A 57671-nucleotide genomic window follows, 5' to 3' on the forward strand; every position below is an offset into this window, starting at 1 on the left:
ATGCTGGGGGGCTGCCGATCACCATTAGAGCGGGGGCTTCCTACTGCGACAGTACGGTTGCATTTGGGATGATACGGCGCGGCAGGGTTGATATCACGATTCTTGGAGCCCTTCAAGTAAGTGAAGTGGGGGATCTCGCTAATTGGATTGTCCCGGGAAAGCGGGTGCCAGGCATGGGCGGTGCCATGGAATTGGCTGCAAAGGCAAAAAAGGTCATCGTCTTAATGGAACATACCGATAAAGCGGGCATGTCTAAATTAGTCAAAAAATGTACGTTGCCGTTAACCGCCAAGAAATGCGTACATATGATCATCACTGAGCTAGGGGTGTTTTCTGTAAATTCGGAAGGCCTTTTATTAACTGATGTATTTGAACCGTTCAGTATTCAGGAAATCAGGAATCGGACCGAAGCCTTGTTTACCGTCTCAGAAAACATCCATATTTTAAAAGAATGAGAGAGGAGAATGGATATGTATGAGGAAAAAATAAGAAAATGGTTGAATGATTCAAGGACGAATGGGATTCAGCTTTTGCAAAAACTGGTTCAGGAACCGAGTAAAAGGGGGCAAGAAGGAAGTGCACAAGCCATAGTGGTCGAGAAGTGCAGACAACTGGGTCTTGAAATAGATCTATGGGAAATCGGGGATGAACAATTAAGGAAACATCCCCATTTTTATTGTGACCGCAGGGATTTTAAAGGGAATCCGAACCTTGTGGCTATTAAAAGAGGAACCGGCAAGGGGAAATCCCTCATTTTAAACGGCCATATTGATGTAGTTCCTGAAGGAGATCATGCAGCATGGCATGATGATCCGTATAGCGGCAAGTTAATGGACGGAAAAGTGTTCGGGCGGGGAACGACAGATATGAAAGGCGGCAATGTTTCTTTATTGCTAGCCATTGAAGCGATTGTCGAATCTGGAATCCAATTAAAGGGGGATTTGATTTTTCAGAGTGTGATTGAGGAGGAAAGCGGTGGTGCCGGTACACTTGCGGCAGTCATCCGAGGGTACGAAGCTGATGGGGCAATCATTCCGGAGCCTACCAATATGAAACTATTTCCTTTACAGCAAGGTTCGATGTGGTTTCGACTGAAAATAAAGGGCAAGTCTGCACATGGAGGCACGAGGTATGAAGGAGTCAGTGCAATTGATAAATCGGTTAGTGTAATGAAAGAAATCAAGAGGCTTGAACAAGAACGGAATGAGTCACTCCGTCATTCACTCTATAAAAATGTACCCATCCCCATTCCGATCAACATAGGTAGCATTCAAAGTGGGAATTGGCCTTCTTCCGTGCCGGATATAGCCGTACTTGAAGGAAGATTCGGTGTCGCACCTAAAGAGACCATGGAAGAGGCACAGAAATCACTAATACAGCGAATAGATGCTTTAAACCAGAGTGATGAATGGTTCAAAGAAAAACCTATTGAATTAGAATGGTTTGGGGCCAGATGGCTCCCTGGCAATCTCGAAATGGATCATCCGCTTATGAAAACCATTGGCACATACTATGAAAAAGTGGTGGGGGAAGCCCCGCTTGTCGAAGCGTCCCCTTGGGCGACGGATGGAGGGTATCTTTCAGGGGTTGGTTCGACTCCCGTAGTTGTATTTGGACCAGGGGAAACAAAAATGGCCCATGATTCCAACGAATATATAGAAGTGAATAAAATGATGGAGGTTGCAGAAATCATCGCATTGACCATAATTGAATGGTGTGGCGTGGAACCGCAATAATTATTTTCCCCGGGGTCTGATTCTAGAAGGGGTCAGGCCTTCTTTTACAATGATCGATTGATGTGAAAGGAGTGAGACAAATGGAGACGGGAATGATTGAAAAAAGAATTCAAAAGCAAAGGTGCACAATACATATCACGATCGACCAATTTAATAAGCGGGTCAGGGTTGATGATTATCTAGGTCATTTTCAAGAATGCGTAGAGGAGTCTCTGAAGGTAGCTAAAGGTATGTCAGCGGAGAAAATCATCTTCAAGTCACGCAAGGAAAACGTTCTGGAATTACTTGCCCAGGGCTTTTTATATGAAGGAAGCATTGATAAATTCTTTTTGGGAAGCGATTGTTTCTTCCTTGTTAAATATAAGAGGAATGAAAGGCGAAACAGTGAAGAATGGGAAAAGGAAGATCAAATCCTCTCGGATATTCAGAGTCTGCCGATAAAAACCGGACTAGATGATCCACCTTCAGCTTATCAAGGCCGTATGGCGGAAGTTACCGATGCACTTCAGCTGTCACAATTGTATGGGAAAGTCTTCGAAGTGTATCCCACTCCGATGAATGATCCGTCATATGTGAAAAAGTGCATGGAAAAGGGAACGGTTTTTTATGTTTTTGTTCATGAAGGGAGAATCGTCAGTGCTGCTTCCGCAGAAATTGATTCTTTTTATCGTAATGCGGAAATCACTGATTGTGCAACATTGCCGGAACATCGGCAGTATGGTTTGATGAAACACTTGATTTCCGCACTAGAAGACTATCTTATTTCGCATGGGATTTTTTGTATCTATTCAATTGCCCGGTCGCTCTCATTCGGTATGAATGCTGCATTGCATCAGCATGGATACTCGTACCGCGGACGGTTGGCCAATAATTGTTATATATTCAATAAACTGGAAGACATGAACCTTTGGGTGAAAAATTTTACTTGAATGCTCATTTTTAGGCGGTTCATGACAAGTTTTTGGCATTTCCTCATATACATCTAGGAATAAGGTCTAGAGGAGGGATATCTTGCCAAGTGAATTTTTTAATACAAGTGAAGTGTTGGAAGCGATATTAGAAACCATTGATGAAGGCATTCATGTGATAGATCCAAAAGGACAGACCATCTTTTATAACGGAGTGGCGGCCAATCATGATGGGATGAAAAGAAGTGAGGTGCTTGGAAAACCGTTGCTTGAAGCCTTTCCTTCTTTGAATCACAAATCATCGACATTACTCCGGGTCATTAAATCTGAAAAACCAATCTACAACCATAGTCAATCGTATGTAAATGCACATGGGCGAATCATTGAGACGCTAAATACGACGCTCCCCATATATGTGGATGGGTTTATGATAGGTGCAATAGAAATTGCCAAGGATTATTCAAGCTTGAAGCAATTATCTGAAAGATTGGCTGACCTGGAAAGYTCGCTCAAGACAATCAAAAGTCCTGAAAAAAAAACGCCTGGGAACGGCCGATTGTATTCTTTTACTGAAATCCTGACAAATGATACGGGGTTTAAAGGTTTGATATCACAAGGGAAAAAGGCTGCCCGCTCCTCTTCATCGGTATTGGTTTATGGGGAAAGTGGTGTAGGAAAAGAGCTTTTTGTTCAAAGCATCCACAAGGATTCGAGCCGCAGCAAAGAACCATTCATTGCGCAAAATTGTGCTGCCTTGCCAGAAAATTTATTGGAATCTCTCCTATTCGGTACCGCTAAAGGAAGTTACACTGGTGCCATGGAACGCCAGGGATTGTTTGAATTAGCCAACGGCGGAACCTTGTTTTTGGATGAATTGCAATCGATGCCGATTGACTTGCAAGCAAAGCTTCTGCGTGTGCTTGAAGATGGGTTCATAAGGAGGATAGGCGGTACAAAGAGTGTTCAGGTGGATGTCAGGATCATGGCAGCGATGAATATAAATCCTATAAAGGCGGTATCGGAAAACAGGCTGAGGCCAGATTTATTTTACAGATTAAACGTATTGAGCTACGAGCTGCCTCCGCTAAAGGAACGGACTGATGACATACCCCTTCTTACAGAACATTTCATATCAATTTTTAACAGTAAATTAGGACTGTCCATAAAGGGCATTGATGAGCAGGCAAAGGTTTTTTTTCAGGAATATCATTGGCCTGGAAACGTAAGGGAGCTAAAACATACGATAGAATTCATGATGAACCATACTGAGAAGGATGTTTTGAACATGGAAGATCTGCCCCAGTTTTTAAAAAAGGGTTCCCCTTCCTCATCAGAAAAAATAATTCCCCTTCGTGAGGCCATGATTGAAATGGAAACAAAATTGATTACTGAGGCACTTCTTCAAACGAACGGAAATGTTTTTCAGGCATCGAGGCTATTGCAGATTCCAAGGCAGACCTTACAATATAAAATAAAAAAACATATTTGAATCTGAAAAAACCGGATGCAGCCAGCTGTCCGGTTTTTTTTAGGTGCCTTCGAATTTTGGTGTCATTTTGGCACACTTCTTGCATTTAATACTACTATCATAACTCAGGAGGTATAACCATGTTATTTGACTTATATAAGCCAGATCGCAATTGGAAAGATATAGAGCTCTGGAAAGATGTAACCGAAGAACAATGGAACAACTGGCTGTGGCAGCTTACGAATACGATCCGAACTGTTGATGATTTGAAAAAGGTGATAAACCTGACTCCGGATGAAGAGGAAGGTGTGAGGATTTCCATAAAAACCATCCCATTGAATATCACCCCATATTATGCTTCGTTAATGAATAAAGATGACCCAAGGTGTCCAATCAGAATGCAATCGGTTCCCATCTCGGAAGAAATGCATAAAACCAAATATGACATGGAAGACCCCCTTCATGAGGATGAGGACTCCCCTGTACCGGGACTGACCCATAGATATCCGGATCGTGTCCTTTTTTTGGTGACGAATCAGTGCTCCATGTACTGCCGTTATTGTACGAGAAGACGCTTTTCAGGCCAAATTGGAATGGGCGTGCCCAAAAAACAATTGGACGCTGCAATCGGTTATATACGTGACACACCGGCAGTTCGGGATGTCCTTATTTCCGGCGGTGACGGATTATTGATCAATGATACGATCCTTGAATATATCCTCAAAAATTTAAGGGAAATTCCTCATGTTGAAATAATCAGGATAGGTACACGGGCTCCGGTTGTTTTTCCTCAAAGAATCACTGAAAATTTATGTACCATTTTAAAAAAGTATCATCCGGTTTGGCTGAATACTCATTTCAATACCTCGATCGAAATTACCGAAGAGTCAAAGAAAGCATGTGAGATGCTTGCCGATGCAGGGGTACCTGTGGGTAATCAGGCCGTTATTTTAGCGGGGATAAATGACAGTGTCGCTATCATGAAAAAGCTGATGCATGACCTTGTCAAGATTCGGGTTCGACCATACTATATTTATCAGTGCGATCTATCGGAAGGCATCGGTCATTTCAGGGCTCCCATATCAAAAGGGATTGAAATCATCGAGGGACTACGTGGCCATACATCCGGGTATGCCGTTCCAACCTTTGTTGTCGATGCACCAGGGGGTGGCGGGAAAATCACATTACAACCGAATTATATCCTTTCACAATCACCGACAAAAACAGTGCTTCGTAATTTTGAAGGAGTGATTACAACATATCCCGAACCTGAGCACTACACACCAGGGCTTGCAGATGATTATTTCAAAGGGATATACCCTGAAATGGAAGAAAAACGGTCAGATATAGGAATTGCTGGTTTGATGAACGACAAGCAATTTAATTTGGTCCCTGAAGGACTGAAGCGAATGAATCGACGGGAAAATTATGGGACCAACCCAGAGCATGCTTCATTGAAAAACCAGCGTGAAAAGAGAGATCTGTTAAAAGAAAAGAAATTCCAGGCACAGCAAAAAAAGAGCACTCCAAAGGGAGATGAATAGCATGGAGACGTGTCCATGGTGTGAGAAAGGGAAGCTTGCATCGGTAAAGGGGACGGTGTATTGGGAACTGCCGGATGGTTCGAGGGCTGTTGAAATTGATGAAACGCCATCGTTCCATTGTGATAATTGCCATGCGCTATTTCAGAGTGATGAAACGACTAAAGAGATTGAAGACCAGCTGTTTTTAATTGATACGAAACAGTTAGGGAAACAGACGACGTATGACGGGTTATTGAAGATGAAGCGGGTGTTAAAGCGGAATTATTTTGACTTTGGGGAATAACAAAATAATTAGAAGTTGCCTCATCTACTTTTTTTGGTGAGGTTTTTCTGTGCGCCCGGCGGTGCGGTCTATAGGGTGCACATCTCGAACGGTGAAGGCATTAGTAGCGGTGGCTTTCCGTGGTGACGCGGAATTCTGAAGTGAATTGAGATGGATTATTTAGAAGCCTCTTTTGGAGAGGTCTTTTGAAATTTCTTTAATAAAACAACTAATTTTTATTTTCAAAATACGAAGAGCAGAAATAATAATGAAGCTAATTAACAAAATTAAGGTCCCTGCGGCTGTCGTAATGTTCTCGTAAATCTTACCAGGTAACAGCAACGAAGTGATAATAATCACCGCCATCTGCGAGGTTCAAAAGGAGTGTTGTTACCCCAAATAAATGAAACGGTCATCGTTGAAAAACCAGCTAAGATAATAGTTGCGTTATTTATCCAGTGCCGTTACAAAAGGACTTTCCTTTTATTAAACGCCACATGTGCAGCCATATAAACTGCAAGTCGGAGTGAAATGATATAAATCACCACTTGTATTATTAACATAATGATAACCGCTTTGGGAGCATCTTCCTTCCTTTTAAGTCTCATGGCCATAAGTCCAATTACTTCTTCCTCCATAACCGTAAAAGTCATAGATTAAGAATGACCAAAAACCTTTCCAGCCTTTCGGGAAATAGTTCATTGACTAAAATTAGGCAACCCAGCATGTTTTACATCCCCGTGAATCCATCCGACACGGCAGCCCTGCAAGAATAATAAAATAATAATAGCCGCCGTTTTGATAACGGTCAGTAAATAAAACCCTCATTGCCGATTAAAACGACAATAATCGTGAGAATGGCGTATCCAGCTGCAAAGAGCCAAAGAGGAACATTTGGAAACCAAAATCTTGATAAGGTCGAAAGAGCCGTTAATTGGCCACCCATAAGGAGGATGTTTGAACTCCAATAGTTCCAGCCGCGCTAAATATGACCCAACGCCCATAAGCTTGTTTGCATAGTAGCAGAAATATCCAACTTGAGGATCTTCAGCCGTCATTTTAACAATATAGGTTCCAATAGCTGCGAAAAAAATCCAGTACAAATAGTGCAGCAAACCCCTATTAAGGACAATTGCCACCTTTTTAAATTTTCTTCTTCACTACCCTTATTATGACCACTAGGAAAAAAAATCCATGCAGTAACTCCCCACATATTCAAATTCCTTTTCAAAGCAAGTAGGTATTTAGATTACCTGTTTCTCTGAACATTCTCTATTGAATTCATACATATTTATCCCGCCTAAAAATGCAATTGTGAGAAATTACCATTCTTAATACGCGTTTTTTGGGATAACTTCATTTTTTGTGGATAACTTAGAAATGAAATCTTAAATCTTAAATGAAAGGATACATATATGAAAACAAAATGGGTTTTATTTGCTATTCTTTCTACCATAGTCAATCTGCTTTCTGGCTGTGAATCATTAGCGGTCTTAGATCCTAAAGGACCTCAAGCCCAAACGCAAGCAAATGTGATTTGGCTATCAATTGCGATCATGACGGTTATTGTTATTGTTGTTTGTGCTATTTTAGTCTTTGTGTTAGCGAAATACCGTGACTCTAAACTACCTAAAGATTATGAACCACCCTACATTGAAGGGAATCATGTTGTTGAATCGATTATTGTGGGGGTGCCAATTTTAATCGTCATTTTCTTCTCCGTTGTTTCTGTAATTTCCAACAATAAAGTGGAAGCCACGCCGGAAGGGTACAAAGGTCAAGATCCATTAGTTATTTACGCTTCGTCATCTGACTGGAAGTGGCATTTTAGTTATCCAGAAAACGATATCGAGACAATAAACTACTTGTATATTCCAACAAATCGACCACTTGAATTTAAACTTTATTCATTCGGGCCTATCACGAGTTTCTGGATTCCACAACTTGGCGGTCAAAAATATGCCATGTCTAACATGGTGACCACATTACACTTAGCAGCGGACGAATCAGGGGAAATGATGGGACGAAATGCAAACTTTAGTGGGAAAGGATTCGCAGAAAATACGTTCCACGTCGAAGCGATATCTCAAGATAAGTTTGATGAATGGGTAAAGGAAGTTAAAGAAACTGCGAATCCTATTACTGAAGTAAGATTCAATGAATTATTAAAACCGGGTCATGAGGGACAGTTAACGTTTACTGGAACACATTTAGGCTTCTCACCAGCTCCAGAAGGTGAAAATGCTGGACATCATCATGGTTCAAGTGACTCTAACTCGAATTCAAAAGGTGAACATATGGAGCATGATCATAAGTCAAGTAATAGTAAAGAAAAATCAGCACACAATCATGAATAATTTCTTAGTCCAACTCAAGAAAAATCGTTTCAGAAAGGAAACACAAAAGTATGGGTTTTTTCTCTAGATTTCTTATACCAAATCCTAGTCCTGTCATTTACTCATCAATGGTGGCCATTGGTGTTACTGTTCTCTTGATCATTGTTGGTTTAACCCACTTTAAAAAATGGTTTCATTTATGGAGTGGCTGGCTTACAACGGTCGATCATAAAAGAATAGGTATTATGTATCTTATATCTGCGTTGTTGATGCTATTTCGTGGTGGAGTAGATGCTGTGATGATGCGTGCGCAACTTGCCGTACCGGATAACAAATTATTAGATTCACAGCACTATAATGAAATTTTTTCAACACACGGGGTTGTGATGATTCTCTTTATGGCGATGCCGTACATTATGGCCTTAATGAATTTCGTAGTGCCATTACAAATTGGAGCCCGAGATGTAGCATTCCCACGTCTAAATGCCATAAGTTTCTGGTTGTTTTTTATGGGTGCGATGCTATTCAACATCTCTTTTGTAATTGGTGGTTCTCCTGATGCAGGGTGGTCATCTTATTTCCCGCTTGCAGGTAATGAATTTAGCCCGCATGTTGGAACGAATTATTATATGATTGGTATTCAGATAGCCGGAATAGGCACATTAATGACGGGGATAAACTTTTTGACGACCATTCTTAAAATGAGAGCACCTGGTATGACATTAATGAAACTGCCAATGTTTACATGGTCTTCTTTAGTCACAAGCATTATTATCATTTTCGCATTCCCTGTATTAACAGTGGCGCTGATCATGGGAACAATGGATCGACTATTCGCAACCAAGTTTTTCACAATCACTGATGGCGGTATGGATATGCTTTGGGCTAACCTGTTCTGGGTTTGGGGACATCCTGAAGTATATATCTTAATCTTGCCTGCATTTGGTCTTTTTAGTGAGATTATCCCAACCTTTTCACGACGTAACCTATATGGCTATCGATCAATGGTTGCTTCAATGGTATTTATCTCTATATATTCATTCTTCGTTTGGACGCACCATTTCTTTACAATGGGGCAAGCAGCATATGTTAATAGTATTTTCTCGATTACAACGATGGTAATTGCTATTCCGACTGGAATCAAGATCTTTAACTGGTTGTTCACGATGTGGAAAGGTAGAATCAGATTTACTGTACCTATGCTTTATTCAATAGGTTTCATACCTCTTTTCACAATAGGCGGAGTTACCGGGGTTATGCTTGCGATGTCAGCGGCGGATTATCAATACCATAATACAATGTTTTTAGTAGCTCACTTCCACAATGTCATTATTCCGGGTGTAGTATTTGCTGTGCTTGGTGCCGGTACTTACTACTGGCCGAAAATGTTTGGTTTCATGTTAAATGAAAGAATTGGGAAATGGGCGTTCTGGTTTCTAACCATTGGTTTTTGCTTAGCATTCTTCCCTATGTATATCACTGGTTTAGATGGTCAAGCACGTCGTATGTACACATTTTCTGAATCGACTGGATTTGGACCATTGAATATGATTTCGTTTATCGGGACAGCATTAATGGCAATCAGTTTTGTATTAATCGTATATACGATTTATTATAGCATTCGCCATGCTTCAAGAGATGTTAGTGATGATCCGTGGGATGCACGTTCCCTTGAATGGGCTACTCATAACCCCGTACCAGAATATAACTTTGCTATTATTCCACAAGTGAACTCAAGGGAAACGTTTTGGGATGCTAAATATAAAGGTCATGAATTATTCAAGGGTGACTATGAAAAAATTCATATGCCCAATAACACCGGCGGACCGTTTATCATGTCCTGCATCTTCTTTGTCTTTGGATTTGCGTTAGTATTCAGCATATGGTTTCTTGCGATTATTGGGTTAATCGGTATCTTTGTTTGCATGGCTTATCGTTCATTCGAAATAGATCATGGGCATTACATTTCTGTTGAAGAAATTAAAGAGACAGAAGCAAAATTTGGGGGTGTTAGTAAATGGAAATAGATCACTCGCAACCTCTTGAATATAGTACGGAACAAAATCGTCTAAATATTTTAGGCTTCTGGATTTTCCTTGGAGCCGAAATTATGCTTTTTGGCACACTCTTTGCATCATATTTTACATTAGTTGATCGTACGGGTAACGGTCCTATTGGAGCAGAAATTTTTGAAATCACTCCAGTACTTGCTGAAACATTTTTGCTCTTAACAAGCAGCTTTGTCATCGGGCTTGGAATTCATGCAATGCGACTTGGCAACAAGAAAGCCATGTTGACATTCTTCGTAATCACTCTTCTTCTTGGAGTAGGATTCATAGGATTTGAAATTACTGAGTTCATTACCTATTATCGCGAAGGAGCTACACTGCAAACTAGTGCATTTACATCGATGCTCTTTACAACATTAGGGACACATGGAGCACATGTTACATTAGGACTTTTCTGGGGGTCATTCATTATCCTTCAAGTGAAAAACCGCGGATTGACACCTGAAACAGCCAATAAATCCTTCATTTTTTCTCTTTACTGGCATTTCCTGGATATCGTTTGGATCTTCATCTTCACCTTTATCTACATGAAAGGAATGACATAAACATGAAGGAATTTTTCCCGGCTAAACAAGTATGGGGTTTTGTATTTTCATTGATTTTGACGGTTGTAGCCCTTTTGGTTTACTTTTTCAATATGTCAAAAGCAACAGGCATGACGATTTTTATATTGACAGCATTCATACAAGCAGCTGTTCAACTAGTTGTGTTTATGCACGCTCGAGAAACTGATGATAGCAAATCAATTTTTATGACTCTATATTGCGCTATATTCCTAGCTCTAATTACTGTCTTGGGTACAATATTATGTATGATCTGGGGTTGGAGTTATTGATATGAAACAGTTTGGAAAACAGAAGGTGAATGAAGAGTAATTGAAGTTGGAAATAGGGACAATGAGCCATGAATAGGGAAAAGTTTAGAATGCACTATCACAATATAACTGCTGATAAAGGGGGATGGCTTTTGTAATTCCCTTTTAAGGTTATTTCCAACGTTTAAACATTCTCGCTATTCAAATTAAATAATACACTCTACTCTAATGGATGCATTGTTATTTAAGTATATGTATTTAATGTTTTGCTTATGGAATCTAACTAATGGGGGTCTTTAGTGACAGAAACAAGCGATTTGCTGGGGGAAATAGCCACTGATAGTGCCTGGGGAAAAGTAATAGCAAGGTGTTTGATGTGGGGAAAGGGTATCAAAAAGAAATTACTATTTCTCCAGATGCAATGAAAGCTTATCAAGAACTTCATCGTGAAAATCCTACTCGTGAGTTATATGTTCTTCATACTAATCGTAAGAACCTCAATATCAAAAAAATGTGTAGGTGTAAGGCGATAGTGAAAAGACTGGATTTATTACAGCAAATAAAAGCAATAAATAATATGGAAAAACTAACAATAGGTCCAATTGGAAGGCAAGTAGAGATGATTATTCTATACTTGCCTTTTAATTTATATGTACTCACTTATAAAGTAAGTTAAACAAAAGCTAAGTTCTTTTTGTTCATTAAAGTAACAGATGGTGCTAGCAAAAGGAATCAGTTGAACAACCGTGTGTCTTTTGGCTTCTTTTCGCATGTTTTCTTTAGATAAGACACACATCCCATACTTACAATAAAAAACGGTGTCCCTACATTCGTGTTGATGCTCCAGGGGGAGAGGGGAAATCACACTGCAGCCGAATTATCTGATCGTTTATCTTCCATATCAGGATATACCCCAATAATCATCCGCAAGTCCAGGAGTATAATGCTCAGTATATGTTGTTATCGCACCTTCAAAATTTCGCAGCACCGTTTTTGTTGGATATTGTGAAAGGAACGAATGCATCGACGGGAAAATTACGTGACTAACCCAGAACATGCGTAATGAACATGAAATGGCTGTTGAAACTTAACTACTTTGACTTTTAGAATGGCTCTTTTCGTAAAGATTGTTGTTTTTAAAACGAAACTATTTAAGGTTGATTGGAGCGGAAGTGCGAGACTCCTGCGGGAGCAGCGGGACAGGTGAGACCCCACAGGCGTTTACGCCGAGGAGGCTCACCGCCCGCACCAAGGAAAGCGAGCATCTGGAGGGGAAATCAACCACAACTCACTACCTGGTAAATAGCAACAAAGTATGTGAAAACAGTCTTCAGAATAAAGGATAAATTACCAATCCCCTCATTTTAGGCAGAAAAAGCGTAAATCGCTTTTTCTATCTTTGATGAAGGGGATTTTCCCAATCACTAAAAGTAAACAATCGGGTCATTGAATATTTGAAGCAATACCGCCCATTATGCGGCATGAATGACCATGCTTTTAATGATGAACATAAAGGCTAAAGCGTGAATGAGTACAAAAAATTTCCCGTCTTTACAAGGATGGAATTAATAAGGAATGAGAAGGATATTTATATTGTATTTTCAGCTTATATCGAATGCGGTTATTGTAGAAAAATCGTATATTTTTATAAATTGAGGAAGAAAAAACCAAACCGATTTCTAAAAAAGTGGACGGAAGCGAAAGTTTCCGATATATTAAAGCAGAAATCATAGTTATTTTAGGGGGGCTCGACATTATGAGACCATTTTATTTATATTTAATGAAATTTCGACAACCAAAGGAAATTGATTCAATCACTAAATTTGCCAATCATGCCTATCAGGATCATGGCTTTCCAAAACAATCGACTGATTATAATGAAGTGAGCAGTTATTTAGAATTGAATGCAGACTATCTCGAAAGTATGTCAGTATTCGATCATGCATGGGAACAATATGTCCAAATAGAAGAAGGACTCCTATTGGGAGATCAGGAATAGGGAGGATCGGAAGGATGCTTAAAAGCCTTCAAACCCGAATTTTGCTTTATTCTTTACTTATAGCAAGTGTTCCTGTTCTGATATTGGGAATCATATCCTATGAATCACAACGGTCCCTGCTGGAAAAGGAAGCAAAAAATGCCTTGAATGCAGGTTCGATGAATATTGTAAATGAAGCATATAGCTATTTGAATGAACGGATCAGTGATGTGAAGTTAATGAGTACGAATTCGGTAATCATCAATCCTGACTCTTCAAAAGAAGAGAAGTCAGTTGAACTAAAAAAGTTTATCGATGCAAAAGGAAATTATTACGGTGTCTTGCATTTGGATATGGAAGGCAATGTCATTGCAGATACCTCCAATAAAATGATAGGGGATAACCTCGCGAAGAGAATATGGTTCAAAGAGGCCAAAGAAGGTCATGAGTTCCTTTCTGACGTATATAAAACCCAGGCTTACTCAGAACCCATAATTGCTTTAAGTGCGCCGGTATATGATAGTACAGGGAAGATGACCGGTGTTGTGTCTCCAGCTTTCCGATTGGAAGGGCTTTGGGAGATGATGGAGAAAAAGGCTAATGAAATTAGCGATAAATACCCAGTGGACTTTTTCATGATTAATCAGGACGGTACCATGATTTCGAAAAAAAAACCACATGGCGTCATTCAGGATTCAGCCTTGGAGGAAATGGGATTAACGAAGGAACAACTGATGGAAGCTTCGTTATCGGATGAATTGTACAGTGCAGAGAATGGGGAAAAAATCCATTCTATCCAGCCTGTCCATACGATAGCACAAACGGAGAATAAGTGGTTTGTTGTTGTTGGTGCAGATAAGAAACAGGTGTTTCAGCCTTTGAATGACCTTTTATCACGGTATCTGACCATATACAGCATCGTATTTGTTTCTATCATTCTGGCAGTCTATTTACTTACAAAGACTCTTGTGCGTCCAGTTCAAGATCTTGTCGAAGCGACTGAAGATTTCATTGAAGGGAAGGAATTCGTCGTTTCCCATAAAAGAAGCTTCGAAGAAATGGAAAAATTGAATCTCGCCTTTCTAAGAATGATGGAAACGATAGAAGATCGTGAAAAGGAAATCGTCCGTACAGAAAAATTAAAATATGTTGGCCAGCTTGCTGCCGGGGTCGCCCATGAAATCAGGAACCCGCTTACGACAATAAAGGGCTTTTTCCAACTATTGAAGAGCCAGGATCATGATAAAACATTAATAGAAAAATATAGTGATGTCATGCTGCATGAAGTGGATCGGGTCAATGTATTCGTGACACAACTTCTTGATTTGGCTAAACCTCATCAATTAGAATGGGAGAAAATAGATTTAAAAGATTTCCTTGATGAAATTATAGATACCTATACTTCTTCAATTCCTAGTTCTCCTGTAAAATTAATTAATGGAGTGACACAATCCGTCTTTGTTTATTCAGACAAAAACCGGTTAAGACAGGTCCTCTTGAATGTCCTGAATAATTCTTCTGAAGCTATCGAAGCAAAAGGCCAGATTGAACTACTCCTGACTGCCGTGTCCCAATATGTAAAATTAATGATCAGAGATGATGGAAAAGGCATCAGTCCCGAGAATTTTAAAAAAATCGGCATGCCCTTTTATACCACTAAACCTGATGGAAACGGCTTAGGTGTAGCGACCTGCATCCAGATAATGGAGGAATTAAAAGGGAGATTCCAAATTGAGAGCGTTTACGACGAAGGAACGAAAGTGACGCTCATAATCCCTACTACGAACCGTCTCATAAAATGAGACGGCTTTTTGGTTGTAGTAAAATAATGTACAGGGTTTTTCATTCCTCTTTAATAAAATGGCAAGTTACTTATCTAAATGAGCAAAATGCCCTCTCTTTTCCATTAACCTCCATGTTTGTTTGTGCATATAATTTACTAATCAACGATAAGGACCATATTGGGGGATGTCTCTTATGGGCAAAAAAAAACAGCCGAAATATAAATTAGGCGATACAGTCGTAATAACAATGTATGGGACAGTCGGGAAAATAACCGATGTCAAATTTCTCGATGGTGCTTATGTGTATGAAGTGAACTATAGTGAAGGTCTTTATATCGAAAAAACATTGCAATCCATAAATGAATATGAAGGAGAAATCCTTTATCAAAAAGAACAAATCGATATTGAATATAAATATTTATTAGGTGACTTAGTCCAGGTAGATGGATATGAACAGGATTATTTCAAGATAATCGGTTATCGAACGGAGATTTGGCGCTATAAGGAAAATGCCTGGGAGGATGTAATCTATGAGTTATCAAGAATCTCGGATGGTGAATGGCTTGAAGCGCATGAAGAAGAACTGACTTTGATAGCCGATGCTAAACGTGCAGATGGGATCATTAAAAAGTTAGGACTGCTCCTTTCTAAAAAGAATAATGAGCTTGCTATCATTGCTAAACAAAACAACCCTGGTAAAGGTGAGCGAGAAATGACAATGACAAAAAATGAAAAAAAGGAAATGATTGATGGACTGTTGGATTTATATAATGATTATTGTAAGCTCTATGAACATTTTGGCGATGATGAATATCGTCATATCATGAAGATTGCCCTTGCTAAAATTGAAAAAGCGGCAGAGGAAATTTACCCAGATCATAAAAAAAAGCAAACGAAGTGAAAAGTATGCCAAACTTTTAAAGGGTCAATTTCCAAGTTTCTTAAAAAACCATATAATTGGCCGAGAAGGGACCATGGTAAATGTAGGTCCTTAAAATGATTTTCCATAATGGAATGCCTTACTGGAATATTTGTCTCTACACACTCATAGACCTTTAATTAAGGGGGCGATGATTTGCGAGAAATTGAGGTTTTTATTGATACAGAAGAGATAGCGGAATTCTTTTTTCAAGAATTGATAAGACGGGGCTATCTTCCAACAGAAGCTGAAGTTGAAGATCTTGCTGACATCACATTCGAGTATCTTCTTGAAAAATGCATAATTGATGAAGAAGTCGATGAGTAACCTGTCATACGACGGTTAGCAGCTTCCTTTCCCTTAATTTTAAAAACCATTAAAAAAAGACGGCGGACCTCCGCCGTTTTGTTTGCAATTTAGAAGAGGGTGCCAAAAGCCTTTTCTTGATTACCAGTTTTCCTTATCTTTTAAGTCTCTAGGATAAGGTTCAATTTTCCTAACTTGTGGCTGATATGGTATAGTAGTTTTGAATATCATTTCAACCACAAGTTAAGGAGGACATAGTTGTATGAGCGTACATATTGGTGCAAAAGAAAATGAAATTGCGGAAACGGTCTTACTTCCTGGGGATCCGTTGCGTGCAAAATATATTGCTGAAACATTTTTAGAAGATGCTAAACTTTACAATGAAGTTCGTAACATGTTTGGATATACAGGAACGTATAAAGGGAAACGAATTTCTGTCCAAGGCACAGGCATGGGTGTCCCATCCATTTCCATCTACGTAAATGAATTGATGAACAGCTATAATGTCCAGAAACTGATTCGTGTGGGAACTGCAGGGGCCATTCAAAAAGATGTAAAAGTCAGGGATGTAATCCTTGCGATGAGTGCTTCCACCGATTCCCAAATGAACCGCATGACTTTCGGAGGAGTGGACTTTGCCCCAACCGCGGATTTCGATTTACTAAGAAAAGCTTATGATGCGGGTACAGCTAAGGGCTTGCAATTGAAGGTCGGCAATGTATTTACGGCCGATCAGTTTTATAACGATAATAGCGAATTGGAAAAATGGGCAAAATACCAAATCCTTGCGATAGAAATGGAATCAGCAGCCCTATACACGCTTGCTGCTAAATTTGGCCGCCAAGCTTTATCTGTATTAACCATTTCCGATCACATCTTAACCGGTGAGGAAACATCGTCGGATGAGCGCCAGTCAACTTTTAACGAAATGGTTGAAGTGGCATTGGAAGCAGCTATCCAAGACTGATAATTGGCTGTGTTACGGCGGGTGACCAGGAATAAGTGATGCTGGATAATGAAAGTTGGGATAGAGGCTCATTCATTCCTTGGTATCCGCATTTTTGTAATGTCGAGGCTCATTCAGGAATTGCCTGGGTGTCCTTAGTGTTCCATTTGATTTACCGTTTACTGAGGGTTAAAAAAATACATATGATCATAAGTTGTTATTTTTGATAACAATTATTTTTCGATTGGCATGAAAGCTGATAAAATAGAATGAAATCGTTTATATCGTCATGAAGAATGAAAGTGGTGAGGCTAAGTGGAAGAAGAAAATCAAAAACAGCCAAAAGAGGCAGGGAAATTCATTAAAATAAAGAAGTTTACGTTCATTATGGGGATTTTCTTAGTCATATTTCTAACAGCAGGGATTACTACAATAGCCTTGACCTTTGGAGATGAAAAAGTAGATTCATTAGCACCTGATAAACATGCGGAATTTGAAAAGCTGTATTCTACATACGATACAATAAAGGGTAACTACTATGAAAAGATTGATCAAGACAAGCTGGTTGACGGGGCAATTAATGGAATGATTAAATCATTGGATGACCCCTACTCTGCATATATGGATAAAAAGGCAGCATCTAGTTTCCATGAGAGCATCTCTTCATCTTTTGAAGGAATCGGTGCAGAGATTCAGGAGCAGGATGGAAAAATCATGGTCGTCTCACCAATAAAAGGGTCCCCCGCAGAAAAAGCAGGGGTAAAACCGAATGATATCATTTTGAGTGTGAACGGTAAAAGCGTTGAAGGACTAAGCTCTTCTGAAGCTGTCCTGAAAATCAGGGGCAAAAAGGGTACGAAAGTGGATTTGTCCATCTCAAGAGCTGGTGAGTCGGAACCGATTGAGCTCACGATTAAACGTGACACAATTCCGATTGAAACAGTTTATGCGGAAATGCTTGATGATGGAGTTGCAAAAATTCAAGTGACCAGTTTTTCCGAACATACAGTCCAAGAGCTGAAAACGTCGCTTGAAGAGATGTCGAAGAAGGATATGAAGGGTCTGGTATTGGATTTGCGAGGAAACCCAGGGGGACTGCTTGACCAAGCAATAGAAATGGCAAGCCTGTTCATACCTAATGGGAAAGTGGTCCTTCAAGTTGAGGATCGCAGCGGGAAAAAAGAAGTCTATAAATCGAAGAATGATGGAGAGCTGAAGATACCGGTAGTCGTGTTGATTGATGATGGCAGTGCCAGCGCTTCTGAAATTGTTGCGGCCGCTGTCAGTGAATCTGCGGACATTCCTTTGATCGGTGTCAAATCATTTGGAAAAGGGACTGTGCAGACTGCCCAAGACTTTGATGATGGGTCTAACTTTAAATATACGGCAGCCAAATGGTTGACTCCTGAAGGCAATTGGATTCATAAGAAAGGGATCAAGCCGGATATTACTGTGAAGCTTCCTGATTATGCCAGCCTTCCGTACATTTCGCCTGATAAGGAATTGAAAGCATCTGATTCCTCCAGTGAAGTGAAAGCAGCCGAAGAGATGCTGAAGGTAGCAGGCCATGATCCTGGTAAGATAGATGGATTCTTTGATGAAGCAACTACAAATGCGGTAAAAGCGTTCCAAAGGGAACAAAAAATTAAAGAAACTGGTACCATCAAAGATGATACTACCGTGAAATTGATGCAGGTCATACGGGAAAAAATACTAAAAAACGACACACAAGTGAAAAAAGCGGTTGAAGTATTAAAGAAAGAAATCAAATAAATGGAAAAGTCTGTCAGCGATTATCGATGGCAGGCTTTTTTGTCGTTCAATGAATAGTATTCCAATATAAGGTAAAAGATATGGTTAATTTTCCGATGAGGTGAGGTAATGAAAGAAAAGGTACTGTTCATATATCTAATGGTCTGGATTCTGGCAGGTTGCACCTATGCGCCTTTACCCAAACAAAATGGAAATGCAGGTACGGAAAAAAAGATAACCAAAGAAGTGACCCAAGAAGGCGTGAAAACATTTCTGTTAATTGGTGTTGATTCTCGCGGGGAGGGTAAATCTCGATCAGATGCGATTATACTGGCAAAATACTTTCCAGAGCAGGAAAAACTAAAGCTGGCTTCCATTATGCGTGATAGTTATGTGAAAATCCCTGGGGATAAATCAGCATATAACAAAATAAATGCTGCTTATTATTATGGTGGAAAGGAGCTGCTAAAGAAAACCATTCAGGAAAACCTTGATGTCAAGGTCGATCATGTTGCAGTAATTGACTTTCAGGGATTTGTGAAGATGGTGGATTTGCTTGCCCCTGAGGGGGTAGTGGTGGATGTGGATCAGGAAATTATTGATGATATGAGTATTCAAGCAAGCGTTGGTAAAAATGTTTTACATGGTGAGGAAATATTGAAATATGTCCGTTTTAGACATGACGATGAAAGTGATTTTGGAAGGGTAGAGCGTCAACAGGAAGTATTGGTTCAATTAAAATCAGCGTTTATAAATCAAATCTCGTCCTTCGAAGGGATAGCGGCCCTTCCTAGTATAATCGAACAAGGACTTTCGTATTTAAATACTGATATTGGGGTGAAAACGATAATGGAAATGGGTCCAGAAGCCGTCTTCCATACACCGGACACCGTTGAAACTCTAAGGATCCCCGTAGAAGGAAGCTATAAAGATGAAATATATCCCCATACCGGAGCCGTGTTGGAAATGGACTATACTAAAAATAAGAAGGCACTTCAAGAATTTTTTACAAAATAAGAATAACTATTCATCATTTGTTATCGAAAACATCAATCGAAAGAGGTGATTTGTTCAAATCACTTAAATTATTTTATAATAGACCTCGCAAGAATATTACTATTTGATCTGCTTTTAAAAAACGAGAGGGATACTTAAATCCGTCTCGTCTTTTTATAGCAATAAAATGACCTGGATCACTTAACAAAATGCGGAATGTTTTTTACAAAATCAGATGCAATGATACCGTTTTCTGTAATGATGCCGGTAATTAGCTGATTTGGTGTAACGTCAAAGGCTGGATTGAATGTCTTCACGTTTTCCGGAGCGATCCGTACACCTTGAATGAAGGTGATTTCCGCTTCATCCCGTTCTTCAATCGGGATGGATGAGCCGGATTTGATAGAAAGGTCGAATGTGCTTGATGGAGCAGCCACATAAAAAGGGATACTAAAGTGCCTAGCTAATATGGCCAATCCCAATGTCCCGATTTTATTGGCTGTATCACCATTAGCCGCAATTCTGTCGGCCCCAACTATAATTCCATTGATCCGTTTCTGAAGAATCGTATGTGCAGCCATATTATCAGATATTAAGGTGACGTCAACCCCTGATTGCATCAGTTCCCAAGCAGTCAAACGCGCCCCTTGCAGGACAGGTCTGGTTTCACAAGCGTACACTTTTAGCGGAAAGCCCCTTTCTTTTGCAAGGTGGAATGGAGCCAATGCTGTTCCATAACGGGCTGTGGCAATCCCACCAGCGTTGCAATGCGTTAGGATGGAATCACCTTTAGCGAATAAGGATAAACCATGTTCCCCAATTTTCCTGCACATTTCTTCATCCTCAGTAAAGATGGCTTTGGCCTCCGTTACAAGTGCTTCCTTGGCAGCTGAAATGCTTTGTGCTGCTTGCAAGGTGCTTTCCATCCTCCGTAATGCCCAAAAAAGGTTGACCGCAGTAGGCCTGGAAGAGGCGAGCTTTTCAATATGCCCCGTTACATTCTTCTTGAATTCCCCTATTTCAGTGGTTGTTTCCTGTTTGGCACCAAGTGCAACGCCAAATGCTGCCGTCAGTCCGATTGCTGGGGCGCCGCGTACCTTTAATGTCAAAATGCTGTCGTATACATCATCAACTGAATGAAGTTCAATGAATTCAGTTAAGGAAGGCAGGGCCTGTTGATTTAATAATGTAATATGGGTATCATCCCATTGGACTGAATATGGTAAGGGTGCTAGTGTCGTCATGTACAGGTCTCCTTTTAAAGGGTTGAATAAAATGGAAGTGTATGGTTTTTCAACGCATCAATGACAGCTGGAACATCCAATTCTTCCCGTTTTTTAATTAAAAAAGCACCAATCTTCAATGTTGTCGTTTTTGCAGCGATCCTAGATTCTTTATCTTCAATGACATTTAGATCGGCAACATGGGAAAGGCCAATGGTTCGCCGAATCAGTTCGCATCCGGCAAAACCGAATGCATCCCTTTTGAATTTAGCCAGTAAATAAGGTAGATAACCCTTCACATTGCGGAATGGGCTTATATTTTGGGTGTTCCATAGTTCAGTATATGCTTCTTCAAAGGCATTCCAAAATTGATGGAGGTGTGTGAAAATCTCTTCCTTTCCAGGGCCATTACGTGTGACTGCCTGAAAAAGAAGGTTGGCTGTGTATTGACCTAGGTCAAAACCAACTGGGCCATAAAAAGCGAATTCTGCATCAATAACCTTTGTTTCAGTTTCACTTGCAAATATACTTCCTGTATGTAAATCTCCATGAAGCAAGGATTCCTGCTCGGTTTCAAAGCTTTGTTTCAGCTTGGCGACTTCAAGTATCACATCTTGATCATTCCAAATACTTTTGGCGGCATCAGTCAATTCCACCTCGAAATCTCCGGGGAGCTCCTCGAAAAAAGGATCCGTGAAAATGTAGACTTCAGTGATTCTGCAAAGCTCCGGATTCGTGAAGTGTCGGGCCACTTCTTTTTTCGCAGAGGGTTCTAAATGATAATCGGATGTATAAAATGCCGTCTTCGCTACATACTCACCGATATGCTGTGAAAGCAATGGATATGGATCACCATCGATTAATCCTGTTCTAACGATTTTCAAGTGCGATAAATCTTCCATGACTGTGATCGCAAGCTGTTCATCCGAATAATAGACTTGCGGTACGAATTCGGGGCAATAGCTTTTGAAATGAATAAGTGCATTCGCTTCAATGGCAGCCCTTTTCAATGTCAGCGGCCAGCTTTCGCCAATTACCTTGGCATATGGGACAGCCTGTTTGATTATTATTCCTTTATTTGTATCAGTTTCTGTAATATGAAAAACATAATTTAAGTTACCATCTCCGATTTCTTTACAGTTTAAACTGGCATCCGCATTGATCAACCCAAGTTTTTTTGCAAAGGTTACAGCTGTTTCGTTTGTCAATCTTTTAAAATTCGAATGGTTTTGAGTCATTTTTTTCCCTCCAGGTTCAAAATAAGAATAAAAAAGCCTCTTTCATATAGAAAGAGGCAGAAGTTTTGGCTTCGGACCTCTCATCTCCCAGAAAAATGAATTCTGGTGGAATTAGCACCGTGCTCTGTGGATTTTATAATCCGGCGGTGGATCCGCCCCATTTCACAATGGTATTACAGTCGGTTGCTGGGCTTCATAGGGCCTTTATCCCTCAGCCTGCTCTTGATAAGAGTATATGTATTCTGAAATTTTAATCTTCGGGAAAATAATATCAACTTTTTAAATAGTTTGTCAATGGGGAAATTAATAAAAGTCCGGCCGGCGATCTTCGAATACAGGTATTTTGTTACGTGCTTCCGTAACTTTAGTGAAGTCCAAGGTGCCTGTCAATAGTTCGTTTTCTTCTCCCGCTTCACTTACGATAACTCCCCATGGATCAATAATCAAGGAATGACCAGCAAATATATTATTGATATCCGAACCTGAACGATTAACGGCTACAACATAGGCTTGGTTCTCGATGGCACGACTAATCAATAAGGCTCTCCAGTGATCGAGTCTGGGCTTAGGCCATTCTGCGGTTACGAATAGAACTTCGGCACCTTGAACAGCATGGGCTCGCTGCCATTCCGGGAAGCGGATGTCATAACAAATGAATCCAGCACATATTTTTTCATCAAGAGTGAATAAACCTTCTTTTTCACCTGGCTGCAGGTAGCGATGTTCATCCATCAATTGAAATAAGTGAAGCTTATCATACTCTTTAATGAGTTTTCCATCCTTATTGATGATGATCATGGTGTTATAGATACCCTTGCTCGTTTTTTTGGCAATGGAACCGCCTACGATGTGAATCTCGTGTTTCCTTGCCTGTGTTTTAAGGAATTCAATCGTTTTTTCCGCCTCTTGATCAGCAATCTCATTTAACCTGGTCAAGTCGTATCCAGTTGTCCAAAGCTCTGGTAAAATGACGATATCGGGTTCTGACCGTGCTGCTTCTTCCAACCATTGTTCCGCAACCTGAAAATTGATATCCGGTTGCCCGAATGCTATATCCATTTGAATACAGGCTATTTTCCACTTCATCGTTTAAAACCCCCACATGTAAAAAATGCTTTACAAGACTATGATAAACATATATCATTTGTGACTAGAATTTCAAGAAATTTCAGAGAAGGTGTATAAATGTTGCAATTCGAAAAATCCGGAAAGCTTCAGGACCTGCCAAAGCAGTTTTTTGCCTCACTTGTCGCAAAAGTCAATGCGATTACGGCACAAGGACATGATGTCATTAATTTAGGCCAGGGAAATCCTGATCAACCGACGCCTGAACATATCGTGAAAAGTTTACAGACTGCCGCTGAAAGATCGATTAATCATAAATATTCACCATTCCGGGGACATCAATATTTAAAGGATGCCGCTGCCGTCTTTTATGAACGTGAATATGGAGTCAAGCTGGATCCAAATAGTGAAGTGGCGATTCTCTTTGGAGGAAAGGCAGGTCTTGTCGAACTGCCGCAATGTTTATTAAATCCAGGTGATACGATCCTGGTCCCTGATCCCGGCTATCCGGATTATCTTTCAGGTGTAGTGTTAGCCCAGGCAAAAACCGAATTCATGCCCTTGACAGAAGAAAATGGTTTTCTTCCGAATTACAAAGTTATACATAAAGACGTGCTTGATAAAGCCAAAATGATGTTCTTGAACTATCCGAATAATCCCACTGGTGCTTCTGCAACTGAAAGTTTTTTTGATGAAACCGTCTCCCGCGCAAGAGAGCATTCAATTTGTGTGGTCCACGATTTCGCTTATGGAGCGATAGGGTTCGACGGAAAAAAACCGACAAGCTTTCTCCAGGCAAAGGGAGCGAAGGATGTAGGAATAGAAATATACACACTATCGAAAACATACAATATGGCAGGGTGGAGAGTTGGCTTCGCAATGGGGAATAAAAGTGTCATAGAGGCTCTTGAACTATTACAAGACCATCTTTATGTGAGTCTCTTCCCGGCGATACAGGAAGCAGCGGCAAGTGCATTGCTTGACTCGCAGAGCTGTGTAGAGGAATTAGTGAAGATGTATGAGGGGCGCAGGAATGTTTTCATTGAGGGATTAAGGGTAATCGGCTGGGAAGTCAAAGCTCCTGAAGCATCGTTTTTTGCCTGGCTCAAGGTACCAAAAGGTTTTACGTCAGAGAGTTTTGCAGACTATTTATTAACGCATGCCCACGTAGCTGTTGCCGCAGGGAATGGATTCGGTGAATTTGGCGAAGGTTACGTAAGGGTAGGGCTTCTGACTTCGGAAGAGCGGTTAAAAGAGGCTGTGGAACGAATTCGCACACTAAACTTATTTTAACGAAGGATTGAGGTATCCAATCTATCCCACCGTTAAATGGTTAAAAACGTATTGACAAAGTATGGATTACCTGTCAGAATACAAAATAAATTCCAAATCTTTCGATACTTGTAACTATATATCAGCGTTTTCTTATTTTGAGCAGGTGGAGGGACTAGCCCTATGAAGCCCAGCAACCGACCGTAATTCCATTGTAAAATGGGGCGGAATTCTTCGCCGGATTTTCATGAAATCCACAAGGCACGGTGCTAATTCTTGCAGCCAATGGCTGGGAGATAAGAAGATGGCTTTTTAAAGCCTCTTCTTATATGAAGGGGCTTTTGCCATTTAGAGCAATGCCAGGTTAATGACTTCGAGAGTTTACTAACGTGTAATAGGAGTGATCAGATGAGCGAGATAGTCGCTACTTATTTAATTCATGACTTTAATGGAAATCATGAGAAAAAAGCAGAGAGCATTGCCTTAGGTTTAACTGTGGGGACATGGACGGACCTGCCCCAATTGGTCCAGAAGCAACTGGAAAAGCATAAGGGACGTGTAGTATCCGTAACGCCACTATCTGAAGAAGAGAGGGCAAACGGCTACTTTAATCGTAAAGTGTACCGTTCGCTAATTAAAATTGCCTATCCGGCTGGGAATTTCTCTAATGATTTACCTGCAATCCTTACGACGGTCTTCGGCAAACTTTCATTGGACGGTGAAATAAAACTGATCGACCTGGATTTTGTCGGTGCTATTCAAAAAGCGTTCCCGGGACCGCAATTTGGCATTACAGGCATAAGGGAAAAGATTGAGGTATTTAACAGGCCCCTGGTGATGAGCATCTTTAAAGGTGTATTGGGAAGGGATCTAACCTTCCATAATGAGCAACTGAAGCAACAAGCGTTAGGAGGTGTCGACCTAGTTAAAGATGATGAGATTCTCTTTGACCAGGAACAGACTCCATTTTTCGATAGAATAAAAACGGGAAAAAGAATTTTGAATGAAGTCTTTGAAACCACTGGCCACCGAACTTTATATGCTGTCAATCTATCAGGGAAAACATTTGATTTATTGGATAAGGCGAAGCAAGCGGCTGAAGCAGGGGCAGATGCTTTATTGTTCAACGTTCATACATATGGTTTGGATGTATTGCAAGCCTTGAGTGAACATGATCATATCAAACTACCGATCATGGCGCACCCCGCATATAGCGGGGCATTGGCATCTTCATCATTTTATGGGATCGGCTATCCATTATTGCTTGGTAAATTAGTGAGGTTATCAGGAGCGGATTTATCCTTGTTCCCATCACCTTATGGAAATGTCGCACTTGAAAAAAAGGAAACATTAGCGATTGCTGAAGCTCTTACAAAAGATGAATTTTCATGGAAAAAGGCCTTCCCTGTACCTTCTGCAGGCATTCATCCAGGCATGGTTCCCAACCTGATCAAGGATTTTGGGCTGGACAGTGTCATTAATGCCGGAGGTGGAATTCACGGACACCCTGACGGAGCAGAGGGCGGTGCCAAGGCATTCCGTTCTGCTGTTGAAGCCGTACTCGCAGGAAAGGACCTATCAGAAGCGGCGGCTGAGGAAGAAGGACTAAAAAAAGCACTTGTTTTATGGGGAGGCTTGTAAGAAATAATGAAACCGATCATCTTTTGCGATTTCGATGGAACGATCACCAACACAGATAATATCATTTCTATCATGAAAAAATTTGCGCCTCCGGAGTGGGAAAAGTTGAAAGACGATGTCCTTCAGCAAAAAATCAGTATATCTTCAGGGGTCGGTGATATGTTTTCCTTGCTTGATAGTGGCTTGAAGGATGACATCATTCAATATGTAAGAAAGACGGCAGGCATTCGTCCAGGGTTTTATGAATTCGTTGAGTATACGAAAAAAGCCAATATCCCTTTATATATTGTAAGCGGGGGCATGGATTTTTTCATTGCACCTCTTTTAAATGATATCTTGCCAGCAGATTCCGTTTATTGCAACCATGCATTTTTTGATAAGGATAAGATTTATATTGAGTGGCCACATGCTTGTGATGAGCAATGTAATAAGGATTGCGGTTGCTGTAAGCCATCCATTATGAGGAAAATTACGGGTCCGGAAGATTTTAAACTCGTTATTGGAGATTCAGTAACGGATTTTGAAGCGGCAAAACAGGCCGATTTTGTCATAGCCCGTGACATGCTGCTTGAGAATTGTGATAGAGAAGGGATTCCTCATCAAGGTTTTGAGACGTTTTATGATGTAATTGCTATTTTAAAGCGGCGGGAGGAGGTAAAGGCGTGAACACACATACTGAAGAATGGCTGGAGCTAGCCGATATTAAAGCTGAACTGGCCCAAAGGGATTGGTTTATGGGAACAAGCGGGAACTTGTCCATCCGCGAGCCCAAAAGTCCTTTCTTTTATATTTCGGCAAGCGGTAAGGATAAAAGGAAGCAATCGGATTCGGACTTTTTATTGGTGGATTTAAAAGGAAAACCAGTTGAAGAAACGGAGCTAAGGCCATCGGCCGAAACTTTGCTTCATACCGTTATTTACGGGAAAACCAATGCGAACTGTGTACTCCATGTCCATACAGTTGAAAATAATGTGATATCCGAATTGTACGGAGATGAAGGTCAGGTTTCTTTTCATAATCATGAAATCATAAAAGCGACCGGACGGTGGGATGAAGATTCAGAGCTTCGGATTCCAATCATATATAATCACGCTGACATTCAACAGTTATCCGATAAGTTCAAGCAACATGTCGAAGAAGACTCTGGCGCCGTGCTGATCCGCAATCATGGAATTACGGTTTGGGGTATAAGCGGACTCGAAGCAAAAAGAATACTTGAAGCTTGCGAATTTTTATTTCAATATCAACTGTTGCTTAATCAACAAAAGGCGTTTGCAGGTTCTTTAAGATAAAAAATCCTAGAGGAGGATGAATGATGGCGATGATTAGGTTCCATGAAACAAACGAGGTTATTGAAAACGGTGAACAGGTAAAAGGCTTTTTAGAAACACAAGGGGTTATTTATGAACAATGGGACATTTCGAAATTACCGGCCCATCTTGTGGAAAAATACGATCTGACAGATGCTGACAAAGAGGAAATCCTTTTAACTTTCAAATCTGAGATAGCGGAAATTTCCGAAAGAAGAGGCTATAAAGCTCAAGATATCATCACATTATCCGATGCAAATCCAAACTTGGATCAAATGCTTGAAAACTTTAAGCAGGAACACCACCATGAAGATGATGAAGTGCGTTTCATAGCAGGCGGAACCAGTATTTTTGCCATTGAGGGCAGCGATAAGCAGTGGTTTGATGTACGGCTTAATCCAGGAGATCTTATTAGTGTACCAGAATCCACACGGCATTATTTCACGCTGGCAGAAGATAGAAAAACTGTAGCTGTCCGTATTTTCGTTACAGCGGCAGGATGGGTGCCGATTTACGAAAAAGACGAAGTTCAAGCATGAATCATTGTCGAAAAACCAGCTTACGGGCTGGTTTTTTATGTGGTTCGGGCAAGTGCTTTTAAAAGGTAAGTATGATAAAATTTAACGGAATCGAATTTTACAGGATCATGGGAGCAGATACAAATGAAAACAACCGAAGTTTACATATTAGGAGGATTTCTCGGCAGCGGGAAAACGACGCTTCTACGAAATATATTAAAACAGGAAAGTGAAGCAAATAGGAAAGTGGCCGTCCTTTTGAATGAGCTCGGCAGTGTATCGGTGGACAGCGGCCTGATTGGTGATGAAGTGCCATTGAAGGAGTTGTTTGACGGCTGCATTTGCTGCACCATTCAGGATAAGCTGGAGGTTCAGCTTCATGAATTGCTAACTGAAAACAACCTGGACGCCGTTTATATTGAAACGACGGGCGCAGCCCATCCAGTTGAAGTATTGGATGGCATCATGTCGCCGCTTTTCGCCAAAAGACTGGATTATAAAGGGATTATAACGGTCGTCGATTTACTACGGTGGCGCGATCGGGAAGAACTGTCTCCACAGCTTCGGCAGTTGCTTGCTGAGCAAATCCACCATGCGGATTTCATATTATTGAATAAAGTGGACCTTGTAAGTGAGATGGAGGCCGCACAGCTGATATATTCGATACAGGCGCTTAACACCGATGCTGTTTGTTTATTGACGGAGTATGCGGCCATTTCCTTGATATCGTTGCAGCAGATGCAAAGAAAACGGCAAAATGGCCATCAAAAGCTTGATGTACACGACCATTTGCATTTAACTGCAGTGGTCCACACATTTGAGGGTGCCGTGGCACAAACTGACTTTGAAGATTGGCTTAGGGGCCTTCCGGAAACGGTCTATCGAATGAAAGGATACATTTCCTTTACACATTCACAGCTCCCCCATTTATTCCAATACTCATACGGAATGCCGATGTATATGAATGAAATGATGAAAATGCCATTGAATATCGTCATTATCGGTGAAAAGTTGGATAGGGAAATTATCATCGGCCAGTTGAAGGCTTTGGAAGCGAAAGCGGCCCAATAAACGTCTGCCGCCCATTAAAAAGAAACATAAAAGGAGACTTTCTTATCAAGGAGGCGGTAATATTGCCATGGAATAAGAATGATTATCCGAATTCGATGAAAAATCTAGATGAAGATTTAGGGAAAAGGCCATTGAAATCGAGAATGCATTATTGGATGATGGATATGGGGATGGAAAAGTCATTCCAATTGCCATAGACCGCAGCTAAAATGTCGGTGGGAAAAGATTGAAAAAATGGTCAGACCATAAATGGGTCTGACCATTTTCATTGTTGCAATCCAAAGGCGGCAAATGTCTTTTCGTCTTCAATTAATCCGCAAGCAGCACATTGCACCCGAATTTCTGGACCATTATATGCTAGATGGAAAGGCTGAAGCGAATCGTTCGAATATTGTTCAACGATTTCACCGGATTGCGGATCCTTTTTAATGGGGGTTGATACTTGCTTAATGAGATTGAAGCGAGATTTATTTGTCCGGCAATTCGGACAGCGGTATACTTGAGACAATTTACTCACTCCTTTTTTTGAATTTTTTATTGCGTAATCGTAATATTAAGGTAGTCTTTACAAACTTGATTAAAAATATGTATAAATTAGTGATGGATGGAAGGGATAATATGAAAGATAATGTCAGGCAAGAAGCAGTACTGGAGGCTTATTTAAGTTTATGGAATAATCGTAAGGTGCCGGATGGAGGTGGAAGGGAAGTATTATCGGAACTCATTCGCCGCGAGCTTTTAGATGAAAATGCACACCCCCGTGCCCGGAAACCAGTACTGGAAAAGTTTTACCTCTGTATTAAACGCGTGATGGGTTCTGCGCTTTCAGAAGAAATGAAAAACGCGATCGTCATATCCTATGTCACTGAATTGGAAAGGTTATGATTCCGGTTGTGATACGGATGCTAGTTTAGAGAATATTCTTTTCCGCTTCATACTTTTTTCACAAATCATTGTTAAAATTTTAAAAAAATAGATATTTAATGAATAAGGAGCTTAAAATATGAAGTGGGGCATTGGGCTTTTTCTTGCCATCTTACTGCTTACTGGGTGTAATGGCAGTAATACATTTACAAAAATAAATAAAAGTAAATCTTTCTTGGCGACAGTCAATATCAAGGATACCTCCCTGACTTTCATAGATGAAAACTATCATCCATTTGCCAAATGGGATATTTCAGAACCATTTACCGGAGCCCTGCTCCTGGCAGACAAAGATACTATCCTGCTTTATGGAAAGGATATGGAGAAAGTCCAAGTTTACTCTTTATCAGAAGGAAAACTGATAAACAGTTGGGAAATTGGGAAAGGGATCGTCAATATGCAGTTATTACATGATGGAAAAAGCATCGTGGCAGTCAATCAATCGAATCACTCCATTTATTTTTTAAATGATGAAGGTGAGGAACAGGATGTAGTCAGTGTCGGTAAAAGCCCTTTGACCGTTCTTCAGGGTGTGCAAGCGAATCGCTTGTATGTAATTAATTTTGGAGATACCAAATGTTCAGTGATAAATCTTGAAACGAAAAAGGTTGAATTCGAATTTCCCATACATAGTTCCAGCACTGGCTCATTGCTGAGGGAAGAAAAGGATGAAATATGGATCGGAGGACACGGTCATGGAGATCAAGTGGAAGAAGATCTATATATTTATTCGGCAAAAACGGGAGAGTTGAAGAAAAAGTTGAAGGCTCCCACCATGCCGATAAAGTTCCTGGAGAATGCTGAAGGCATTTTTGTCCTTAGTCATGGCACAAGCTCCTTATATAAATTGAATGATCAATATGAGGAAGTGAAAAGCAAGGTGGTCGGCGTCAACCCTTTTGAAATGGMGAACTTTAACGAAGATGTGGTCGTAGCTGGATATGATAGTGATGAAGTGTATGTAGTGGATGCTGGAACAGTCGATGTTAAAAAAACGATCAAAGTCGGCGAAGGTCCATTCCAATTGATGTTGAGGGAGTAGTTGACATGCATGTTTACACCATTTTAGTCGTGGATGATGAAGAGGATATGCGGAATCTAGTTGAAATGTATTTGCTGAACTCAGGTTATCGATGCCTTCAAGCTGCGAATGGAAAAGAAGCCATTAGTATGGTTGAAACACATGAAGTGGATTTAATCCTACTGGATATCATGATGCCAGGTATGGATGGTTTCTCGGTATGTGAAAAGATTCGTGATAATTGGGAGATCCCTGTAATATTTGTCAGTGCGAAAGGTGAAGAGTGGGATATGGTGAAAGGGCTGAAGCTCGGCGGGGACGATTATATCGTCAAACCGTTCAATCCAGGAGAATTGGTCGCTAGGGTGGAAGCGGTATTGCGAAGGACAGGCAAACTATCATTGAAAGAAGAGGATCTAAACCAAGTGCGATTCGGTAAAATTAGCTTAAACTTACAATCCAGAACGGTTTTGGTGGAAGGGACCCCTATCAATTTAACCTTGAAAGAATTCGAGTTGCTCTTATTCCTCATGCGTCATAAAAGTCAGGCACTTAGCCGTGAACAACTGCTTGAAAATGTATGGAGCGGGGAGTATGGGGGCTCTTTACGTACCGTGGATACCCATATCAAAACGTTACGAATGAAATTAAGCGCGGCCGATTACATTCAAACCGTCTGGGGAATCGGGTATAAGATAGAGGAAAAGAAATGATTAATAAATGGAGGTCCCTCTCTTTTAAATTATGGCTTACCATCATCACGGCCATCATCCTGTCCGTGCTGTTCGCTTACTCCCTTTCCCAATATTATTATAAAAATCTTTATGTGGAGAAGCTTAAAACAGATTTAGTCAATGAAGCGTCATTGCTTAGTGAGGATTATACCRGCGGTGAAATCAGTGAAGACTTCAAGCAAAAAGTTGAATGGTTTAACAGTAAGAATGACAGCGAGGTCTTTGTCGTCAGCAATCCCAGGGAATTGAGTGCCTGTCTCCCTTTTGAAATCAATTATGACACCCTCATTTCTGAAGAAGAACGGCAAATGCTTTTAGACGGGAAAGCCGTTGAAAAAGAGGGGTACGAGAAAAGGTTTGAAAAGAACATCGTAGCGGCCATCATACCCCTGATTGACGGAAATCGCCTCGAAGGCATCATCTATACGTATATTCCAGTGGATTCTATTACGGTCTTGCTTAAGGAATTTGCTGCAAAGTGGATGGCAGCGGTTCTTTTATTCTTGATTGTCGCGATTTTTTTTACTACGAAATGGCTGAAAAAGCTAATCAGTCCAATCAAGGACATCGAGACTGCTGCCCATCGAGTCTCAGAGGGCAATTATGACATACAGGTTCAGGTAAGGAGTCATGATGAAATAGGTAAACTGGCAAAAGCCTTTAATGATATGGCTAACTCCATCCATTTGGAAGAAGAAAGAAAAAAAGAGTTTCTTGAAAATGTTGCACATGAGCTTAGAACCCCGCTTAGTTACGTAAGGGGATACACGCAGGCCATTTTGGATGGTGTAGTGAAAAATGATGAAGAGGAGCGTAAATACCTTCAACTCATTTCAAGGGAAGCTCTTAGGCTGCAGCGGCTTGTAGGAGATTTGATGGATTTATCAAAAATGGATAGTGATCCATTCATGTTATTTAAAACCCCGATTGCCTTTGCTCAATTTATTGAAGATGTTCTAGTGATTTATGAACCTATAATAAAAGAAAAGCAATTGGACTTGAAAATCGATCTGGATCCGGACCCGATTATTATTGGGGATGAAGGCAGGATGGAACAAATCTTACATAACATTTTTGATAATGCCATTCAGTATACGGAGCCTGGAGGATCAATCAATATTACCTTGATTCAGTATAAAGAAAATTGCGAACTGGTGGTTACTGACACGGGTAATGGGATTCCTGAAGCGGATCTACCATATGTAATGAATCGCTTTTACCGGGTGAACAAAGCACGCAGCCGTTTTGATGGCGGGTCAGGGCTTGGGCTGTCCATCGTCAAAAAATTGGTGGAATTGCAAAATGGCAATATCGAAATAGAAAGTAAAGAAAAAATAGGAACAAAAGTCAGGGTAGTGCTACCTATAATAGGAGAAGAATTGAATTCATAAAAAGGGGATACGTTCAAAAATGAAAAGAATCATGTTATTTTGCATGGCGTTAATTTTATTGGCTGGATGCGGCAAGGAAGAGGAAATTCCGAAAATGTTGAATGTCGATTTAGCTGTCAATCCAATTCATGCCAAAGTGGATGAGCCTGTGAAGTTTCAGGCAAAAGTGACCTATGGGGATGAAGAAGTGACAGATGCGGATGATGTCAGCTTTGAAATTTGGCTTGCAAATAGCAAAGACCATGAAAAGATTCCTGCAAAACATAAAGAAAACGGCATTTATGAATTGGAAAAGACTTTTGAAGAAGAAGGAACCTATTATGTATATGCCCACGTAACAGCAAGGGATATGCACAACATGCCAAAGGAGAAATTCGTCATAGGCAAACCAAGCCCTCCGGAACAAAATGGTGGAAAAAAGGATATGGACGAGATGAAAGATGATGAAATGAAATGATGAATGCAAAATCCAAACCAAAACAATTCGGTGGAATCCGGATTGTTTTTTTATTTGTAAAATCCTCATGGGGGGATAGGGGTGAATGATGAAGTCTAATGTCGAATTTAAAACGAAAAAAATGTAACATAAAAGTAATGAAAGTCATAATAAGTAGCTTGGAAACGATATGTCAACGAAAAGTTATTAGTATTCCATGGAAATGGTTCTATGTAACTACCATTGACAAGGAATGGCTAGAAAAATATGGGTATTTATACTACTTACAGAAACATAGATAGTTAAAGCATTTTTGCAAGACTTCTCTGAAACTTGAATAATAATATTCTCTCATTCGCCTCCTGTGAATTTGATGGAAATTGATGGTGCATATATTACGAAAAATGCATGATATGATAATTCCAGAAGCAAAACACAACACAAAATGAACATCACAGGAGGAAATACGAATGAAAAAGAAAATGTTTATGTCAGCAGCAGCAGCTGCAGCTATTATATTCACAGGAGTAGGAGTTAACCAAGCAGAAGCAGCCAACTGTGATACTGTAAAACAAGTAACTTATCAAACTATGAATAAAGAGGATATGCAAAATGTCCTTGACCAATACTTAACTAAATACAATTTCACATTACCTGCAGCGCAGGCTCAACAAACACCAGTTCAAACACCGGTTCAAGAAGTTGGAACAACGAACCAAGCAAAACCTGAAGCAAAACCTGAAGCAAAACCTGAAGCAAAACCTGAAGCACCAGAAGTAACACCTGATAAATCTACTGATAAAAAAGCAGAGACAAGCTCTGAATTAAGTGCTTATGAACAAGAAGTTGTTAAATTAACGAATGCAGAACGTGAAAAACAAGGTTTGGCAGCACTTAAAATCGACACTAAGTTGAGCAAAGTTGCCCGTATCAAGTCTCAAGACATGAAAGATAAAAATTACTTTGATCACAATAGCCCAACTTACGGCTCACCATTCGATATGATGAAACAATTCGGAATCAGCTATACATCAGCTGGCGAAAACATCGCACAAGGTCAACAAACACCTGAAGAAGTGGTACAAGCTTGGATGAATAGCGAAGGACACCGTGAAAACATCATGAATCCTAGCTTTACTCATATTGGAGTAGGTTACGTAGCATCTGGTAACTACTGGACTCAACAATTCATCGGAAAATAATAGATTAATAGAAGAGTGCATCCCATTAACATGGGGTGTGCTTTTTTTGTGCGCAATTGATCAATTACTTCTAATGGAATGGCATGGTTTGTGCCATTGATTGGTTTTTGTAATATGCCGAAATCTAATTGTATGGACTGGTGGTTGTTGACAACAAGAGAAAGAAGGAACCGCACCATAAATTTAGTGTGGTCCCTTGAAGCCAAATCAAATCTCGGATACATCGATTTCTGAATACTGGGTATTGAAACTTTTTTGAAGGCGTATTTCCAATGTTGATTCTTTATATTGGGCGGATGCCCCTTTTTTCTTAACAAGAGCGGGAAGTGTTATGACATGCCGATCTGACTCCTCTGGAATCCCCTCGATGATGGATTGGTTAGAGGTATGGTAAAGTTTCATTTTCTTTAGCCAAGATTCATCTTCTATGGGAATTCTTACAAAGACATTTAAATGGGTTTCAAAAACATCTGCATGTAAAGGATGTTCAGATTTGGCATGTTCTTTTTGTGCCCCGCCTTCACTATGGTTCATCATACCTTGCATATTGTCAGGGATGACCTGTGAAAATACCTTTTCAATGAACGATTGTACATCACTTTGCTGCATATTTTTCATGAAGTCCTTTTGGTTCATGTTATTTTTTAAAGAAAAAAGTGAATTCCAGGGAAACATATTGAATTCCTCTCTCCTGCTAATTGGCTGACAGGTTTATTTCTTATATTTTATGCAGGCTAAAGCCTATAGGTTCGTTTTTATAATTACTAAATTATAGAAAATGGGTCAAACTTATGTATAATTAAGTAAAATCCATTAGATAAAGAGGGTAATCCTGTGGATGAAAAAGTAGCTTTTATTACTGGTGGAGCAACGGGAATCGGCAAAAGGATGGCAATTTCACTTGCGGATAATGGTATGTCCATTATCATTACTTATCGAAAAAGTAACAAGGCAGCCTTAGCATTAGTGGATGAATTGCAGGAAAAGTACAATGTAAAGGCACTTGCGATTCAAGGTGATTCGTCGAGTGAGAAAGATTGCCGAAATATTTTGCAGTTGGTCTTGGAGGCTTTTGGCCATGTTGATATCTTCATTCATAACGCAGGGCCTTATATGCATGATCGCAAGCCCATGACTGAATATGGCAGTGATGAATGGAAGTACATCATGGATGGAAATTTAAATGGTTTTTTCTATTTTGCCAAGGAGCTTATTCCGCAAATGCGCAGTAGAAGATGGGGCAGAGTCATCACTTTAGGGTTTGAGAGGTGTGAAACTGCACCAGGCTGGATATATCGGTCTGCTTTTGCCGCTGCAAAGAGCGGGTTGACCTCCTTAACTAGAACTTTGGCTGCCGAAGAAGCTAAACATGGGATCACCGTGAATATGGTCTGTCCTGGAGATATCATAGGTGATTGGAAAGAAGAGGAAATTAGGGTCGCAAGAGGAGAAAAGGATGATACGGTTCCAGTCGGAAGACCAGGTACAGGGGAGGATATAGCGAGGGTCATCACGTTCCTATGTGATGAAAAATCAGATTTCATTACCGGTAGCGTCATACCGGTAACAGGAGCTAAGGATGTTCTTGGGAAATTATATAAAGCCTAGTGGTTTAGGGTAAAAAGGTGGGGCCGGTGTAATCCAGCCCCACTCTTTTTTATGCCATTTTTTTATACTTTACTTGCTGTATGAACCTTAAACGAGCAGCCAACCCTATCGCTCCGAGGGCCAAGCCGGAAATTAAGCCGATCCAATACCCAAAGGCTCCCATATCCGTATACTGTGCAAAGAAATAGCCAATGGGAAGCCCAAGAATCCAATATGAGACAAGGGACATCGCAAACGTGACATTTACATCTTTATATCCACGCAATATACCCTGTATAGGTGCCTGCAGGGCATCTGATATCTGAAAGAAGATGGCATAGATTAAAAAATGTGATGTCAGCATCATTACCTCATGATCTTTAGTGTAAACAGATGCGACAGGTTCGCGGAAGAGGAATAGGATGGTCGACAAAACGAGCGACATCGTCAATGCCATCGAGATGCCAATCCAGCTGTACTCTTTGGCATCTTTATAACGGGATGCCCCAATTTCGAATCCAATGACGATCGTCAATGCCATGGATATACTTAGCGGTATCATATAAAGCAATGACGCAAAATTCATGGCAATCTGATGCGAAGCAATTGTCACGGTATCATACTTACTCATCAAAAGGGTAACGGCCGAAAAAATGCTAGTTTCAAAAAAGATGGCCAGACCGATAGGCACCCCAATCAATAATAGGGCACGCCATTCTTTCCAGGAAACCCGGAAAAATTCATTGAAAACCTTATATGTCGAAAATGGGTTGATTTTCACCACTACAATGATGGCAACCAGTGCAATTAACCAATAAGTAATGGCAGTAGCGTATCCGGAACCGACTCCTCCAAGTTCCGGGAATCCAAACTTCCCGTATATTAACAGGTAATTAAATATGACGTTAATCGGGAGTGCACACAAGGTAATGATCATGGAGATCCTCGTCTGCCCGAGTGCATCTATGAATGACCTCAACGCATTATAAACGAATAAAGGAATGATCCCGATAGAAAGGGCGATCAAATAATCATGCGCCACCCGGTGGACATTACTTTCAAGATCCATGGCAGTCAATATGGGATTCAATGAAAACGCCCCAATGATTAAAATGACCAAGGCTAAAGCGACAGCTAAATACAGGGCCTGCATCACAGAATAGGAAACGGATTTGGACTGCCTGGAACCAACGAGCTGTGAAACCACCGGCGTTAAGGCAATCAATATCCCACTTAGCCCCGTGTACACAGGTGTCCAAAGGGAACTGCCGATCGAGACGCCGGCAACGTCCTGCGTACTGTATTGCCCTGACATCATTACATCAAAAAAAGTCATGGCATATAGGCCGATTTGAGTTATCAGGATAGGTATCAATATATAAAATAACATACGGATCTTTTGCGATTTAGTATAAGTCTGGTTCATCAAAGTACCTCAATATAAATATTTGAAATTTTCAACACAATGAAAGAATTATATCACAGAAGCGCGTGATGTTTTAAGCTTTTATTTGAAGTTGAAAAAGACTTGCCGTTTTAGGGCAAGTCTTTTTGTCAGTCGCGCATTGATTCAAAATCATTCATGGCTTCTATATTTGAATCTTTTTGAAGAATGAAAGCCTGGGAAGGGATGGCAATTTGCACATCTTCCTGCTCCAATATCTCCATTATTTTAAAGTTCACATCTTCTTTAATTGATAAATATCCTCCAAAGTCAGTCGCATTCGTGAAGAAATAGAGGTAAAGGTTGAAGCCGGAATGACTAAACTCATCAAACTTAACAAGAATCGTTTCCGGATGTACTTCTGAATGATCAATCAGCATTTTTTCTATGCCTCTAATGACATTTTCCAATTTTTCTTTTGGCGTTGTAACATTCACATCCAAATGGAAGGCAATCTGTCTTTTACCCATCTTTGACCAGTTAATAATCGGTTCATTCGAAAGGGTCGCATTTGGAACCGTAACTAAAGCTTGGGCGAAAGTCCGAACTTTGGTGCTTCGGAATGTGATGTCTTCAATGGTTCCCTCCACACTTGGAGTTTTGATCCAATCCCCTATTGTAAAAGGTTTTTCGGTGACGATGACGATACCCCCGAAAAAATTGCTGACGGTATCTTTAGCAGCAAGAGCGAAAGCCAATCCACCCAAACCAAGCCCTGCAACAAATCCATCGACATTAAAACCCCATTCCTCCGCAATAATGGAGGCACCAAAAGCAATGATGATTAACTTTATGATTTTCGTAAAGAACGGCATGACGATTAGATCGACTTCAAGTCCAAATTTACTTACTAATTTCGGAAATAAAATAGTTAAAATCGAACTGATATTGAAAATCGTCCAAAAGAATAAGAAGACAAAAAATGATCTGTATATTTTCAATCTTAATTCAGTCGAAGGCGAGTCAAGCGGGAAATAGTGCATCGAAATAATAACACCAATCAAAACGATAAGCAATYTTACCGGCTGTTCGATAGCGAGCATTAAGTTGGCCGCAAATTCAACTTTACGTTTTTCTGCCATTCGAAGAAAGAATTTGAATATATATTTAGTAAATACTTTCCGAAGCAAAAGGAAGATTAGAAAAATACCTATGGAAATTCCTAATTGGGTCCAGGCTTCGATTCCATCAAATTGATGGAGAGATTCAGAAACTTCTTGCAATGTATTACTCCTCCAATGTATCTTGTAGTATTGTAGAATACTAAGATTATAATATATTCATGTTAAAAAAGGAAAAAATAATCGATAATTACATTCATCATGGTAATTTAAGGTTCACTTACTGCTTTTTCAAGTTATTAATGGCATGGATATATGGTAATATGGATGCAAAGTGATTTTTTAAGTTTGGAAGGTGGAAATATTGACTAAGAAAATAGTATTTACCGGAGGCGGTTCTGCCGGTCATGTATCTGTTAATGCAGCAATCATCCCGGAATTTTTAGAGCATGATTGGGATGTTACTTATATTGGTTCAAAAAAAGGCATTGAAAAAAATATCATCGAAAAGGAATTTCCCGAGGTCCGTTATGAAACGATTTCAGTAGGGAAATTCCGACGTTATCTTTCTGTTGAAAATATGAAAGACCCTTTCCGGGTCATAAAAGGGATTTTTGATGCACGAAAAATCCTAAAAAAGACCAAGCCGGATTTCATTTTCTCTAAAGGTGGATTCGTATCCGTTCCGGTCGTTTTGGCAGGCAGAATGCTGAGAATTCCGATTGCAATCCATGAATCGGATTATACACCTGGACTGGCCAATAAAATTGCCATGCCACTTGCATCGAAGATTTTCACTACCTTCCAGGAAACGGAAAAAGGTCTTCCGAAGGAGAAGGCCATGTATCTAGGAGCTGTATTGCGCGATGGGATTTTTACGGGAAATCCTTCCGCTGGAAAGGCATTTTGTGGATTCACGAATAACAAACCGGTTTTACTCGTTATGGGCGGCAGCCTAGGAGCTGTAAAAATCAATAACTTGATTACAGATAACCTTGATGCCCTACTAAAGGAATACCAAATTATTCACATTTGTGGTAAGGGAAATGTGAAAAACGAATTGAAACAAAGGGGATATGCTCCCTTTGAATTCGTACATGAAGAATTATTCGATCTATTGGCTGCTGCTGATGTCGTCGTATCAAGGGCAGGTTCAAATTCAATATTTGAATTCCTAGGTTTACAAAAGCCTATGTTGCTTATCCCTCTAAGTGCCAATGCATCCCGTGGAGATCAAATCTTAAATGCTTCAAGCTTTGAAAAACAGGGATTTTGTAAAGTCATTCAAGAAGAGGATCTAAATGAGGGGATCTTTCATGCTACATTAGCGGATTTAGTGAATCAATCGGAAGGTTATCAGGAGAAAATGCGACAAAAACGCCCATTCAAAACGGCAGCGGAAATGTATGAATTATTACTTGAAGTAATGACCGCAAAAAAATAAGTATCAATCCCCTCATTGAAGCATATCTTTTTCGAACAGAGGAGGGGGTAGAATGGCTTATGAATATTCTAAAGGATGGTTCATTCAGCAATTAAAAGCCGCAGGGATTAACTATCATCCAATCGAGAAAAAAAAGCTGGAGCTGTATAAATCATATATTCTAAGACGTTTATATGACGACCTGCAAAAGGATAAATCATAAAAGAACCGCAACGTCATTGACGTTGCGGTTCTTTTATAGGAAATGACTTATAAACGGAAAGAAACATGAAATGAGGATACCTGCAATAGCCATTGCCGCACCTGCGACTGCCCCGGTAAACTCACTTTCCTGAGCGGCTTGAGCCGTTCCAAGGCCATGAGCGATCGTACCATATGCGATACCACGCGCAAAGGGCATCGTTATGTTTAATTTATCCATCATTTTTGGAGCGATCATCGTACCCAGCACCCCAGTCAAAATGACGAAGGCTGCTGAAATATTAGAATTACCACCATAAAGTTCCGTGATTTCTACTGCGATTGGCACTGTAATTGATTTAACCGCCAATCCTTGGAGTATGAACTGCGGAAGTGAAAATGCTTTAGCAATGGCTAAGGCAATGATCAATGTGACCATAAGACCAAAAATCATGCCGCTGATTGCCGGCATTGCATATTTAACGATTATCTTCCTGTTTTTATAAAGTGGTACGGCCAAAGCAACGGTAGCTGGCCCCAAGAAATAGGTGATGATGTCTTTTCCCGGTGAATAATCTTCGAAGTTTAAACCGCTGATCAGCAGTATGAGAATGATTGTAACCGTACTGAAAAATACGGGCGTAGTAAAAGGTGATGGATGTTTAGCATATATTTTCCTTCCTATGTAATAGGAAAGGATGGTTATCAAGATGCTATATGTTGTGATGAGCGCTGTCATGCCGCTTAACCTCTCCTCTATTGGATAACTTTTGAACAGCCCAAGCCGAAACGATGAATCCAAATATCAGGCTGACTCCCAATGTAAGTGCCAATGGCAAACCGTATTCAATGAAAAGCCATCCCATGGTCATTAAACTGATTGAAATTGGAATGAAGAAAAAGGCTAGGTGCTTTACCAAAAATCCTGAAGTAAGATCGATCCACTCAACTTTTATAACCTTCATCTGTAATAAACTGAATAACAGAATCATGCCGATGACGTTGCCTGGAATAGGTAAATGAAGTAAAGTGGCTAAATAATAGCCGAGCTTGCAAATGATGAGCAGCATGATAAGCTGCACGATAAAAGCAAATGTTTTTTTCATGATTAGGTCCTTTCAATGACTCTTTGAATATATTTTTGAATGGGTCAATTGTATTCATTATAAAAAAATATCCCTGAAATGAATAGGGAATTGTAGTAATCTTTCCTAAACATCCTGTGAAAATGGAAAAAAGAGCTTTCCAATATTGGAAGCTCCTGACCATTATATGAAAAGATAAACAAAGCCATCTTAAAATGCTTTTCGTTTTATGCTTCAAGTAACTGCTGTTCGTCATCATCATGCTGTCTAAGGATATGAAAGGTGTATAAATCTTTCGGGATTTCATACAAATCGAAGATATCTCCTTCATGATTGATCTGATCATAAAGGGACTTTCTTGTTTCGTTGGCATTAACAGCATATGGAAGCTTTTCCGCGGCTTTAATCGAGCGAATATTTTTTTTGCGAATACGCATGAATACCGTTTCCAAACCGAGCTCGAAAAAAAGCTCTTTAAAGAAAGCGTCCTTTGCAATGGCATTATACCCTTTCCCGTGAAAAGGCTTGCCAAGCCATGTGCCTAAGAAACCTGCACCATCTTCAATATCGTATAAAGAAATACAACCGATGGGATTTTCCCATTCATCCAAGATTGTTCGTGAAATGAGTTCCCCAGAATCTTCTGCCTCGATCGTTTGCTTAGTAATGAAAACATATTCTTCATATGAATCTACTTTATGGCGCACGAAAGGGAAGACATCTGGATGCGTCATTTGTTCATAAAGAGAAAAACAATCTGTGAAATCTCTCTTTTTTAACATTTCCGTCCCTCCGTTTGAGGGCAGTTCTTATGCGTAGTCGCTGCCCACCCTCGAAATTTTTTAAGTCGTTCATCAAAAAATTTCGGGGTGGGAATCGAACCCACTAGAACCGGAAACCGGTGGCGCACCATTTGCCTTCCCTATTTTTATTGTCAGAAATTATACAAATCAAAAGACCCTTACGAAGGTATAATACTAAAAAAAAATCGGTTTGGGAATAGGTTTTTTGCCTTTTTTTTTCGTCAAATTTCAACTTTTTTATGAAGGGTGAAATTTGAAGGCAAACGCTTGCTTTTTTTCATGAAAAACTGATTTCTTCGCCCGATTTTTCAAGGGTAACTTGATGCTTCCTTTAAAACTTCCCTGTGAATTGCATGAATAAAATGATCGCCCCGAGGGCCCATACATAAATGGAGAATATTTTGAGTGAACGCTTTTTTAAGAAATCGATCATCCATACTACAGCAATATAACCAAAGATTGCTGCGGCTAGGGTACCAACGAAAAGCGAAGTGACTGGAAGCCGTTGAACTTCTCCTGTAATTATTGGTTTCATCTGAAATACAATGCCCCCCGTAATGGCTGGAATTGAAAGCAAGAAGGAAAAATAAGCTGCCGTGGCCCTATCAAGCCTGCAGAAGAGCCCTGCGGCTATCGTTAGGCCTGAACGCGAAAGAGCAGGCATGATGGCAGCAGCTTGGAAAGTACCGATGATCAGGGCATCCTTAATGGAAATTTCATTAATTGACTTGCCACCTTTTTTTACACCGTCCGCTACCCATAAAATCAGCCCGGTCACTAAAAATTCCCAGCCAATGGTCACCCCTGTTTTTGAAAGGCCATCAAACCAATCCCCAAGTAAAATGCCGGCAATCACTGCAGGGATCGTCCCTGCAATGAGAAGCAGAGTCATTTTGGAGAAAGGGTTTTTCAAAACTGAAATAATGTCATTCTTGTAGACGACCAATAATGCCAGCAATGTACCGATATGGAGCATGGTATCAAGAAAAATGCCGGCCTCGTCAAGATGGAATATATGCCGTCCTAAATATAAATGTCCAGTACTTGAAATAGGTAAAAACTCAGTCAAGCCTTGAATGATTCCAAGGATGAAGGCTTGAAAATCGTTCAGCAAAAAAACATCACTCCATTCTAGAAGGTATGGGACAATCCATTATTTAATCTGTATGCACAAGACKGATGAACATGTTCGGATTTTTCGTTAAATGTATTGCCAATGGGGTTTCATGAAGAAAAGGCAGTCCATTTTTACTTTTTTCGAATATAATGAAAGGAAAATGAAACTATTTTTCAACTGATTCGTAATTATTAATATGAGAGAGGAGGAGAAGACACTATGCCTACTAAAGATGAGAAAGTGTTTGCTGCCCTTATTTATGTAATCAGCTTTTTTACAGCATTTATCGGTCCTTTAGTGATTTGGTTATTGAAAAAGGACTCGTCGCAATTTGTGGATTATCATGGAAGGGAATACCTGAATTTTTTCATTTCCTACACTGTATATTCAATAGTTGCAGGGATACTTACTATAGTATTGATTGGATTCTTGCTATTGCCGGTTATCGGGATAGCTTTAGTCGTATTCACCATCATTGCTGCTGTAAGGGCTTATGAAGGAACGGATTACAGGTTCCCCTTAATTTTTAGGATTTTATAGAATGATGTAAAAGGATTCCGTATTCGGAGTCCTTTTTTATATGAACCATGTTGGGAATTGACCTTCATTAAAAAGGGAATAGATCATATTAAAGCGAATAAAGTAATATGATAACAACTTCAATGCACTTTAGGAAGTGAAAGACGGGCGGCTTGTAGTACTGCTAATTAATGTTCGCTTAAGGCGGCAAACTTTCTTGTAAGGGGTGAGGAAAAGAGCAGAATATGAATATACGTGAATATTATCAAAAAACGAGCAATTCAAATTTCAATGCCTCTTGGATATCTCTTGTTTTGGCCGTTGTATTTTTCATTTGCCATATTTTTTCGTTGATACCTGGCAATATACTATTGATAACGTTTCCTTTTATTTTATTTAGTATTGTCCAATTTATCAGTCACAGGATATATGAGAGTAGAATTAAGGAATTGCCTGATGAATTCGTCGGCACGAATGCCGGGTTATTAAAAAATGAACATGTTTTATTGACTTTTATGCCAGCACCGACATTGCGGCTGCTTCTCTTTGCACCTGATGGGTCTCTAATGGGCGAGATACGTGATTTGAATATGAAGTGGTTCATGTGGATGATTCCCAATTTCTTGTCGATGCTCCTGGCCAAGCGATATGAACTGGTGGACAATGAGGGGCGCTTGTTAGCCAAGTACCATATCAAAAGAGGGCTTTTCAATAAAATGACGATCATGGATGATCAAGGCGGCCTTATTGGATCGTATCAAGAAAATCGTTCATTCGTGAAGATCAATGGAATGATATATAAGGAAGACGGTACAGAATGGATGCCCATTCAAACGCCGGGGAGTGTGAATTCTTTTGAGATAGTCACAAAAGATGGGGAAAAGATCGTTTCATACCAAGAAGGTTGGATGCCTATGGAATGGGGGAGACGATTCAAGACAAATACCCCCATACTTTCTTTTTCATCCAATGTTGATGAAATCCCTAAAATCATCGTCTTTGGGTTTTGTGCAGCCACTCTAAATCATCGTTCAAATTGACTAGTGTTATCCTTTAGCAAATCCTTTTAATATTTGATATAATTATAGAAGGATACATAGATTGATTACATAATAAAAGGTGGTAAATATGAGTTTACTTAATGAGATTCTTAATTTTAATGAACAGTTTGTAGAAAAAGGTGATTATGTTAAGTATAGAACGGATAAGTTCCCTGAGAAACGTATGGTCATCATAAGCTGTATGGATACTCGGCTCGTTGAACTATTGCCAAAATCCTTGAATATCAAAAATGGCGATGTCAAAATCCTGAAGACTGCCGGGGCAATCGTCTCCCATCCATTTGGAAGTGTCATGCGAAGTATCCTGATTGCCATTTATGAGCTAAAGGCAGATGAAGTATTCGTCATACCTCACCATGACTGTGGAATGGCATCAGTAGATGCAGATTCTGTAGTAGGGAAAATGGTTGAACGTGATATTCCACAGAGCACCATCGATACCCTTGGAGCTGCAGGAATAGATATTCGCAGTTGGCTTCGCGGATTTGATGATGTTTATGAAAGTGTTAAGAAAAGTGTGGAAGTGATTAAAGGACATCCTTTAATACCTAAAAATATTCCTGTACATGGTCTTATCATTTCACCCGATACAGGGAAGCTGGAATTGATAGTCGATGGGTATGCGGAAGAACAAAAATAATATATTTATCGAAGCTGTCGGGATTATTTCCGGCAGTTTTTTTCAAATTTTAAGCAATACTATTTATTTTTATCCTTTTTTTTGATAAAATCGCGAAGTGTAGTTTGTCACTAATACAAACGGGTGGGCGAGGGATAAATTTTATAAGGATACAACATGAAGAAATTAAACTTGGAAACGTTTTTCCACTTTTCAGACTATGGAACGAATGGAAAACGTGAAATCCTTGCTGGAGTCGTCGGCTATTTTACGATAGTCTATATACTCATCGTGAATTCCCTGATTTTATCGGAAGCGGGCATACCAGTTAATGGTGCAGTGATTGCCACGATTCTTTTATCTGCTTTAAGCTGTGTCATGATAGGAATTTGGGCGAATGTCCCAATCCTCCTCGTTCCAGGAATGGGCGTAAATGCCCTTTTTGCTTATACCATGGTTCAAGGGATGGGTCTATCTTGGCAATCGGCGCTTGGTGCTGTGTTTATCTCAGGGGTTATTTTTGTAGTCATTGCTTTTACAAAATACTCTAAGTTAATCAGTGAGTCAATTCCAAGTTCGATAAAAGAAGCCATATCTGTTGGTCTTGGCTTATTCTTGATGCTAATCGGTCTCGAGAAGGGCGGGATAATCACGGGAGGTTCATCATCTATCGTCGCATTGGGAGATTTAAGCGATCCAGCAGTGTGTGCAACGGTGTTAACCTTTTTACTGGCAATCACGCTATTCATCAAGAATGTCCCCGGTAACTTCATGATTACCATCCTGGCAGGTAGCCTTATTGCCTATTGTTTCGGGACGGTTCAACTATCGGAAATCCATTTTTCAGGCATAGACACAGCTTCCTACGGCGATCTCTTCTTTTCATTATCGTTCATGGAAGCGGACCGAATTGAATTCTGGATAAGTGTATTTGCGATGACGATGGTTCTTGTTTTTGAAAATATTGGTCTTGTACACGGGCATGTAGACAGTATCAACCGCCAGGACGCCTATAAAAAGTCGCTGCAGGCGACAAGTGTTTCCGTTTTATTTTCAGGTATATTCGGATCGAGCCCTACCGTTGCAACAGTTGAAACCGCAGCAGGAATCGCATCTGGAGGCAGAACCGGTTTTACTTCAGTGGTGACGGGTTTGCTATTCATTCTATCATTGCTGTTTATACCAGTGATTAAAGTGATCCCTGATAGCGCCATTGCCCCCATTTTAATTATTATTGGCATTTTGATGCTCGGAAACATTAAAAAGCTGGATTTCAGCGATTTAACCGAGAGTATACCTGCAATCATGATCATCACGATCATTCCATTCACATACAGTATCGCGGATGGAATGGCATTCGGTTTCATTCTGTACCCGTTCTTGAAGCTTGTTACCGGAAAGGCGAAAGAAGTGTCAGCCCCGATGTATGTGAGTGCTGGAATGTTTATCGTCTATTTCATCATCAGTATGCTCGGTTAATATTATGGAAGAGCGGTTGGAATGAGTTCTCTCTTATTCCAACCGCTCTTCTTATTGTATATTTTTGACGAAAAAAATGGATTTATTGTGAATTACTCGATGACACATCCATTCTGAAAATGCTATGATATAGAATATTAAAAAATGATAAATGACTAGCAGCATATTAGAGGATGTGACAGGATGATTATTGAAGGTTTAAAAAGCCATGGATCAGGTAATGATTTCTTAATAATTGATGAATTGACTACGGCCTTGACGTTTACTGAAGAAGAGCGAAAAAATTTCGCGAAGGCCCTATGCAATAGGGAAAAGCTTGGAGCGGACGGTATTTTGTTTGTAATGGAAAGTGAACAGGCTGATTGCCGGATGCGTGTTTTTAATGCGGATGGATCGGAAGCTTCGATGTGTGGCAATGGACTTCGCTGTGTTGCGCGTTATGCGAACGACGTTCTAGGGCTCGATAAAATGATTGTGGAAACGATGAAGGCAAATCTACTCGTGGAGAAAACGGAAGATATTTATGAGGGCATCCCGACTTTCAAGGTGGAAATTTCCCCGGTAAGTTTTAATGTAAAGGATCTTCCTCTTGTATTAGCAAAAGAACAATTGCTAAACGAACCAATGCCGGAACTTCATGATACCCTTTTATTTTCGGCATTGGCGGTTCCTAATCCACATTTAATCACGCTCGTCGATAGTGACGTTTTGCAAAGTGATTTGCAGGCAGACCTTTCGACAAAGGTCAATCAACCGAATGCGCTTTTTCCTGATGGTGTCAATGTCAGCTTTGTGAAAGAGCTTGAACCAGGGAGCATTTATGTGCGGACATTTGAACGGGGAGTAGGCTTCACTAATGCATGTGGAACGGCGATGTCAGCTTCAAGCCTAGTAACATGCTCTGTTGGAATTAACTCATTGGAAAGTGAAATATCTGTCTATAATAACGGTGGAAAAGTTAAATGCGTCGTCCATCATGATGAAGAAAGCCAAAAGTATTCAATAGATTTAATCGGGAATGCAACATATGAATTCAAGGTATTGATCGATATAAACTTAGATCAGCCCGAAAAATTCAAAATGCTTGAAAAACAGGTTTTTGAATCGGAAACAAGCTTATATTCCAAGCTGCAGGATGAAGTTCAAAGTTATTTGAAAACGACATTATAAATTTAAAGACCAACAATTAGTTGGTCTTTTTTTGTTTTAGGAATGACAATACTTCCAAAAAGGCTGGGCCATTATCGACAAGTCTGTAATCCATAAATGGACACCCTTCCCTTTTTAATCTGTTTGGTACGGTTTCAATCGTATAGTCCTTCAACTGGAGACTTTCGTCCACTTCCTTCCAAAACAAAGGTGTGGCCACACCCGCGAAAGAATTTCCGCGTGGGGAATAAGGAACAATTATGGTTTTTCCTTCACTATGCTGTACAAAGTCCAAGTAAAGTCGATTATGCCGATTTATTTTCATTCTTTCCGTTGTAAAATCATTTGGGTTGGAACTGGTTAGGTAGTCGCCGAGAAAGTCGGTGAATATGCGTGTCTCCTGATAAGTAAATCTGTCATCAGGCAGAGGGATGTGAATTTGCAGTCCTTTGTTACCTGACGTTTTTACAAAAGCCTTTATCCTTAATGATTCCATCACTTTTTTAATTTCCTGTGCGGCCTTTATCGCCAATGAGAAAAATTCGATGGAAGGAGGGTCTAAGTCCAGGACGATTTCGTCGGGCCTTGTTTTACCCGCTTTCTGAAATGGGGCGTGGAATTCCAATGCAAGTTGATTACCAAACCAAAGAAGCGTTTCAATATCGTTACACAGCATATACTCGATATCCACATCCATGAACGTTTTAATAAAGTCCGGCGCATAATCAGGTTTGTTTTTCTGGAAAAATCTTTCTTTATCCATAGTGCCATGAGGATAACGGATTGTCGTAAGCAGTTTATCCTTTAAGAAAGGTAAGAAGAAGGATGAAACCTCTCTTAAATAATGGAGGTATTCAACTTTTACCACCTTTTTTCTACCAGTTATCCAAAGCGGTTTATCCTTGGAGGTTATTTGTACAGTATCTGGAAACGTGTACTGGCCTATCACGAATTTCTCCCATGTGCATTCTTCGGGAGCCGTTTGTAAAAGCCATTGCGAAAACTGAGGTTCACGCAATTCATTTTCCTCATATACGTGTAGGAATTGAACTTCGATGCAAATGGATGGATGGATATAAAAAAATTGTGCATCCTCATCTGATGCATTTTGCTTGATCAGTTCATGCAATATCCCTTTATCTTGAGCACTCAGTCCATTTTTAACACTTCCGATTTTCGTTGCGGCACCTTCTTTTAAAACTGCGAGGGAAACGTAACCATTTTCTTTGTGCAATGCTGTAATGAAACAAGAAACGGTCTTCCAATTTTTCACTTTGATCCAAGATGTAGTACGTTTTCCTTCTTGCCAAGTACCCCGAACTTCCTTAGCGACAACCCCTTCGCCATCTAATAGGATGACCTTATTCAAGGCATTATCCAAAACGTCAAAACTCTCAATTAATTGGATCAAAGCCTTATCGTTGGGGTCAGGCGGCATAGGAAAACCAAGTGCTTCACCCATATTCAGCATCAATCCTCTTCGTTCTTCCATAGGTTTAGCAGCTATGTCCTTTCCGCTGATGCGAATCAGGTCAAACGCAATAAACCGGCATGGCGAAAAATGAGCTTTTTCTGAAATTAAGGATTGTTTCCCAAGGCGCCCTCGCCACTGGATTTGGAAAAAGTCGGCCTTTGCTTGATTGGTAAGCCAAACCAACTCTCCATCTAACTGTAGCGGGAGATAATCTTCCAGGTCCAAATTTTTGATGTACGCAATGATTTCTGGGAATTGTGGTGATAATTCCTTCTCGTTTCGACTCGAGATGCTTATCGTATCGGAGTCTATCGTTAAAATTGCCCTAAAGCCGTCATATTTGACCTCATAACGCCAATCTTTGGAGGTGGGGGCTTCAGGGTAATAGGTTGGCAGCATTGGTTTCATTTAGTTTTACCTCCGCAAATAATTGATTAACATTATTTTGCCAAAAAAACGAAGTGTTAGAGTTGGCAATTGTTTTTTCGGTTTTTTTTGAACAAAGGGGAATAATAAAATTGTTCTTCTCTTTAAAAATAAGTTATGAGGTGACGAATATGCATACGATGTGGAAGGGGAGCATATCATTCGGTTTGGTGAACATTCCGATTAAACTTCATGCTGCAACGGAGGATAAGGATATTTCTTTAAGGACGTTGCATAAGGAATGTCATTCACCGATTAAATACGAAAAAGTTTGTCCGGTATGCCAGAAAGAAGTGGGTAAGGATGATATAGTCCGCGCTTTTGAGTATACAAAGGGAAAATTTGTTGTCTTGGAAGACAATGAACTAGAGCAACTGAAAAAACAAAACGAAGAAAAAGCCGTGGAAATTGTGGATTTCGTTAAAATAGCAGAAATAGATCCCATATATTTTAACCGGAGTTATTACATGTCGCCTAATGATGGAGGGATAAAGGCTTATTCCCTTCTGAGACAGGCCCTCAAGGAATCGGATAAGGTAGGGTTAGCGAAAATCATCATACGCTCAAAAGAACAAATGGCGGTAATTCGAGTCGTTGATAATACCTTGGTGATGGAAACGATCCATTATCCGGATGAAGTTCGTTCAACAGCGGATGTACCGAATATCCCTGCTAATGATACCATTGTAAAAAAGGAAATAGATACTGCCGTGTTATTGATAGATCAATTAACGACTACTTTCGATCCGGCAAAATACACCGATGATTATCGAACCGCATTACTTGAATTGATTGAATCGAAGAAAACGGGACAAACGACGATTACAGCCAAAACAAAAGAGCCAGTTTCCAACAATGTAACAGATTTAATGGAGGCTTTACAGGCATCCATTGACCGAACGAAACATGATGAACCGGAAAAGAAAAAGACGACCCGAAAGAAAGCGGCACCGAAAAAAAAGAAACAAGCATAAAACAGGAAGCTGAGCGGAAGACGCATTATGTCGCTCGGCTTTTTGCTCGTTTTAGCCAAGGGAATGGCAAGATTATGAAAGACTTTACAAAGAAATAATTCGTTAAAATTACATAAGTAATGCATGTACAAATAGGTATTGGATCAATATGTCCCGATTAATGGGATTAAAAGAAAATAGTGGATGAAAATGAAGGCAAAAAAATTCGCTCCCTAAAGAGCGACAATGAGGAATTCAATCGTGAAAATCAACATATAGGCGAACGGTTGTAGTTTTCGACTATATATTGTGTTCATATTCTACCATATTTAATTCTGAAATAGCAACAAAATTACTAAACTATCCTATGATTTTTTCTGGAAATCAATGATATTCGACCGCTTAACGGATCATGGGGGATTTTGTATGTTCCGATCCACTATATTCTCATAAATAATTACAGAAAAAATGGATTTTTAGTATAATTTAAACATATGGGATGATATAAATTAAAATGAACGGAAGATGATGTTAAAAATGGAAAATGGAAAAATCAAATCGCTTCATGCCGGAAGGCCCAAACAGGAAAATTTTTCGAATATCGATATCTTTTCAGCCATGGATAAACAAGCACAGGATAATGTGACAGTAACTAGATCTGGCATAATTGGTGATGGGGTAGGTAATGTAAAGTTCCATGGGGGTCCTGATCGGGCTTTGTGCTTTTACCCCTTTGAGCATTATTCATTATGGAATGAAAAATTCTCTAAAAAGCTGGATATCCCTGCATTCGGTGAAAATTTAACCATAGCGGGGATGACGGAGGTATCAACATATATCGGCGATATTTATCAAATAGGCGAAGTGATTGTTCAAATTAACCAGGGGAGGATTCCTTGTTCGACCATTTCCCACTTCAATCAAGAACCTAAGTTTTTGGAACTCGTGCTAAAAACGAGTTTCACTGGTTATTTTGCAAAAGTACTTCAAGAAGGAACGATAAATAAACAAAACGAAATCGTGCTAATAGATCGTTTGCAAGAAAAAATTTCAGTTCATTATGCAGCAGAGGTGATCCTTCATAAACGAGATGGGCTGGAAGGCGCAAACGCTTTACTTAAACTGGATCCGTTAGCGGAAGCCTGGAAACAAAGGATATTAAAGAGAGTTCAAGCTGCAAAAGATTGAATGATTTTTGCAAAAGTGAAAAAAATGACGATCAGGTATTGAAATTGACAGATTATTAATGTAAATTAAATATAATCAAATTTTGAAATCTTGTGAAAATTATATAAATGGATCTTATCGAGAGAGGTGGAGGGACTGGCCCGAAGAAACCTCAGCAACCAGCTTAGGCAAAGGTGCTAAATCCAACAAGCAGAGCTTGATAGATGAGGAGAATGTTTCAAAAAACCTTCTTCTTTGAGAAGGTTTTTTTTTCTTTTCTCTCATACTCATAGAAAACGACAAAAACAGGATTGTTTTTGAGAGAGGATGTAATGATGAATTTTCGTAAAGAAGTGAAAGAAAGAATGCTGGTTGGGGAAGGGGCAATGGGGACCTTACTGTACTCTAATGGCATCGATCAATGTTATGAGGAATTAAACTGTACGAACCCAGATCAAATAGTGTCCATCCACCGTGCTTATTTGGAAGCTGGTGCAGATATCCTTCAATCGAATACCTACGGAGCCAACTTCAACAAATTGAAACGCCATGGACTAGAAGATGAAGTAAGCAGAATCAATCGCCAGGGAGTCATCCTTGCTAAAAAAGCGGCAAAAGGAAAGGCATATGTCTTCGGTACCATAGGGGCACAGCGGAGTATCAGGAAATCGGATTTAAGCATTGAAGAGATAAAGCGAGGTTTTCGAGAACAGCTATACAGTCTGCTGATGGAAAATCCTGATGGGATTCTCCTAGAAACATTCTATGACCTGGAAGAACTTGAAACCGTCCTGCAAATCGTTAAAAATGAAACTGGACTGCCGATCATCGCAAATGTTTCGATGCATGAACTGGGTAATCTTCAAAATGGAATCCATTTAAATGAAGCCTTTCAAAAACTTGAGCAATTGGGTGCCGATGTTGTTGGGGTGAATTGCCGTCTCGGTCCACATCATATGATTAGGGCCTTGGAAGAAGTAAGTTTGCCAAAGCAAGCGTCGATTGCCATTTATCCTAATGCCAGCCTTCCGGATTATGTGGATGGAAGGCTTGTCTATAAAGCTGTGCCGGAATATTTCGGTTCAAGTGCCCTCGAGCTGCGTGAGCAAGGTGCCACGATCATAGGAGGCTGCTGTGGAACGACGCCTTTGCATATTCAAGCTGTAAAGAATGCAATTGGAAGTTTGGTACCAGTAAAAGAGAAAATAACTAAAACCCGTGAAATAGAAATAATTAAAGTGATTGATAGAGAGTTGGAAATCCCACTTTACGAAAAGGCCAAAACTGAAAGGACGATACTAGTTGAACTTGATCCACCGAAAAAGTTGGGAATAGAGAGTTTCATGACTGGTGCTGAGGTTTTGAAAAAAGCAGGGGTCGATTCAATTACATTAGCGGATAATTCACTTGCTTCACCAAGGATATCGAATGATGCACTGGCTAATTTACTGAAGAACCAATTGAATGTAACGCCGATGGTGCATATAACATGCCGGGATCGGAATTTAATTGGCCTGCAGTCACATTTAATGGGTCTGCAGACAGTGGGGCTGAATGAGTTATTGATCATCACCGGAGATCCTTCTAAAATTGGGGACTTCCCAGGTGCCACTTCGGTTTATGATTTATCGTCGTTTGACCTGATAAGTATGGTCAAACAATTTAATGAAGGTCTTTCCTATTCCGGTCAAAGTTTGGGCCAACGGGCAAATTTTAAAATTGCCGCCGCTTTTAATCCCAATGTGAAATATCTGGATAAAGCTGTTCAGAGAATGGAAAAGAAGATTGCATGTGGTGCTCAATCCTTTTTGACACAGCCAATTTATTCGGTGGAGCAGATTGAAGAGGTATATGAAGCTACAAAACATTTAGAGACCCCGATTTTCATCGGTATCATGCCCTTGACAAGCACACGGAACGCCGAATTCATCCATAATGAAATCCCAGGCATCAAATTGCCTGATAATGTTAGAAGGGCTATGGCTTTAGCGGGGGATGACCCTGTAAAGTCAAGGATTGAAGGGGTGAATATCGCACGAGAGCTAGTGGACGCGGCAAGGGAAAAATTCAAGGGCATATATTTAATCACTCCGTTCCTTCGCTATGAAATGACGGCGGAACTTACGAAATATATTAGAAAAGTCGATAGTAAACAAACATCAGAGGTGGCAGTACATGAATAAAAAAGCGATTCAAGAACAGTTGGATACTAAGATTCTCCTTCTTGATGGAGCGATGGGGACCATGCTCCAAGCGGAGAATTTAACAGCAGAGGATTTTGGCGGGGAACAATTCGAGGGCTGCAATGAGTATTTATCACTGACACAACCAGAAATCATCCAATCCATCCATGAAAAATATTTAGCGGCAGGCGCTGATATCATTGAAACAAATACCTTCGGAGCGACAAGCATCGTGCTTGAAGAATACCAAATAAGCACAATCGCTTACAAGCTTAATAAAATTTCAGCCGAGCTTGCCGTTAAAGCATGTGAAAAGTATTCAAATGAAGATTGGCCAAGATATGTGGCTGGCTCGATGGGTCCCACTACAAAAACGCTTTCCGTAACAGGGGGAACGACTTTTGATATTTTAACCGATTCCTATGAAGAACAGGCACTTGGTCTCTTGGATGGTGGGGTGGACTTGCTATTGGTGGAAACCTGTCAGGATATGCTTAATGTCAAGGCTGCCTTTTCGGGAATCAAAGCAGCCTTCGCTAAAACAGGAAAAGATGTGCCTGTCATCATATCAGGTACGATCGAACCGATGGGCACGACACTCGCTGGCCAGTCCATAGAAGCTTTCTATTTATCGGTTGAACATATGAAGCCCGTGGCTGTCGGCCTGAATTGTGCAACAGGTCCGGAGTTCATGATAGACCATATCAGGACACTTGCAGATATAGCAAATAGCGCCATCAGTTGTTATCCGAATGCTGGGCTCCCGGATGAAGAGGGTCACTATCATGAGTCACCGACTTCCCTTGCGGAGAAAATGAAGCAATTTGCCGAAAAGGGATGGGTCAATATCATTGGGGGCTGTTGTGGTACGACACCAGAGCATATTAAAGAACTTTCCAGGGTCCTCGAAGGCATTCAGCCCCGTGCTATTACGACCTCAGCCCATGGTCATGCCGTATCAGGCATAGAGCCGCTCATTTATGATGATTCAATGCGCCCTTTATTCGTTGGTGAGAGAACGAATGTTATCGGATCTCGAAAATTCAAGGAGCTGATTCGTGGAAAGCATTACGAGCCAGCTGCTGAAATTGCACGTGCCCAGGTGAAAAAAGGTGCCCATGTCATTGATATCTGTCTTGCCGATCCTGATGGGGATGAACTTGGCGATATGAAGGAGTTCGTAGAAGAGGTCGTCAAAAAAGTGAAAGTCCCTTTGGTCATCGATACTACAGATGAAGCCGTACTTGAACAAGCATTAAAACATTCACAAGGAAAGTCCATCATTAATTCCATTAATCTTGAAGATGGTGAAGAACGCTTTGAAAAAATTGTACCATTCATCCATCAATATGGTGCTGCCGTTGTCGTAGGAACGATTGATGAAATTGGGAYGGCCGTCGATGCTGAACGGAAATTGGAAGTGGCTACACGGTCGGTGGATTTGCTTGTCAATAAATATGGTCTAAACAAAAGTGACATCATTTTTGATCCGCTGGTATTTCCTGTAGGGACGGGAGATGAACAATATATCGGATCTGCTTTAGAAACGGTGAAAGGAATAAAGGCGATCAAAGAAAAGTATCCGGAATGCTTAACGATACTTGGCATTTCGAATGTTTCATTCGGTCTGCCAGCAAGGGGAAGGGAAATTCTAAATGCCGTTTTCCTTTACCATTGTACAAAAGCAGGTCTCGATTATGCTATCGTTAATACAGAAAAACTTGAACGTTTCGCTCTGATACCTGAAGAGGAAGTGAAATTGGCTGAGGCACTCCTGTTTGAGACATCTACAGAAACTTTAGGTATCTTTACCGAGTTCTATCGTGGTAAAAAAGCGGAGAAGAAGGATAATGGTGTTATCCTGCCATTGGACGAACGTTTAGGTAACTATATTATCGAAGGAACGAAAGAAGGATTAATTGATGATTTAAATAAAGCAATTGAGCGCGGTGATACCCCATTGGAAATCATCAATGGACCATTGATGGATGGGATGAGTGAAGTGGGTCGGTTATTTAACGACAACCAACTTATTGTCGCAGAAGTGCTTCAGAGTGCAGAGGCAATGAAGGCGGCTGTATCTCACCTTGAGCCGCTAATGGAAAACTCTGAAGATAGCGCTAAAAAAGGAAAGATCCTCTTAGCTACTGTCAAGGGGGATGTACATGATATCGGGAAAAACTTAGTGGATATCATCCTATCCAATAATGGCTATGAAGTCATTGATTTGGGTATCAAGGTCGCACCGCAACAAATCATTGAAGAGGTTCGAAAACATGAGCCAACCATCATTGGCCTATCTGGGTTACTGGTTAAATCAGCACAGCAAATGGTTTTAACCGCACAGGATTTAAGGCAGGCGGGAATAGATACCCCTATTTTAGTGGGAGGGGCAGCGCTATCCCGTAAATTCACCGATTTTAAAATATCACCAGAATATGAAGGACCTGTTTTATATTCCAAAGATGCGATGGATGGTTTAGCTGTAACGAATATTTTACATGACACTGACAAAAAAGTGGTGTATTTAAAAGAGTTAGTCGAGAAACGAGAAAAATCGAAAGTCAATGCCGCCATTGCTGCCACGATGGAAAAACCTGTTCGGAAGCAGTCCGCAGCTGCGCCTTTGAGTAATGTGCCTGTTCAAAAACCGCGTGATATCAAACGTCACGTCCTGAAAAACTATCCATTGGATGTAATCCAGCCATACATTAATAGGCAAATGCTGATTGGACATCATTTGGGCTTAAAAGGTAAGCTCGCCGAATTGCTAAAGCAGGGGAATGAAAAAGCAGTGCAGCTGAATGCGCTTGTTGATGAATTGATCGAATTCTTAAAGACGGAACCCGACTACGGCTTGCATGCAATTTATCAATTTTTCCCTGCTCAAAGTGAAGGAGACAAACTATTGGTTTACAACCCGGAAAATCACCTGGAGATATTGGAGACTTTTGACTTTCCTAGGCAAGATACCAATCCGCACCTTTGTTTAGCGGACTTCGCGAAACCGGTTTCCTCCGGACAAATGGATTATGTTGGTTTCTTCCTGGTAACCG

57 protein-coding genes, 1 pseudogene and 3 riboswitches (1 of these 61 running past the window's edge) are annotated in these 57671 nt (G+C 40.3%); of the genes and pseudogenes, 44 read left to right on the forward strand and 14 right to left on the reverse strand.

Annotation, left to right across the window (positions count from 1 at the left end; genetic code table 11):
• The 6 genes from AC1DVK_RS14145 to AC1DVK_RS14170 form a co-directional block, all read left to right on the forward strand.
• Positions 1-455 (forward strand): CoA-transferase (locus AC1DVK_RS14145; protein ID WP_477626742.1); only part of this gene is annotated, 455 nt, incomplete at its 5' end.
• 9 nt (positions 456-464) lie between these two features.
• Positions 465-1736: a peptidase gene (locus AC1DVK_RS14150; RefSeq protein WP_410860955.1), complete on the forward strand. Its 1272-nt coding sequence runs from the start codon at positions 465-467 to the stop codon at positions 1734-1736.
• A gap of 80 nt (positions 1737-1816) precedes the next feature.
• Positions 1817-2665 (forward strand): putative beta-lysine N-acetyltransferase, encoded by an 849-nt coding sequence (ablB, locus tag AC1DVK_RS14155; protein ID WP_477626743.1) that lies wholly within the window; start codon positions 1817-1819, stop codon positions 2663-2665.
• An 82-nt stretch (positions 2666-2747) separates the two neighbouring features.
• Positions 2748-4133 carry a sigma-54 interaction domain-containing protein gene (locus AC1DVK_RS14160; RefSeq protein ID WP_410860952.1) on the forward strand — a complete coding sequence of 462 codons (1386 nt, stop codon included), beginning with the start codon at positions 2748-2750 and terminating at the stop codon, positions 4131-4133.
• Between the two features lie 119 nt (positions 4134-4252).
• The gene (gene kamA / locus AC1DVK_RS14165) at positions 4253-5656 is read left to right on the forward strand and encodes a lysine 2,3-aminomutase (RefSeq protein ID WP_410860951.1); all 1404 of its coding nucleotides are present in this window, start codon (positions 4253-4255) and stop codon (positions 5654-5656) included.
• Position 5657: 1 nt separating this feature from the next.
• Positions 5658-5939: a YokU family protein gene (locus AC1DVK_RS14170; protein WP_089364039.1), complete on the forward strand. Its 282-nt coding sequence runs from the start codon at positions 5658-5660 to the stop codon at positions 5937-5939.
• A gap of 210 nt (positions 5940-6149) precedes the next feature.
• Here the strand turns inward: AC1DVK_RS14170 and AC1DVK_RS14175 are convergent.
• Positions 6150-7131, reverse strand: a pseudogene (locus AC1DVK_RS14175) (amino acid permease); the annotation flags it as partial.
• 202 nt (positions 7132-7333) lie between these two features.
• Between AC1DVK_RS14175 and qoxA the strand changes: the two are divergent.
• From qoxA to AC1DVK_RS14200, 5 genes are all read left to right on the forward strand, one after another.
• The gene (qoxA, locus tag AC1DVK_RS14180) at positions 7334-8275 is read left to right on the forward strand and encodes a cytochrome aa3 quinol oxidase subunit II (RefSeq protein ID WP_318686430.1); all 942 of its coding nucleotides are present in this window, start codon (positions 7334-7336) and stop codon (positions 8273-8275) included.
• Positions 8276-8325: 50 nt separating this feature from the next.
• Positions 8326-10281: a cytochrome aa3 quinol oxidase subunit I gene (gene qoxB, locus AC1DVK_RS14185; RefSeq protein ID WP_061463594.1), complete on the forward strand. Its 1956-nt coding sequence runs from the start codon at positions 8326-8328 to the stop codon at positions 10279-10281.
• Entirely contained in the window at positions 10272-10868 is a 597-nt protein-coding gene (gene qoxC, locus AC1DVK_RS14190; protein ID WP_061463593.1) for a cytochrome aa3 quinol oxidase subunit III, read from the forward strand. The genes qoxB and qoxC overlap by 10 nt, the downstream gene beginning before the upstream one ends.
• Positions 10869-10870: 2 nt before the next feature.
• On the forward strand, positions 10871-11158 hold the full coding sequence (qoxD, locus tag AC1DVK_RS14195) for a cytochrome aa3 quinol oxidase subunit IV (protein WP_089364036.1): 288 nt from the start codon (positions 10871-10873) through the stop codon (positions 11156-11158).
• Positions 11159-11504: 346 nt separating this feature from the next.
• Entirely contained in the window at positions 11505-11813 is a 309-nt protein-coding gene (locus AC1DVK_RS14200) for a hypothetical protein (protein ID WP_477626744.1), read from the forward strand.
• Positions 11814-12038: 225 nt separating this feature from the next.
• Here AC1DVK_RS14200 and AC1DVK_RS14205 read toward each other — a convergent pair whose 3' ends face one another.
• Positions 12039-12194 carry a hypothetical protein gene (locus tag AC1DVK_RS14205; RefSeq protein ID WP_477626745.1) on the reverse strand — a complete coding sequence of 52 codons (156 nt, stop codon included), beginning with the start codon at positions 12192-12194 and terminating at the stop codon, positions 12039-12041.
• A gap of 73 nt (positions 12195-12267) precedes the next feature.
• Between AC1DVK_RS14205 and AC1DVK_RS14210 the strand changes: the two genes are divergently transcribed.
• The 8 genes from AC1DVK_RS14210 to AC1DVK_RS14245 all read left to right on the forward strand — a co-directional run bounded on the left by AC1DVK_RS14210 (position 12268) and on the right by AC1DVK_RS14245 (position 19839).
• Positions 12268-12483 carry a hypothetical protein gene (locus AC1DVK_RS14210; RefSeq protein ID WP_477626746.1) on the forward strand — a complete coding sequence of 72 codons (216 nt, stop codon included), beginning with the start codon at positions 12268-12270 and terminating at the stop codon, positions 12481-12483.
• 410 nt (positions 12484-12893) lie between these two features.
• Complete coding sequence (locus AC1DVK_RS14215; RefSeq protein ID WP_061463589.1) at positions 12894-13136, forward strand: YozE family protein; 243 nt, start codon at positions 12894-12896, stop codon at positions 13134-13136.
• A 14-nt stretch (positions 13137-13150) separates the two neighbouring features.
• Positions 13151-14917 carry an ATP-binding protein gene (locus AC1DVK_RS14220; RefSeq protein ID WP_477626747.1) on the forward strand — a complete coding sequence of 589 codons (1767 nt, stop codon included), beginning with the start codon at positions 13151-13153 and terminating at the stop codon, positions 14915-14917.
• Positions 14918-15092: 175 nt separating this feature from the next.
• A complete protein-coding gene (locus AC1DVK_RS14225; protein ID WP_061463587.1) occupies positions 15093-15800 on the forward strand; it encodes a hypothetical protein in 708 nt (235 codons plus the stop codon).
• Positions 15801-15974: 174 nt separating this feature from the next.
• Positions 15975-16145: a YozD family protein gene (locus AC1DVK_RS14230; protein WP_064505166.1), complete on the forward strand. Its 171-nt coding sequence runs from the start codon at positions 15975-15977 to the stop codon at positions 16143-16145.
• 241 nt (positions 16146-16386) lie between these two features.
• A complete protein-coding gene (gene deoD, locus AC1DVK_RS14235) occupies positions 16387-17091 on the forward strand; it encodes a purine-nucleoside phosphorylase (RefSeq protein WP_061463586.1) in 705 nt (234 codons plus the stop codon).
• Positions 17092-17385: 294 nt separating this feature from the next.
• A complete protein-coding gene (locus AC1DVK_RS14240) occupies positions 17386-18843 on the forward strand; it encodes a lmo1851 family serine protease (RefSeq protein ID WP_477626748.1) in 1458 nt (485 codons plus the stop codon).
• A gap of 108 nt (positions 18844-18951) precedes the next feature.
• Complete coding sequence (locus tag AC1DVK_RS14245) at positions 18952-19839, forward strand: LCP family protein (RefSeq protein ID WP_477626749.1); 888 nt, start codon at positions 18952-18954, stop codon at positions 19837-19839.
• A gap of 176 nt (positions 19840-20015) precedes the next feature.
• On the opposite strand, the gene mtnA is transcribed toward AC1DVK_RS14245, so the two are convergent.
• From mtnA to AC1DVK_RS14260, 3 genes are all read right to left on the reverse strand, one after another.
• Positions 20016-21062: an S-methyl-5-thioribose-1-phosphate isomerase gene (mtnA, locus tag AC1DVK_RS14250; RefSeq protein ID WP_477626750.1), complete on the reverse strand. Its 1047-nt coding sequence runs from the start codon at positions 21060-21062 to the stop codon at positions 20016-20018.
• Between the two features lie 14 nt (positions 21063-21076).
• Entirely contained in the window at positions 21077-22279 is a 1203-nt protein-coding gene (mtnK, locus tag AC1DVK_RS14255) for an S-methyl-5-thioribose kinase (protein ID WP_477626751.1), read from the reverse strand.
• Between the two features lie 77 nt (positions 22280-22356).
• Positions 22357-22511: riboswitch (SAM riboswitch) on the reverse strand.
• 71 nt (positions 22512-22582) lie between these two features.
• On the reverse strand, positions 22583-23365 hold the full coding sequence (locus AC1DVK_RS14260; RefSeq protein WP_089364030.1) for a carbon-nitrogen family hydrolase: 783 nt from the start codon (positions 23363-23365) through the stop codon (positions 22583-22585).
• A 99-nt stretch (positions 23366-23464) separates the two neighbouring features.
• Between AC1DVK_RS14260 and AC1DVK_RS14265 the strand changes: the two genes are divergently transcribed.
• From AC1DVK_RS14265 to AC1DVK_RS14295, 7 genes are all read left to right on the forward strand, one after another.
• Entirely contained in the window at positions 23465-24637 is a 1173-nt protein-coding gene (locus AC1DVK_RS14265; protein WP_477626752.1) for an aminotransferase class I/II-fold pyridoxal phosphate-dependent enzyme, read from the forward strand.
• A gap of 129 nt (positions 24638-24766) precedes the next feature.
• A riboswitch (SAM riboswitch) is annotated at positions 24767-24919 on the forward strand.
• A gap of 105 nt (positions 24920-25024) precedes the next feature.
• Positions 25025-26257 carry a 2,3-diketo-5-methylthiopentyl-1-phosphate enolase gene (gene mtnW, locus AC1DVK_RS14270; RefSeq protein WP_410860943.1) on the forward strand — a complete coding sequence of 411 codons (1233 nt, stop codon included), beginning with the start codon at positions 25025-25027 and terminating at the stop codon, positions 26255-26257.
• 6 nt (positions 26258-26263) lie between these two features.
• Positions 26264-26923, forward strand: coding sequence for a 2-hydroxy-3-keto-5-methylthiopentenyl-1-phosphate phosphatase (locus AC1DVK_RS14275; RefSeq protein ID WP_477626753.1), 660 nt, complete (start codon positions 26264-26266; stop codon positions 26921-26923).
• Entirely contained in the window at positions 26920-27549 is a 630-nt protein-coding gene (locus tag AC1DVK_RS14280; protein WP_377381902.1) for a methylthioribulose 1-phosphate dehydratase, read from the forward strand. The genes AC1DVK_RS14275 and AC1DVK_RS14280 overlap by 4 nt, the downstream gene beginning before the upstream one ends.
• A gap of 23 nt (positions 27550-27572) precedes the next feature.
• Positions 27573-28106, forward strand: a complete 534-nt coding sequence (locus AC1DVK_RS14285) for a cupin domain-containing protein (RefSeq protein WP_061463576.1) — start codon at positions 27573-27575, stop codon at positions 28104-28106.
• A 123-nt stretch (positions 28107-28229) separates the two neighbouring features.
• Positions 28230-29156: a CobW family GTP-binding protein gene (locus tag AC1DVK_RS14290; protein ID WP_284470456.1), complete on the forward strand. Its 927-nt coding sequence runs from the start codon at positions 28230-28232 to the stop codon at positions 29154-29156.
• Positions 29157-29218: 62 nt separating this feature from the next.
• Positions 29219-29353, forward strand: a complete 135-nt coding sequence (locus AC1DVK_RS14295) for a hypothetical protein (RefSeq protein WP_284470457.1) — start codon at positions 29219-29221, stop codon at positions 29351-29353.
• Between the two features lie 68 nt (positions 29354-29421).
• On the opposite strand, the gene AC1DVK_RS14300 is transcribed toward AC1DVK_RS14295, so the two are convergent.
• A complete protein-coding gene (locus AC1DVK_RS14300; protein WP_061463574.1) occupies positions 29422-29664 on the reverse strand; it encodes a hypothetical protein in 243 nt (80 codons plus the stop codon).
• Positions 29665-29693: 29 nt separating this feature from the next.
• On the opposite strand from AC1DVK_RS14300, the gene AC1DVK_RS14305 reads away from it, so the two are divergent.
• The 6 genes from AC1DVK_RS14305 to AC1DVK_RS14330 all read left to right on the forward strand — a co-directional run bounded on the left by AC1DVK_RS14305 (position 29694) and on the right by AC1DVK_RS14330 (position 34864).
• The gene (locus tag AC1DVK_RS14305) at positions 29694-30041 is read left to right on the forward strand and encodes a hypothetical protein (RefSeq protein WP_477626754.1); all 348 of its coding nucleotides are present in this window, start codon (positions 29694-29696) and stop codon (positions 30039-30041) included.
• 118 nt (positions 30042-30159) lie between these two features.
• Positions 30160-31122 (forward strand): YncE family protein, encoded by a 963-nt coding sequence (locus AC1DVK_RS14310; protein ID WP_477626755.1) that lies wholly within the window; start codon positions 30160-30162, stop codon positions 31120-31122.
• Positions 31123-31127: 5 nt separating this feature from the next.
• Entirely contained in the window at positions 31128-31814 is a 687-nt protein-coding gene (locus AC1DVK_RS14315) for a response regulator transcription factor (protein WP_061463571.1), read from the forward strand.
• Positions 31811-33226, forward strand: a complete 1416-nt coding sequence (locus AC1DVK_RS14320) for a sensor histidine kinase (protein ID WP_477626756.1) — start codon at positions 31811-31813, stop codon at positions 33224-33226. The genes AC1DVK_RS14315 and AC1DVK_RS14320 overlap by 4 nt, the downstream gene beginning before the upstream one ends.
• Positions 33227-33245: 19 nt before the next feature.
• A complete protein-coding gene (locus tag AC1DVK_RS14325) occupies positions 33246-33683 on the forward strand; it encodes a FixH family protein (RefSeq protein ID WP_477626757.1) in 438 nt (145 codons plus the stop codon).
• A 449-nt stretch (positions 33684-34132) separates the two neighbouring features.
• On the forward strand, positions 34133-34864 hold the full coding sequence (locus AC1DVK_RS14330) for a CAP domain-containing protein (RefSeq protein WP_430153189.1): 732 nt from the start codon (positions 34133-34135) through the stop codon (positions 34862-34864).
• 207 nt (positions 34865-35071) lie between these two features.
• On the opposite strand, the gene AC1DVK_RS14335 is transcribed toward AC1DVK_RS14330, so the two are convergent.
• The gene (locus AC1DVK_RS14335; protein ID WP_477626758.1) at positions 35072-35500 is read right to left on the reverse strand and encodes an Hsp20/alpha crystallin family protein; all 429 of its coding nucleotides are present in this window, start codon (positions 35498-35500) and stop codon (positions 35072-35074) included.
• A 198-nt stretch (positions 35501-35698) separates the two neighbouring features.
• On the opposite strand from AC1DVK_RS14335, the gene AC1DVK_RS14340 reads away from it, so the two are divergent.
• Positions 35699-36472, forward strand: coding sequence for an SDR family oxidoreductase (locus tag AC1DVK_RS14340; RefSeq protein WP_289337444.1), 774 nt, complete (start codon positions 35699-35701; stop codon positions 36470-36472).
• A gap of 49 nt (positions 36473-36521) precedes the next feature.
• Here the strand turns inward: AC1DVK_RS14340 and AC1DVK_RS14345 are convergent, their stop codons facing one another.
• The gene (locus AC1DVK_RS14345; protein WP_410860929.1) at positions 36522-37877 is read right to left on the reverse strand and encodes an MATE family efflux transporter; all 1356 of its coding nucleotides are present in this window, start codon (positions 37875-37877) and stop codon (positions 36522-36524) included.
• Positions 37878-38005: 128 nt separating this feature from the next.
• Positions 38006-38977, reverse strand: coding sequence for a mechanosensitive ion channel family protein (locus AC1DVK_RS14350; protein ID WP_477626759.1), 972 nt, complete (start codon positions 38975-38977; stop codon positions 38006-38008).
• Positions 38978-39311: 334 nt separating this feature from the next.
• Here AC1DVK_RS14350 and AC1DVK_RS14355 point away from each other — a divergent pair, with 334 nt between their 5' ends.
• On the forward strand, positions 39312-40400 hold the full coding sequence (locus AC1DVK_RS14355) for an undecaprenyldiphospho-muramoylpentapeptide beta-N-acetylglucosaminyltransferase (RefSeq protein ID WP_477626760.1): 1089 nt from the start codon (positions 39312-39314) through the stop codon (positions 40398-40400).
• Positions 40401-40452: 52 nt separating this feature from the next.
• Entirely contained in the window at positions 40453-40602 is a 150-nt protein-coding gene (locus tag AC1DVK_RS14360) for a DUF2639 domain-containing protein (RefSeq protein WP_089364016.1), read from the forward strand.
• Positions 40603-40635: 33 nt separating this feature from the next.
• Here AC1DVK_RS14360 and AC1DVK_RS14365 read toward each other — a convergent pair whose 3' ends face one another.
• The 4 genes from AC1DVK_RS14365 to AC1DVK_RS14380 form a co-directional block, all read right to left on the reverse strand.
• Complete coding sequence (locus tag AC1DVK_RS14365) at positions 40636-41319, reverse strand: LrgB family protein (protein WP_089364015.1); 684 nt, start codon at positions 41317-41319, stop codon at positions 40636-40638.
• Positions 41294-41686, reverse strand: a complete 393-nt coding sequence (locus tag AC1DVK_RS14370) for a CidA/LrgA family protein (protein ID WP_477626761.1) — start codon at positions 41684-41686, stop codon at positions 41294-41296. Before AC1DVK_RS14370 ends, AC1DVK_RS14365 begins: the two co-directional genes overlap by 26 nt.
• Before the next feature lie 206 nt (positions 41687-41892).
• On the reverse strand, positions 41893-42447 hold the full coding sequence (locus AC1DVK_RS14375) for a GNAT family N-acetyltransferase (protein ID WP_061463563.1): 555 nt from the start codon (positions 42445-42447) through the stop codon (positions 41893-41895).
• A gap of 352 nt (positions 42448-42799) precedes the next feature.
• Positions 42800-43579: an undecaprenyl-diphosphate phosphatase gene (locus AC1DVK_RS14380; protein ID WP_410860972.1), complete on the reverse strand. Its 780-nt coding sequence runs from the start codon at positions 43577-43579 to the stop codon at positions 42800-42802.
• 225 nt (positions 43580-43804) lie between these two features.
• Between AC1DVK_RS14380 and AC1DVK_RS14385 the strand changes: the two genes are divergently transcribed.
• From AC1DVK_RS14385 to dapF, 5 genes are all read left to right on the forward strand, one after another.
• Complete coding sequence (locus AC1DVK_RS14385) at positions 43805-44125, forward strand: DUF4870 domain-containing protein (RefSeq protein ID WP_061463562.1); 321 nt, start codon at positions 43805-43807, stop codon at positions 44123-44125.
• A 224-nt stretch (positions 44126-44349) separates the two neighbouring features.
• The gene (locus tag AC1DVK_RS14390) at positions 44350-45144 is read left to right on the forward strand and encodes a hypothetical protein (RefSeq protein ID WP_477626762.1); all 795 of its coding nucleotides are present in this window, start codon (positions 44350-44352) and stop codon (positions 45142-45144) included.
• Between the two features lie 88 nt (positions 45145-45232).
• Entirely contained in the window at positions 45233-45805 is a 573-nt protein-coding gene (locus tag AC1DVK_RS14395; RefSeq protein WP_061463560.1) for a beta-class carbonic anhydrase, read from the forward strand.
• A gap of 156 nt (positions 45806-45961) precedes the next feature.
• Positions 45962-47263: an NCS2 family permease gene (locus tag AC1DVK_RS14400; protein WP_089364012.1), complete on the forward strand. Its 1302-nt coding sequence runs from the start codon at positions 45962-45964 to the stop codon at positions 47261-47263.
• Positions 47264-47446: 183 nt separating this feature from the next.
• Positions 47447-48433 (forward strand): diaminopimelate epimerase, encoded by a 987-nt coding sequence (dapF, locus tag AC1DVK_RS14405; RefSeq protein WP_089364011.1) that lies wholly within the window; start codon positions 47447-47449, stop codon positions 48431-48433.
• A 16-nt stretch (positions 48434-48449) separates the two neighbouring features.
• On the opposite strand, the gene ligD is transcribed toward dapF, so the two are convergent.
• Positions 48450-50294, reverse strand: a complete 1845-nt coding sequence (ligD, locus tag AC1DVK_RS14410) for a DNA ligase D (protein ID WP_410860921.1) — start codon at positions 50292-50294, stop codon at positions 48450-48452.
• A 149-nt stretch (positions 50295-50443) separates the two neighbouring features.
• On the opposite strand from ligD, the gene ku reads away from it, so the two are divergent.
• From ku to metH, 4 genes are all read left to right on the forward strand, one after another.
• Complete coding sequence (ku, locus tag AC1DVK_RS14415; RefSeq protein ID WP_410860919.1) at positions 50444-51286, forward strand: non-homologous end joining protein Ku; 843 nt, start codon at positions 50444-50446, stop codon at positions 51284-51286.
• 516 nt (positions 51287-51802) lie between these two features.
• Positions 51803-52453 carry an MOSC domain-containing protein gene (locus tag AC1DVK_RS14420; RefSeq protein WP_410860918.1) on the forward strand — a complete coding sequence of 217 codons (651 nt, stop codon included), beginning with the start codon at positions 51803-51805 and terminating at the stop codon, positions 52451-52453.
• 111 nt (positions 52454-52564) lie between these two features.
• Positions 52565-52663, forward strand: a riboswitch (SAM riboswitch).
• Between the two features lie 104 nt (positions 52664-52767).
• The gene (locus AC1DVK_RS14425) at positions 52768-54615 is read left to right on the forward strand and encodes a bifunctional homocysteine S-methyltransferase/methylenetetrahydrofolate reductase (RefSeq protein WP_477626763.1); all 1848 of its coding nucleotides are present in this window, start codon (positions 52768-52770) and stop codon (positions 54613-54615) included.
• Positions 54608-57671: the 5' portion of a methionine synthase gene (metH, locus tag AC1DVK_RS14430; RefSeq protein ID WP_477626764.1), read on the forward strand. The gene runs 386 nt beyond the window's last position; 3064 of the gene's 3450 nt are visible here — the first part of the coding sequence; it begins with the start codon at positions 54608-54610; its stop codon lies off the right edge, out of view. The genes AC1DVK_RS14425 and metH overlap by 8 nt, the downstream gene beginning before the upstream one ends.

It is taken from the genome of Peribacillus sp. P4_B1 (assembly GCF_056402395.1).

Coding starts and splice junctions, on each gene's coding strand:
- AC1DVK_RS14150 (WP_410860955.1), top strand. CDS start 465: ATGGATATGTATGAGGAAAAAATAAGAAAATGGTTGAATGATTCAAGG.
- ablB (WP_477626743.1), top strand. CDS start 1,817: ATGGAGACGGGAATGATTGAAAAAAGAATTCAAAAGCAAAGGTGCACA.
- kamA (WP_410860951.1), top strand. CDS start 4,253: ATGTTATTTGACTTATATAAGCCAGATCGCAATTGGAAAGATATAGAG.
- AC1DVK_RS14170 (WP_089364039.1), top strand. CDS start 5,658: ATGGAGACGTGTCCATGGTGTGAGAAAGGGAAGCTTGCATCGGTAAAG.
- qoxA (WP_318686430.1), top strand. CDS start 7,334: ATGAAAACAAAATGGGTTTTATTTGCTATTCTTTCTACCATAGTCAAT.
- qoxB (WP_061463594.1), top strand. CDS start 8,326: ATGGGTTTTTTCTCTAGATTTCTTATACCAAATCCTAGTCCTGTCATT.
- qoxC (WP_061463593.1), top strand. CDS start 10,272: ATGGAAATAGATCACTCGCAACCTCTTGAATATAGTACGGAACAAAAT.
- qoxD (WP_089364036.1), top strand. CDS start 10,871: ATGAAGGAATTTTTCCCGGCTAAACAAGTATGGGGTTTTGTATTTTCA.
- AC1DVK_RS14205 (WP_477626745.1), bottom strand. CDS start 12,194: ATGTTCTGGGTTAGTCACGTAATTTTCCCGTCGATGCATTCGTTCCTT.
- AC1DVK_RS14215 (WP_061463589.1), top strand. CDS start 12,894: ATGAGACCATTTTATTTATATTTAATGAAATTTCGACAACCAAAGGAA.
- AC1DVK_RS14220 (WP_477626747.1), top strand. CDS start 13,151: ATGCTTAAAAGCCTTCAAACCCGAATTTTGCTTTATTCTTTACTTATA.
- AC1DVK_RS14225 (WP_061463587.1), top strand. CDS start 15,093: ATGGGCAAAAAAAAACAGCCGAAATATAAATTAGGCGATACAGTCGTA.
- deoD (WP_061463586.1), top strand. CDS start 16,387: ATGAGCGTACATATTGGTGCAAAAGAAAATGAAATTGCGGAAACGGTC.
- AC1DVK_RS14245 (WP_477626749.1), top strand. CDS start 18,952: ATGAAAGAAAAGGTACTGTTCATATATCTAATGGTCTGGATTCTGGCA.
- mtnA (WP_477626750.1), bottom strand. CDS start 21,062: ATGACGACACTAGCACCCTTACCATATTCAGTCCAATGGGATGATACC.
- mtnK (WP_477626751.1), bottom strand. CDS start 22,279: ATGACTCAAAACCATTCGAATTTTAAAAGATTGACAAACGAAACAGCT.
- AC1DVK_RS14260 (WP_089364030.1), bottom strand. CDS start 23,365: ATGAAGTGGAAAATAGCCTGTATTCAAATGGATATAGCATTCGGGCAA.
- AC1DVK_RS14265 (WP_477626752.1), top strand. CDS start 23,465: ATGTTGCAATTCGAAAAATCCGGAAAGCTTCAGGACCTGCCAAAGCAG.
- mtnW (WP_410860943.1), top strand. CDS start 25,025: ATGAGCGAGATAGTCGCTACTTATTTAATTCATGACTTTAATGGAAAT.
- AC1DVK_RS14275 (WP_477626753.1), top strand. CDS start 26,264: ATGAAACCGATCATCTTTTGCGATTTCGATGGAACGATCACCAACACA.
- AC1DVK_RS14285 (WP_061463576.1), top strand. CDS start 27,573: ATGGCGATGATTAGGTTCCATGAAACAAACGAGGTTATTGAAAACGGT.
- AC1DVK_RS14290 (WP_284470456.1), top strand. CDS start 28,230: ATGAAAACAACCGAAGTTTACATATTAGGAGGATTTCTCGGCAGCGGG.
- AC1DVK_RS14315 (WP_061463571.1), top strand. CDS start 31,128: ATGCATGTTTACACCATTTTAGTCGTGGATGATGAAGAGGATATGCGG.
- AC1DVK_RS14325 (WP_477626757.1), top strand. CDS start 33,246: ATGAAAAGAATCATGTTATTTTGCATGGCGTTAATTTTATTGGCTGGA.
- AC1DVK_RS14330 (WP_430153189.1), top strand. CDS start 34,133: ATGAAAAAGAAAATGTTTATGTCAGCAGCAGCAGCTGCAGCTATTATA.
- AC1DVK_RS14335 (WP_477626758.1), bottom strand. CDS start 35,500: ATGAACCAAAAGGACTTCATGAAAAATATGCAGCAAAGTGATGTACAA.
- AC1DVK_RS14345 (WP_410860929.1), bottom strand. CDS start 37,877: ATGAACCAGACTTATACTAAATCGCAAAAGATCCGTATGTTATTTTAT.
- AC1DVK_RS14360 (WP_089364016.1), top strand. CDS start 40,453: ATGGCTTATGAATATTCTAAAGGATGGTTCATTCAGCAATTAAAAGCC.
- AC1DVK_RS14365 (WP_089364015.1), bottom strand. CDS start 41,319: ATGACAGCGCTCATCACAACATATAGCATCTTGATAACCATCCTTTCC.
- AC1DVK_RS14370 (WP_477626761.1), bottom strand. CDS start 41,686: ATGAAAAAAACATTTGCTTTTATCGTGCAGCTTATCATGCTGCTCATC.
- AC1DVK_RS14375 (WP_061463563.1), bottom strand. CDS start 42,447: ATGTTAAAAAAGAGAGATTTCACAGATTGTTTTTCTCTTTATGAACAA.
- AC1DVK_RS14385 (WP_061463562.1), top strand. CDS start 43,805: ATGCCTACTAAAGATGAGAAAGTGTTTGCTGCCCTTATTTATGTAATC.
- AC1DVK_RS14390 (WP_477626762.1), top strand. CDS start 44,350: ATGAATATACGTGAATATTATCAAAAAACGAGCAATTCAAATTTCAAT.
- AC1DVK_RS14395 (WP_061463560.1), top strand. CDS start 45,233: ATGAGTTTACTTAATGAGATTCTTAATTTTAATGAACAGTTTGTAGAA.
- AC1DVK_RS14400 (WP_089364012.1), top strand. CDS start 45,962: ATGAAGAAATTAAACTTGGAAACGTTTTTCCACTTTTCAGACTATGGA.
- dapF (WP_089364011.1), top strand. CDS start 47,447: ATGATTATTGAAGGTTTAAAAAGCCATGGATCAGGTAATGATTTCTTA.
- ligD (WP_410860921.1), bottom strand. CDS start 50,294: ATGAAACCAATGCTGCCAACCTATTACCCTGAAGCCCCCACCTCCAAA.
- ku (WP_410860919.1), top strand. CDS start 50,444: ATGCATACGATGTGGAAGGGGAGCATATCATTCGGTTTGGTGAACATT.
- AC1DVK_RS14420 (WP_410860918.1), top strand. CDS start 51,803: ATGGAAAATGGAAAAATCAAATCGCTTCATGCCGGAAGGCCCAAACAG.
- AC1DVK_RS14425 (WP_477626763.1), top strand. CDS start 52,768: ATGAATTTTCGTAAAGAAGTGAAAGAAAGAATGCTGGTTGGGGAAGGG.